General features: G+C 47.3%; 47 protein-coding genes and 3 tRNA genes (1 of these 50 running past the window's edge). 37 read left to right on the top strand and 13 right to left on the bottom strand.

Annotated elements, in window-relative coordinates; genetic code table 11:
- The 11 genes from VNK96_05820 to VNK96_05770 form a co-directional block, all read left to right on the top strand.
- Positions 1-72: the 3' end of a proteasome accessory factor PafA2 family protein gene (locus VNK96_05820; protein ID HWP31222.1), read on the top strand. Its footprint begins 1401 nt before the window's first position; 72 of the gene's 1473 nt are visible here — the last part of the coding sequence; the start codon falls outside the window, past its left edge; the stop codon is at positions 70-72.
- A gap of 54 nt (positions 73-126) precedes the next feature.
- Positions 127-744 carry a DUF1326 domain-containing protein gene (locus VNK96_05815; GenBank protein HWP31221.1) on the top strand — a complete coding sequence of 206 codons (618 nt, stop codon included), beginning with the start codon at positions 127-129 and terminating at the stop codon, positions 742-744.
- A 98-nt stretch (positions 745-842) separates the two neighbouring features.
- Complete coding sequence (locus tag VNK96_05810) at positions 843-2249, top strand: MlaD family protein (protein HWP31220.1); 1407 nt, start codon at positions 843-845, stop codon at positions 2247-2249.
- A 3-nt stretch (positions 2250-2252) separates the two neighbouring features.
- A complete protein-coding gene (rplI, locus tag VNK96_05805) occupies positions 2253-2867 on the top strand; it encodes a 50S ribosomal protein L9 (protein ID HWP31219.1) in 615 nt (204 codons plus the stop codon).
- A gap of 6 nt (positions 2868-2873) precedes the next feature.
- Entirely contained in the window at positions 2874-4325 is a 1452-nt protein-coding gene (gene dnaB, locus VNK96_05800; protein HWP31218.1) for a replicative DNA helicase, read from the top strand.
- Positions 4322-5614 carry a phosphoribosylamine--glycine ligase gene (gene purD / locus VNK96_05795; protein HWP31217.1) on the top strand — a complete coding sequence of 431 codons (1293 nt, stop codon included), beginning with the start codon at positions 4322-4324 and terminating at the stop codon, positions 5612-5614. The genes dnaB and purD overlap by 4 nt, the downstream gene beginning before the upstream one ends.
- A 46-nt stretch (positions 5615-5660) precedes the next feature.
- Positions 5661-6191 carry a hypothetical protein gene (locus VNK96_05790; GenBank protein ID HWP31216.1) on the top strand — a complete coding sequence of 177 codons (531 nt, stop codon included), beginning with the start codon at positions 5661-5663 and terminating at the stop codon, positions 6189-6191.
- 50 nt (positions 6192-6241) lie between these two features.
- Complete coding sequence (locus VNK96_05785; GenBank protein HWP31215.1) at positions 6242-6805, top strand: hypothetical protein; 564 nt, start codon at positions 6242-6244, stop codon at positions 6803-6805.
- Positions 6798-8093, top strand: coding sequence for an adenylosuccinate lyase (gene purB, locus VNK96_05780; GenBank protein ID HWP31214.1), 1296 nt, complete (start codon positions 6798-6800; stop codon positions 8091-8093). The genes VNK96_05785 and purB overlap by 8 nt, the downstream gene beginning before the upstream one ends.
- 22 nt (positions 8094-8115) lie before the next feature.
- Positions 8116-8191: transfer RNA gene (locus tag VNK96_05775), tRNA-Arg, on the top strand.
- Positions 8192-8211: 20 nt separating this feature from the next.
- On the top strand, positions 8212-10032 hold the full coding sequence (locus VNK96_05770) for a M3 family oligoendopeptidase (protein HWP31213.1): 1821 nt from the start codon (positions 8212-8214) through the stop codon (positions 10030-10032).
- A gap of 102 nt (positions 10033-10134) precedes the next feature.
- Here the strand turns inward: VNK96_05770 and VNK96_05765 are convergent, their stop codons facing one another.
- On the bottom strand, positions 10135-10470 hold the full coding sequence (locus VNK96_05765) for a hypothetical protein (protein ID HWP31212.1): 336 nt from the start codon (positions 10468-10470) through the stop codon (positions 10135-10137).
- Positions 10471-10701: 231 nt separating this feature from the next.
- On the opposite strand from VNK96_05765, the gene VNK96_05760 reads away from it, so the two are divergent.
- From VNK96_05760 to VNK96_05745, 4 genes are all read left to right on the top strand, one after another.
- Positions 10702-12174 carry an oligosaccharide flippase family protein gene (locus tag VNK96_05760; protein ID HWP31211.1) on the top strand — a complete coding sequence of 491 codons (1473 nt, stop codon included), beginning with the start codon at positions 10702-10704 and terminating at the stop codon, positions 12172-12174.
- A 181-nt stretch (positions 12175-12355) separates the two neighbouring features.
- A complete protein-coding gene (locus VNK96_05755) occupies positions 12356-13150 on the top strand; it encodes a hypothetical protein (protein HWP31210.1) in 795 nt (264 codons plus the stop codon).
- A 39-nt stretch (positions 13151-13189) separates the two neighbouring features.
- Positions 13190-14584 (top strand): cysteine--tRNA ligase, encoded by a 1395-nt coding sequence (gene cysS, locus VNK96_05750; GenBank protein HWP31209.1) that lies wholly within the window; start codon positions 13190-13192, stop codon positions 14582-14584.
- Complete coding sequence (locus VNK96_05745; protein HWP31208.1) at positions 14569-15957, top strand: VanW family protein; 1389 nt, start codon at positions 14569-14571, stop codon at positions 15955-15957. The genes cysS and VNK96_05745 overlap by 16 nt, the downstream gene beginning before the upstream one ends.
- A 95-nt stretch (positions 15958-16052) precedes the next feature.
- Here VNK96_05745 and VNK96_05740 read toward each other — a convergent pair whose 3' ends face one another.
- Positions 16053-17813, bottom strand: coding sequence for a long-chain fatty acid--CoA ligase (locus VNK96_05740; GenBank protein ID HWP31207.1), 1761 nt, complete (start codon positions 17811-17813; stop codon positions 16053-16055).
- An 84-nt stretch (positions 17814-17897) separates the two neighbouring features.
- Between VNK96_05740 and mfd the strand changes: the two genes are divergently transcribed.
- Positions 17898-21434, top strand: a complete 3537-nt coding sequence (gene mfd, locus VNK96_05735) for a transcription-repair coupling factor (GenBank protein ID HWP31206.1) — start codon at positions 17898-17900, stop codon at positions 21432-21434.
- A gap of 90 nt (positions 21435-21524) precedes the next feature.
- The gene (gene corA / locus VNK96_05730) at positions 21525-22658 is read left to right on the top strand and encodes a magnesium/cobalt transporter CorA (GenBank protein ID HWP31205.1); all 1134 of its coding nucleotides are present in this window, start codon (positions 21525-21527) and stop codon (positions 22656-22658) included.
- Between the two features lie 173 nt (positions 22659-22831).
- Here the strand turns inward: corA and VNK96_05725 are convergent, their stop codons facing one another.
- Positions 22832-23638 carry a hypothetical protein gene (locus VNK96_05725; protein HWP31204.1) on the bottom strand — a complete coding sequence of 269 codons (807 nt, stop codon included), beginning with the start codon at positions 23636-23638 and terminating at the stop codon, positions 22832-22834.
- Here VNK96_05725 and VNK96_05720 point away from each other — a divergent pair.
- Positions 23627-24424 (top strand): ABC transporter ATP-binding protein, encoded by a 798-nt coding sequence (locus VNK96_05720; protein ID HWP31203.1) that lies wholly within the window; start codon positions 23627-23629, stop codon positions 24422-24424. The genes VNK96_05725 and VNK96_05720 overlap by 12 nt on opposite strands.
- A gap of 43 nt (positions 24425-24467) precedes the next feature.
- Here the strand turns inward: VNK96_05720 and VNK96_05715 are convergent, their stop codons facing one another.
- Together VNK96_05715 and VNK96_05710 are read right to left on the bottom strand one after the other, a co-directional pair.
- Entirely contained in the window at positions 24468-26519 is a 2052-nt protein-coding gene (locus VNK96_05715) for a hypothetical protein (GenBank protein ID HWP31202.1), read from the bottom strand.
- Positions 26520-26556: 37 nt separating this feature from the next.
- Positions 26557-27573 (bottom strand): hypothetical protein, encoded by a 1017-nt coding sequence (locus VNK96_05710; GenBank protein HWP31201.1) that lies wholly within the window; start codon positions 27571-27573, stop codon positions 26557-26559.
- Between the two features lie 254 nt (positions 27574-27827).
- On the opposite strand from VNK96_05710, the gene VNK96_05705 reads away from it, so the two are divergent.
- The 6 genes from VNK96_05705 (at position 27828) to VNK96_05680 (ending at position 33130) form a co-directional block, all read left to right on the top strand.
- The gene (locus VNK96_05705) at positions 27828-29411 is read left to right on the top strand and encodes a VCBS repeat-containing protein (GenBank protein HWP31200.1); all 1584 of its coding nucleotides are present in this window, start codon (positions 27828-27830) and stop codon (positions 29409-29411) included.
- A gap of 133 nt (positions 29412-29544) precedes the next feature.
- A tRNA-Cys gene (locus VNK96_05700) sits at positions 29545-29620 on the top strand.
- Between the two features lie 36 nt (positions 29621-29656).
- A complete protein-coding gene (locus tag VNK96_05695) occupies positions 29657-30388 on the top strand; it encodes a segregation/condensation protein A (GenBank protein HWP31199.1) in 732 nt (243 codons plus the stop codon).
- 14 nt (positions 30389-30402) lie between these two features.
- The gene (scpB, locus tag VNK96_05690) at positions 30403-30936 is read left to right on the top strand and encodes an SMC-Scp complex subunit ScpB (GenBank protein ID HWP31198.1); all 534 of its coding nucleotides are present in this window, start codon (positions 30403-30405) and stop codon (positions 30934-30936) included.
- A complete protein-coding gene (locus tag VNK96_05685) occupies positions 30933-32120 on the top strand; it encodes a D-alanyl-D-alanine carboxypeptidase family protein (protein HWP31197.1) in 1188 nt (395 codons plus the stop codon). The genes scpB and VNK96_05685 overlap by 4 nt, the downstream gene beginning before the upstream one ends.
- Before the next feature lie 26 nt (positions 32121-32146).
- Complete coding sequence (locus tag VNK96_05680) at positions 32147-33130, top strand: uroporphyrinogen decarboxylase family protein (GenBank protein HWP31196.1); 984 nt, start codon at positions 32147-32149, stop codon at positions 33128-33130.
- Here the strand turns inward: VNK96_05680 and VNK96_05675 are convergent.
- From VNK96_05675 to VNK96_05650, 6 genes are all read right to left on the bottom strand, one after another.
- Positions 33127-34467 carry an NCS2 family permease gene (locus VNK96_05675; protein HWP31195.1) on the bottom strand — a complete coding sequence of 447 codons (1341 nt, stop codon included), beginning with the start codon at positions 34465-34467 and terminating at the stop codon, positions 33127-33129. The two genes, VNK96_05680 and VNK96_05675, sit on opposite strands and share 4 nt — an antisense overlap.
- Before the next feature lie 60 nt (positions 34468-34527).
- Entirely contained in the window at positions 34528-35943 is a 1416-nt protein-coding gene (locus tag VNK96_05670) for a VCBS repeat-containing protein (GenBank protein ID HWP31194.1), read from the bottom strand.
- 218 nt (positions 35944-36161) lie between these two features.
- Positions 36162-37613 (bottom strand): apolipoprotein N-acyltransferase, encoded by a 1452-nt coding sequence (gene lnt / locus VNK96_05665; protein HWP31193.1) that lies wholly within the window; start codon positions 37611-37613, stop codon positions 36162-36164.
- Between the two features lie 10 nt (positions 37614-37623).
- A complete protein-coding gene (locus VNK96_05660) occupies positions 37624-38265 on the bottom strand; it encodes a histidine phosphatase family protein (GenBank protein HWP31192.1) in 642 nt (213 codons plus the stop codon).
- Positions 38266-38272: 7 nt separating this feature from the next.
- Positions 38273-39232, bottom strand: a complete 960-nt coding sequence (locus VNK96_05655; protein HWP31191.1) for a hypothetical protein — start codon at positions 39230-39232, stop codon at positions 38273-38275.
- 19 nt (positions 39233-39251) lie between these two features.
- A tRNA-Pro gene (locus tag VNK96_05650) sits at positions 39252-39328 on the bottom strand.
- Positions 39329-39363: 35 nt separating this feature from the next.
- Here VNK96_05650 and VNK96_05645 point away from each other — a divergent pair.
- The 8 genes from VNK96_05645 to VNK96_05610 all read left to right on the top strand — a co-directional run bounded on the left by VNK96_05645 (position 39364) and on the right by VNK96_05610 (position 48988).
- Positions 39364-39786, top strand: coding sequence for a metalloregulator ArsR/SmtB family transcription factor (locus tag VNK96_05645; protein HWP31190.1), 423 nt, complete (start codon positions 39364-39366; stop codon positions 39784-39786).
- A 514-nt stretch (positions 39787-40300) separates the two neighbouring features.
- Positions 40301-41251: a MoxR family ATPase gene (locus VNK96_05640; protein ID HWP31189.1), complete on the top strand. Its 951-nt coding sequence runs from the start codon at positions 40301-40303 to the stop codon at positions 41249-41251.
- A gap of 6 nt (positions 41252-41257) precedes the next feature.
- A complete protein-coding gene (locus VNK96_05635; GenBank protein ID HWP31188.1) occupies positions 41258-42490 on the top strand; it encodes a DUF58 domain-containing protein in 1233 nt (410 codons plus the stop codon).
- Positions 42474-44546 carry a transglutaminase domain-containing protein gene (locus VNK96_05630; protein HWP31187.1) on the top strand — a complete coding sequence of 691 codons (2073 nt, stop codon included), beginning with the start codon at positions 42474-42476 and terminating at the stop codon, positions 44544-44546. Before VNK96_05635 ends, VNK96_05630 begins: the two co-directional genes overlap by 17 nt.
- Entirely contained in the window at positions 44536-45603 is a 1068-nt protein-coding gene (gene holA, locus VNK96_05625) for a DNA polymerase III subunit delta (protein ID HWP31186.1), read from the top strand. The genes VNK96_05630 and holA overlap by 11 nt, the downstream gene beginning before the upstream one ends.
- A gap of 30 nt (positions 45604-45633) precedes the next feature.
- Positions 45634-46464, top strand: coding sequence for a hypothetical protein (locus tag VNK96_05620; GenBank protein ID HWP31185.1), 831 nt, complete (start codon positions 45634-45636; stop codon positions 46462-46464).
- Positions 46461-48245 (top strand): fumarate reductase/succinate dehydrogenase flavoprotein subunit, encoded by a 1785-nt coding sequence (locus VNK96_05615; protein HWP31184.1) that lies wholly within the window; start codon positions 46461-46463, stop codon positions 48243-48245. The genes VNK96_05620 and VNK96_05615 overlap by 4 nt, the downstream gene beginning before the upstream one ends.
- Positions 48246-48247: 2 nt before the next feature.
- Complete coding sequence (locus VNK96_05610; protein ID HWP31183.1) at positions 48248-48988, top strand: succinate dehydrogenase/fumarate reductase iron-sulfur subunit; 741 nt, start codon at positions 48248-48250, stop codon at positions 48986-48988.
- Positions 48989-49312: 324 nt separating this feature from the next.
- Here VNK96_05610 and metG read toward each other — a convergent pair whose 3' ends face one another.
- Positions 49313-51226 carry a methionine--tRNA ligase gene (metG, locus tag VNK96_05605; GenBank protein HWP31182.1) on the bottom strand — a complete coding sequence of 638 codons (1914 nt, stop codon included), beginning with the start codon at positions 51224-51226 and terminating at the stop codon, positions 49313-49315.
- A gap of 57 nt (positions 51227-51283) precedes the next feature.
- Complete coding sequence (locus VNK96_05600; GenBank protein HWP31181.1) at positions 51284-52231, bottom strand: PEP-CTERM sorting domain-containing protein; 948 nt, start codon at positions 52229-52231, stop codon at positions 51284-51286.
- Between the two features lie 163 nt (positions 52232-52394).
- On the opposite strand from VNK96_05600, the gene leuD reads away from it, so the two are divergent.
- The 5 genes from leuD to VNK96_05575 all read left to right on the top strand — a co-directional run.
- Entirely contained in the window at positions 52395-52994 is a 600-nt protein-coding gene (leuD, locus tag VNK96_05595) for a 3-isopropylmalate dehydratase small subunit (GenBank protein HWP31180.1), read from the top strand.
- 85 nt (positions 52995-53079) lie between these two features.
- Positions 53080-54030: a galactose-1-phosphate uridylyltransferase gene (galT, locus tag VNK96_05590; GenBank protein HWP31179.1), complete on the top strand. Its 951-nt coding sequence runs from the start codon at positions 53080-53082 to the stop codon at positions 54028-54030.
- A gap of 319 nt (positions 54031-54349) precedes the next feature.
- The gene (locus tag VNK96_05585) at positions 54350-54910 is read left to right on the top strand and encodes a PEP-CTERM sorting domain-containing protein (GenBank protein HWP31178.1); all 561 of its coding nucleotides are present in this window, start codon (positions 54350-54352) and stop codon (positions 54908-54910) included.
- Between the two features lie 235 nt (positions 54911-55145).
- The gene (locus tag VNK96_05580; protein HWP31177.1) at positions 55146-55898 is read left to right on the top strand and encodes a hypothetical protein; all 753 of its coding nucleotides are present in this window, start codon (positions 55146-55148) and stop codon (positions 55896-55898) included.
- A 141-nt stretch (positions 55899-56039) separates the two neighbouring features.
- Positions 56040-57671 (top strand): PQQ-dependent sugar dehydrogenase (locus tag VNK96_05575; GenBank protein HWP31176.1); only part of this gene is annotated, 1632 nt, incomplete at its 3' end.

The raw sequence follows: 57671 nt of genomic DNA, 5'->3' as shown, positions 1-57671 counted from the left end.
CGTCAGAACGTGATTGAACTCTCTGACCCTTTCAATCCCTATTCCGAAGTGGCGAGATTTTTAGGGAAATAGCTAAGAAATGTACAAATGTCTGTATAATACTAACAAAGTTATCGGAGGTAAAAAATGATCAGCACCCTACTTGCAGCATCCACTCTCGGTATTTCGGGAACGTATATCGAAATGAGAACCTGCTCGATCTTCGCAGGTCCATGCCATTACAGCGGAGAGATGATGACGGACGGACGTTCTGCTGTCGCAATTTTTCAAGTGGAATCCGGCTCGTATCAGGGAATTTCTTTGAGTGGTGTGAAAGCGGCGTTACTCGTAAATAGTGAGGAGAATTTAGTCTTTCAAAAGCCTACAAAAAGCATCCTCTTTCTCGATGGCGCAAGCTCTCCCTCTAAAAAGCAAGCGCTCATCCAATTGTTGCAAAAACAATTAGGAAATTACACGAACAATCTCCAAGATGTGCGAGATGCAGAAATCGTTCTAACGACAGACAATAACGAAATTTCCGTTCGTGTAAAGGACTCGCGAAAGCCTGTCTATGATGCTTTGATTACCTTCCGTGAATGCACATCCTGTACTATGCCAGGGGTTCTTTGGTATAGACCTCTCTCACCGGGTGTGGAGTCTGAAATTGCTACAGTGGAAAAGCAGACTCTACACGAAAACGTACTCGAGGAACGCTGGGTGCGTATGGACGAACGAGCGGCCTTTGTCGGTTCTTTTCACTGGTAAAGTCATTACTAAGGTTGCGTACGTGAGATGAATAAATCGTGAGATAAATCACGAGACGCAAATAAAACGTCCTAATAAAAGTAATAGGAGGTCCTTTTATGCGAAATGCATGGAAAGTCGGGCTGTTGGTTGTCGTTTTCGTTGTTCTTTTAGTACTCGGTTATTCTTTCGTAGGTGAAAGTCTTTTTAAAAGCGAAACAGAGCGCTACTATGTTCACTTCGAAAACGCTTACGGAATCGAGGAAGGCGCTGTCGTCTGGTTAGCGGGAGTAGACGTTGGGATGGTGGACAAAGTCGAATTGAAAAGCCCTACCGACGTCCAAATGACTCTTGCGCTCAAAAAAGGAACATTCATACCGCGAGACGCGAAAGTCCTTATCCCCACGAGTTTGTTCGGAATCGGTCAACAACAAATCGAAATCGTCTCGGAAAAAGGAATAAAGGCAGGACGACTACCAGTGGGAGGGGTGCTATCAGGCAAAAAGGCTTCCTTCGTCGAGAGTTATCTTCCGGAAGCAACGGGCACATTCGATGCATTGAATGCAAACTTAGAGGCGCTGCGAGAAATTTTAGGAGATAAAGAACTCAGAAAAAGATTGGAGAGCGTAGTTGCGAGCGCTGATACCTCGCTTGTAGAACTCAACACCTTACTGCGAGAGACTCGCGGCGTGATTGCAGAAAACCGTCCGGCGATTCGCAATGCACTCCAAGATATGTCAGAGACAATTCGAGAAATGCGGCAAGGAGTATTAGCGGTCAACGAACTCGTAAGCGACCCCGAATTGAAACCAAAAATTAAAGGAATCCTCGCCTCCCTCGACCAGAGCGTGAAAAAAACGGAGGAATTGATTACCAGTGTAAACGAATTGGTAACAGACCCAGAGATGCAGCAATCGCTCAAAGCGACGATCGCCAATACCGAAAGCATTAGTCGTTCGGGTATCGAAATCACCGAAAAAATTAAAGAAATCACCGAAGACGGAAAAGTCGTAACAGAAAAAGCGAGTGCACTCATGGATGACGCTCGCGAAGTTGCCGCCGAAGCAAAAAAACTGTTGGAAAAACTGCAAGACACTATAGAAAAACTGAAACTTCCAGGTCTCGGAGTAGTCCCGACAGCGACAATTAATTTAGAAACCTCGCGCAACCTCGAAACCGCGAATTTCCAAACGGATTTGCATGTCTCCTATCCTATTCGGCCAGGTGCGTTGGTGTATGCGGGAGTGTATGACGTAACGGAAACTGACCGATTGAGCCTTCAATATGGGCAAAAATTCGGACCTGCCACTCTTCGTTACGGCATTTATGCATCGAAGCCAGGTCTCGGGGTAGACTGGAATCCCTGGTCGCGCTTCGTTCTAACGGGAGACTTATTCGACCCGAATGACTTACAATTCAATGTACGAGCACGCCTGTATTTCAAAGGTGATTGGTACGCTTGGTTCGGTGTGAATAAGTTTTTCAAAGAGAACGAACCGCAAATAGGAATAGGAGTGAAAAGGTAAAGAATGAAGGTGATATTGACGCAGACGATTCCGAAGATCGGCAAAGAGGGTCATGTCGTAACAGTTGCCGACGGTTTCGCAAGGAACTTTTTGTTTCCGAAAGGTTTGGCGATTCTCGCCGATAAAGCAGCACTTGCACAATTAGAAAGACGCCGCTCGAAAATGGCTATGGAAATCGAAAAAACACGTGCAAGTGCCCTACAAGCCGCGGAAAAGATTAACGGGCAAACTATACGGATAGTGGGGAAAACCGCAAAAGGCTCGACGAAGCTATTCGGAGCCGTAACTTCAGCAGACATCGCCGAGGCAATCAAAGAACAGTTAGGCGTAGCAGTGGACAAGAAGATGGTCGCTCTTCTCCATCCTATAAAAAGAATTGGCGTTCATGAGGTTCTCATAGACCTACATCAAGATGTGGATGCGGTTGTTCGATTAGAAGTAACGGACGAAGAAGGAAGATTAGGCATCGAATTGGAAGAAGCGGCTCCTCAAGCCGCAGAATCGGCATCTTCGGAAGGAATTTCGACAGAGAGTGAAGAAGTCGTGGAAAAGGTGTCGGAAGAAAAACCTAAACGAACGCGTTCGCAGAAAACTCAGAAGGCGAAATTAAGCGAATAATGTAATGTGCCGGAATTTAAAGCCACTCGCACTCCCGCATCATCGAAAGCAGTCGTAAGCACGACTTTAAAAGACGCAGTTCCGCCTCATAACGACGAAGCAGAGGCAGCGGCTTTAGGTTCTATGCTGCTAAGCCCTGAAATGGCTGACAGAGTGATTTCCATTCTCAACGAGAACGACTTTTACAACCCCATTCATCGTGAAATTTTCAAAGCAATGCTTGCCGTGAACAAAAGTTTGCGGCAAATAGACGTCGTTACAGTACTTGCAGAACTCACCGCGCGCGGGATTCTGGAACAAATCGGCGGACAAGAAATTTTAGTGCAAATCGCAGAAACCGTACCATCTGCATCTAACGCGGAATACTATGCTCAAATCGTCAAAGACCTTGCCATACTGCGCGGTCTTCAAAATGCTGCACATGAAATCATTAGCCTCATTCACGACCCTGAAACAGACATACAAGAAAAAATAGACCAATCCGAGAGAAGAATCTTCGAAGTAACGCAAAGAACTGTCCGTAAAGATTTTTCTTCTCTTGCCGACGCCACTGCCGAATATTTCAAGGATATAGATAGGATCTACGAAACGAACGAGCCGATACGCGGGCTTCATACAGGTTTCAAATCTTTAGACAAAAAATTAACGGGTCTTTATCCTGGGAATCTCGTTATCCTGGCTGCGAGACCAGGGGTCGGAAAAACGTCTTTGGCTTTGAACATCGCGATGAGCATCGCGGAAAAAGAAGAGCGAACGGTTGCTTTATTCACCATGGAAATGTCGGAAAGGGAAATCGTGAGGAGAATTTTATGCACGACGGCGAGAGTAGATTCTCAAATCATGAGTTATTCCGGTCATTTAGACGACGAACATTACAATAAACTCGTTACGGCATGCGAAAGACTTTATCCTTTAAGACTTTATATCGATGACACTTCTGATTTGAGCCCATTCGAACTCCGGGCGAAATGTAGACGGCTCAAGGCGGAAACAGGAGATTTAGGGTTAGTGGTCGTAGACTATCTTCAATTGATGCGCCCCCCCTTCAAAACGGAAAACCGCGTACAGCAAATTACGGATATCGCAAGGTCTTTGAAAATCTTCGCAAAAGAACTCGACACACCCATTCTCGCACTTTCGCAACTCACACGCGCACCCGAAAAGAGGAGAAACAAACGCCCCTTACTCAGCGATTTGCGAGAATCCGGTTCTATCGAGGCAGATGCCGATGTCGTATTGCTGCTCTATCGCGAAGATTTGTACTCTCGGGATCCAGAAAACGAAGAAGACGGAGAGGAAGAAGTCCTTCCACCTCCCCCCCCTGAACCGCAAGACCCATTCCGGGTCGTTCCCGTAGAGGTCGAAATCGCAAAAAACAGAAACGGACCTACCGGCAGGATCACGTTCCATTTCCAACCTGTTTTTACGTTGTTTACCGAGCGAGCAAGAGAAGTATGAGAGTCCTCGTTGTCGGTTTTGGCGGCCGTGAACATGCCCTCGTTTGGAAATTGTCCCAATCCGCTGTCGTCGAGAAAATTATCGCCGCACCGGGAAATGCGGGAATTGCGGAAATCGCTCAGTGTTTTCCTATCTCTGCTTTAGACCACGAAGGTTTAAAAGAACTTTGCCAAAAAGAAGAAATTACATTAGCAGTAATCGGACCCGAATCCCCGTTGATTGCAGGAGTAGCAGATACGCTCCGTGAAGTCGGGATATCCGTCTACGGACCTTCGCGACGAGCCGCGCAAATCGAAGGAAATAAAGCCTACGCTAAAACACTAATGCAAGAGGAGGGTATCCCAACTGCAGAATTCGAGGTGTTCACTCGTTACGAACTTGCAAAAAGTTATGTATATTCGGAATTTGCAAAAGGACATCAATTAGTCGTTAAAGCGAGCGGAGAAGCGTTCGGTAAAGGAGCAATCGTATGCGAATCGAAAGAAGAAGCCTTGAACGCGGTGGCGAGAATGCTGTTGCAAAAGGAATTCGGAAGTGCAGGAGAAACCATCGTCATCGAAAAACGTTTATACGGACCTGAAGTGAGTCTTCAAGCGATTTGCAATGGAAAAGACTACCTTCTTTTACCTTCTTCTCGTGATTATAAATCCGCGTACGAAGGAGGTAAAGGACCGAATACGGGGGGGATGGGCGCCTATTCACCCGTAGAAGAACTTTCAGAAGAAGTTCAGAGCAAACTCGGAGAGTTGTTTATTCGTCCGGTTCTCGAAAAAATGTCTCGAGAAGAAACCCCGTTTATCGGAACGCTTTATGCAGGGCTTATGATTACCGAAGAAGGTCCGAAAGCATTGGAATACAACGTTCGATTCGGAGACCCTGAAACTCAAGCGATTCTTCCGCGAATCGAAAACGACTTTGCAACTCTTCTCGAAAACGCAGCTTGCAGCCGAGAGTTGCCCTCTCTAAAAGTTTCGCCATTGGCTTGCGCATGTATCGTTATTGCTATAGAAGGTTATCCTGGCGAATATCCGAAAGGAATCGAACTTCCCGATTTGTCTCCTTTGAAAGACTTTCTCGTCTTTCACGCTGGAACGGAAAGAAAAAATAACAAACTCGTGAACACAGGGGGAAGGGTCCTCAATATCGTAGGGATGGGTGAATCTCCAAGGGATGCGGCTGACAAGGTTTATAACGCTATCGAAGGAAAATTCCCCAAGCCTTGGCGTTATCGGAAAGATATTGGCACTACAGCAATGGAGAATGCAGTGGGATTGAACCGGCTAAGATAAAGGCGAGGCATATCCCGTCTCTTTTATACGTAGGGAAAAAGGAGTTTTGAACAAACCGAAGACGAAACAGGCTTTAGTGACGAATGGTGCGGATAGCCTTATTTGCAATCGTCATTTTGCGGTGATTCACACTGCAGCAGAAATTTATGGATTAGACGGGAAAGAATTATATAATAGGGTCGTTAAACGGTTTCGATCCCCGAGAGACGTCTTCAGGGTTGCCGCGGAAAACACGAATCTCGATTACGACCGTGCGAGAATCGTTGCGCTCGCTGCTTGCTACGAAGCAGAACGTTTCGTGGAATCCAGGAATTCGACTCGCAAAGGGGGGGAAAACGGAAGGCCGAATCTTACGAATATAACGAAAATTATCCATCATTCACCGGTCCCAACGACCTTTACAGTCGAAAAAATCAAAGAACCTCTTTTAAGAGACACGCTCTATCTTTACTACTGGCTCGGTTTTTCCTTTCAGAAAATCAGCGAAATGCAAATGCTGAAAACTCTCACCGTTCGACAAAACCACAAAAAGGCATTGAAATTGCTACATAAAGAATCCCTGAACAGTCATACATAAAACGACACAAGTCGGATTTTCGGATATTAAAAAAGAATTCGTTGAAATTTATGGTTAACGAAATCGAACTCGAACACTGGCGTTCTCTGCTTCTCGCGCGAAAAACGTCGGGGGCATCCCCCGATGACTTGCTTTCCGCACTTGCAAGCGTAACGGAAGCAAAGAAACTTACCATCGAAGCACAGCAACTTTTGACAGATGCTTTTTGCTTCGCCAATCGTGGGGCTGCGACGATTGTTACTCTTTCTTTAGGAATGAGGAGTCTGAAACTTCTAAAAGGTCGTGCGGTTATCGAGCGTCCGCGTCGGTTGAGTTTATTCGAACTTCGTCAATTACGCACTGTCGAAAGGGTATCGCAATACGACGTTTCGAGGAGTTATACTGTATTCCAGCGTGAGCAAGGATGGCGAGTGGAAGTTCAGCATAAGAATAAAAAAGGAGGGCCACACCATATCGCATTGAAATGGCTCGACGGGAAGCAAGGTATATGTGTCATTGCCAAAGATGGAAGCCAAATCGAAATGTGCAATTCCATAAATCCCGATTTCGCTTTGTCACTTTCGAAGTTACCTTTCGAATTTTCTCTACGAGGAGTGGGGATCCCGATTGATTGAACGCTACCAAACACCAGGCATCTCGGCGATTTGGTCGCCAGAAAGCAAAGTGCAAACTTGGATGGAAGTCGAGTTGGCTATCACACAGGTTTGTGAAAAGCACGGACTTATTCCTCCCGGAACTACAGAGATTCTGCGCAAGCGCGCAAAGTTCGACCTCGAACGAATAGCAGAATTAGAAAAAGAAACAAGACATGACCTCATGGCATTCGTGCGCAATCTGGAGGAGAATGTCGGAAAAGAAGGACGTTACATTCATTTCGGCGTAACTTCCTATGACGTTATCGATACTGCGAATGCGCTTTTGATAAAACGTTCCACCCAACAAGTCCTCTCTTCCCTATCCAGTTTACGAACGGAAATACGACGTTTAGCGAAAGAATACGCCGATACACCGATGATTGGACGAACTCACGGAGTTCATGCAGAACCGATTACATTCGGATTCAAATTGGCAAATTGGTTTGCAGAACTCAATCGCTCGGAAGAAAGATTGCAACGCGCTGAAAAAGAACTTTCTGTCGGAAAAATCAGCGGCGCGGTCGGTGTGCACGGCATTTTAGGACCAGAAATAGAGAAAGAGGTTTGCGAAATTCTCGGGCTCGAACCTGACCCAGCATCTACTCAAATTGTTTCTCGAGACCGCTATGCGAGTTTGTTTTGCGCATTTGGAATTCTCGCAGGCAGTTTGGAAAAATTCGCAACGGAATTGCGCAATCTGCAGCGGACAGAAATCTTAGAAGTTCAAGAAGAGTTCGCGGCTGGCCAAACCGGTAGCAGTGCTATGCCGCATAAAAGAAATCCATGGCACAGCGAAACGATTTGTGGACTCGCGCGTGTCGTGCGAGGAAATGTCTCGGCAATGTTGGAATGTATTACAACCTGGCACGAACGCGATCTCACGAATTCCAGCGTCGAAAGAATCGTTCTTCCGGACACATTCCACCTCATTGATTTTATGCTTCTTCGATTGAAAAACATTCTTTCTGGGTTGCGAGTATTTCCGGAGAAAATGAGAGAGAACTTAAATATCTTAGGGGATTTAGTTTTCAGCGAACACGTTATGATTGCGTTGATTCGAAAAGGCATGTCTCGAGAGGAGGCTTATCGTGTGGTGCAACGAAACACAGCCAAAGCATGGGAAGGAGAAGATTTTCGAAAAAGCATCGAGAGCGACCCGGATGTCGTTTCCCTTTTGAATCCTGAAGAAATTACAGAATGTTTCGATTTGAATCATCACTTGCGTCATGTCGAACACACTCTTCGCGCGGTCGGCATTTTCGATTAGAGTATAATCGTTTAGCAAAATTGCCCTCGTAGCTCAGGGGATAGAGCGCTTCCGTCCTAAGGAAGGCGTCGGGGGTTCGAGTCCCTCCGAGGGCACCATTTTTTCTTGGAGGATATTCATGAGTACGGTAATCGAACAGTCGTATCCGAAAGTGCGTTGGGACCTCAGTGCGCTTTTCGAAAGCATCGAAGACGAGAGAATCGAAAAAACTTTAAAAGAAGTCGAAAAAAGAGCTGACGAATTCGTTCGAAAATATTACGGAAAAATCGTAAGCCCAGAACTCACACCGAATCTCTTGCTCGAAGCGACACGCGAAATCGAATCCATTTACAACGAATTGCATAAACCACTCTCCTATGCAGAACTTGTCTTTTCCACGAATACAGGAGACCCTAAATTAGGAGCATTTCTCCAAAGGATAAGAGAGCGGGCAAGCGAGATTCAAGTCAAACTTCTCTTCTTCGAATTAGAACTGCAAGCCGCAGACGAAAATCACATCGAAAAATTGCTCCTCGAACCGATTTTAGAAAACTATGCACATTACATTCGAAAGACGCGCATGTTTGCACCTTATCGCCTTTCTGAAAAAGAGGAGATCGTGCTGGAAAAGGTGTCAAACACGGGCAAACGCGCATGGGTGAGATTCCACGACGAGATCCTTTCTAACCACGTTTTTCTTTACAAGAATCCGACAACCGGAGACACCGAACAGCTCAATTTAGAAGGAGTGCTGGACAAACTACGAGACCCGGATAGAACGGTTCGCCAAGCCGCCGCCGATGCACTTTCCGAAGGATTGAATTCTTTGGAACGCACACTGGTGTTCACGTACAACACCTTGCTTCTCGATAAAAAAATCGAAGACGAAATGCGTGGCTACAAATATCCGGAAGCAAGCCGACATCTTGCCAACGAGTTAGACCGCGATGTAGTGGAACTCGTCGTGAACCTGTGTAAGGAAAACTATCCGATGGTCTCGCGTTATTATCACGTCAAACGCGATATCCTCGGTTTGAAGGAAATGACTCACATAGACCGCTATGCTCCGCTGTTTTCTACACAGCAAACGGTTCCATGGGACGAGGCTAAACAAATCGTGTTGGATGCATTTCGGAGATTTTCCGAAAAAATCTCCGAAGCGGCAAAGGAATTCTTCGAAAAGAATTGGATTGATGCCGAACCGAGAATGGGAAAAAGCGGGGGGGCATACTGCTCGAGCAATACTCCCGACACTCATCCGGTCGTCTTCATGAGTTACATGAACAAATTGGATGACGTGATGACGCTCGCTCACGAGTTGGGTCATGGTGTGCATGGATATTTCTCGCGCAAGCAAAGCCTCTTCAATTTCCATCCCACTCTTCCTTTGGCAGAATTAGCGAGCACGTTCGGCGAAATGCTCGTCTTCGATGCTTTAGTCGAGAAAGCGAATCTCCGAGACAAATTAGCGCTTTACGGAGAAAAAATCGAAGGGATTTTTGCGACTATTTTTCGACAAGCAACCATGTACCGCTTCGAACAGGCTTGTCATAGAAAGCGAAGAGAACAAGGGGAACTCGCTCCCGAAGAAATTCACGAACTTTGGCAAACTCTCATGCAAGAAATGTTCGGAGATTCCGTGAAACTCGGTCATCAGCATCGAACTTGGTGGAGTTACATTCCTCATTTCGTTTTCTTGCCGTTTTACGTATATGCCTATTCGTTCGGTGAATTGCTCGTACTTTCTCTATATCAACGCGCGAAACAAGAAGGACCGAAATTTGCAGACAAATATATCGAATTGCTCTCTCTCGGCGGATTTAAATCACCGCAAGAACTCATGGACGTCGTCGGCGTAAATCTGCAAGACCGAGAATTTTGGAAGGGGGGGTTCACAGTCTTGGAAAAACTCCTTTCAGAATTCGAAGGACTTTGGTCGGAGTATTCGAAGCAAACGTAATTGCACCTTCCGAAATACAAATAACGAATCTAAATAGCGCTTACGAGTCACCGCCTTCGAGTGCGTTGCTTCTACCCTATCAATCTAATAGTTCGTTATTTTTTAAGTCAGTGATTCAGCACATGGGATGAAAGCAACCCAATCGAAATCAATTGGGCCTATATCTTCTTGACTTTCACCGTCTTGCCACAATCGGACTTTGAATCCACGGAAAGTCGTACATGTATGGTCGACTGACAATCTCACCGCGGCGTTGCGTCCGCATCCAGGGGTGGAGTTAATGGGAATCACAACCGCGTTTTCGTATTCACCTGCCCCTATATGCTCTGCGCAATAGTGAAAATTGAACGCCTCTTTCCACGGCACGGTGACCTGAGCATCCTCCGCACATAGGCTCACACCGGTGCAGCGACCGAACAAAACGAGAGTTCGTGTCATATCTTCCCCCTTTTAGGAAGGCTTCCTACCTCCTATTGTATCGAACTTTTTCCGAAAACAATGAAGTATTTATAAAAATGACGTTTTAGCCTCCGTAGGAGCGCCGCAAGGCGCGAAAACCGTAGTAGCGCTGTAAGACGCGAAAATCGTAGGAGCGCTGTAAGGCGCGATAAAAGTTTCTCTCGATCCCTCTCTATGCGTTGTAAGGCAGATAAGCAAAAATAGACAGAATTGAGCACGACCAAACGCAGGACAATCTCCGGCTTTCTATGGCAGGTGGTAGGGCTGCTTGCACAAAACGGCACTGCATTCCTCGCCACCATCGTCCTCGCCCGATTCCTCTCTAAAGAGGATTTCGGTGTGATTGCCATCGCAATAGGAACAGTCCAGTTCTGCGAAATGCTGCGCTATGGAGGGATCACGCAAGCCTTCGTCGCCTATCACGGCGATGAAGAAGCGGCACGTCATACCGCTTTCTGGCTTTCCGTAATTCCGGGTGTCTTGTTCACATTAGCGTTGATCTTCCTTGCGCCATTTGCCGCAGTCTTCTTCGATGCACCCATTCTTTCTCCGATTCTCACGGTTTTGGCTTTCACTCATCTCATAGACAGTTTTCGCATCGTTCCTCATTCCACTCTTCTTCGACAAGAACGTTTGCGCGAAAAGGCGATTGCAGAAGCAATTCCTTTCATCCTCAGCGCAGTCATCGCCATCGTGGCTGCCATCGTGCTCCCCCCCCAATCTCGTGTTTGGGCACTCGTTGCCATGTACTTCGCTCGTTATCTCGGCATCGCTCTGCTCTTCAATATCTTTTCCCCTTATCTTCCGAAGTTCTCTTACTCTCGTGAGATCGGAAAAATTTTGGCGACTCGTGGACTGGCAATCCTTCTTTCGAACATCCCTGCAAGTTCTTTGGAACAAATCAACTTCGTCATTTTAGGAAAGCGCATCGGAGAGGGGGGGGTCGGTTTATTTCGCATGGCATGGAATGTAACGACCCCCACCTCTGTCATCGCCCACGCCGCAAATTGGACCTTGTTTCGCCCCATTGCCGTCGCCGCGCATGAAAACGCAGAAAAATTGCAAAGTATCTTCCTCCGCTCCCTGCGTGCTATCAGTTTGTTGAGCACGGCGACTCTCACTTGGTTAATTTTAGTTGCACAAGACCTCGTTCCTCTCCTCTTAGGTCCAAATTGGAACGATGCAATCACCCCTGCAAAATGGCTCTGTTTCGCCGTATTGGTGAGAACATTCACTTATATCTGCACGAACGCAATGCAAGCCTCTGGTGTACCGCAATATGCTTCCATTACTTGGTGGATTACTTTCTTTATGGGCATCGCCCTGCTTTCCTTTTATCCCATGCTTCCGGGAGATGCTCTCACCCCCTCGGTAATAACAGCAGTTTTTTATGCGGTTTCGGGAATGCTCGCACTCACCCTTGCCGCGTTTGCTTTTAGAATTTCCTTTTTATCCGTCGTCGAAGCGCTCCTACCTTCGATAATCGCATGTGGACTGGCTTCACTCGCAAGCGCCGCAGTTTTGTATTCGAAAGTTTTCGATGCAATGCCATTAGTCCGTCTCTTAGTCGTTTCCCTTGTATACGCCTTCGTTTTCCTGCCTTTATGTGGAAGAATGATGGGCATCGGTTATAAAGCCCTTTTCCGACCGAGCGGATGGAAAGAAATGCTCCGAGCCACCTAAGCCCAGGCTAAAAACCTCTATAGAGAGGGCGATCGAAACGTCTTAAAATAGGAGAGACTATAAAGTGACTATGGCACCCATATGCCCCAAATGCCATGCCCAACTAAACCAGGAGGCTCCGTTTTGCATTTATTGCGGAACTGCACTTAAGTCGGGTAGCGCCAAACGAGTTCCGAACTGGGTGCCTCTATTTGTGGGTTTGTTGATATTGGGCATATTGGCATTCACAGTTCAGAGTTTGGGCGGATTTCGTCTTTTTGGAAAAACAAACGACACCAATTCGTTGAGCACGGCAAGCAAGTTGCCTGCGCCGCTTTTAGCGAGCCCCAAAGAAATGGAACAACCCAAAACCGTTGTTGGAGAGTCTTCTTCGGAAACTCCTCGATTAGGAGTCGCGGGAAAAAGAGACGACCCTATGCTTGCGTTGGAAGGTTCTCGAATGCCGGATGATTTGCGAAACTGGCTTCGTCATCTAAAACGAGTGGATATGAAGCGAGAAGAAATGAATCGCAAACTCGCAGGAGAATTGGTCGAGAAAGCATTATCGATAAAACCGGGAACTTTCACGGATATAGAGGAACTGGAAGCAGATGCCGAACGAAGGAAAAATACCGCAAGCCAAGAGATTTCGAGCCTCGTTCCCGAATTTCGCGAATTAATTCGAGAGTTTCATAAACTTCCACCACCGACCGAAGCGCAGCCAATTGCGCAAGAGTACGACAGAGCACTACTCGCGATGATGGAGATGACACAAGAAATCATGAATGCCTTAGCAAAAGAAGATTTGTCTGCACTTATGAGCATGCTGAACTCGAGTTACTCCAGAATAGACGAGCGAGTGAAATTCACGAACGAACGAGTTGACCAACTCTGCAAAAAATACAATGAGCCGAATGTCTATAAACTTTACGTAGAGACACCGTCTTCGGGTGGAACGTATTACCAAGACATTTTAAAAGGTCTCGGTGGGCTATAATAATCGGACTTTATAGTATGGCGAGTGCTAAGTCTATCGATGTCTAAATTGCGAATTTACGATTCTCTTTCTCGTTCCATAGTGGATTTCGTTCCACGCGACCCGGGGCGAGTTTCTATTTACGCTTGTGGCTTAACTCCGCAAGCGCCCTCGCATCTCGGGCACATGAGGGGGGCGGTTCTTTTCGATGTCATCCGACGCTGGTTCGAATATCTCGGTTACGAAGTGAATTTCGTCCAAAACTTCACGGATATCGACGACAAAATCATTAGAAAAAGCAAAGAAGAAGGAATCCCTCCGGAAGAAGTCGCCAAAAAATACTCAAAAATGTATCTCGAAGATTTGACGGCTCTCGGTGTCAGACCCGCTAAATGGGTCTATGTAACGGAAAACATCCCCGTGATTATCGAGATGATTCAAAAACTTATCGAGCGTGGGGCGGCGTATGTAGTAGATGGTGACGTCTATTTTCGTGTGCTTTCTTTTCCGCAGTATGGAAAGTTGAGCCGTAGGAAACTTAGCGAAATGCAAGCGGGTGCTCGCATCGAAGTAGACGAAAGAAAAGAACACCCTATGGATTTCGCACTTTGGAAGGCGGCGAAACCGGGCGAACCGAGTTGGGACAGCCCATGGGGAAAAGGAAGACCCGGATGGCATATCGAATGTTCCGCCCTTTCATTGAAAGAACTCGGTCCCAACTTCGATATCCATGCCGGTGGAGTGGACCTCGTGTTTCCCCACCATGAAAACGAAATCGCTCAATCGGAAGCCTATCTCGGAAAACCCGAATTCGCCCGAATATGGATGCATTGGGGCGCGGTTCGTCTCGCGGAAAAAAAGATGAGCAAATCCGAAGGAAACGTAATGGAAACGCGGGAAGTGCTGGAACGCTTCTCTCCTCAAAGCATTCGCTTGTTCCTTTTAGGAACGAGTTATCGCAGTCCTATCGAATACACGGAAACACGAATGCACGATTCCGAGAGTGCGAGCGAACGAATTCGAATCGCTTTGCAACGCGTAACTTCCCTTCTCGGGAAAAACGAAGAGGAACCTAAAGCAGAAGATTACGTACAGCGTTTCACAGATGCGATGAACGACGATTTCAACACCGCCGGCGCAATCGGTGTTATGTACGAAGCCATCGGAGAAATCAACGAATTGCTTTCAGAAAATCCCAAAAAAAATGAAAAGCGAATCCATTCTTTGAGAAATGCAGTCGAATGGTTTTTGGAGATTCTGGGTCTTACCATGCCTAAAGAGGAAATTTTCACAGATGGCATGACGGAAAAAGTTCTTTCGTTAATTATTAAATGGAGAAACGAATTACGCGCACAAAAACAATTCGCTTTCGCCGACAAAATTCGGGAAGATTTGAAACACTTAGGGATTCTTTTGGAAGATACTACGGAAGGTACGATTTGGAGAAAAGTATAAGAAGAGTCAAGGCATTTTGGCTACTCCTCACGATTGTCCCCGTCGTCGCACTCGCGGGGGGGTTGGCTGCTTATGTGGCGATTCAAGAACCCGTTACCCCGAAAGGCTTGGTGCTCGAGGGCATGCCTGTAGGGGAATTGACGAAAAACGAATTACACGAAAAATTAATAACTTGGTGGTCTCAAAAGAAAAACCGACTTCTTTACCCGAAATCGCACCTGTTATCATCCCCCCCTGGACCCATCTCTTTCGAACGAGCGGGAATCCGTCCTGATTTCGAAAAAATTCTGGAAAAGGCTCCATTCGTTTCTCCCATCGGAAAACTTCTCGACCGTGATCCCACGCAACAAGAACTCGAGATCTTTTGGAAACTCGAAAAAGTGGATTATGGGTTCTTAGAAGCTTTCGTCGAAAGAGTTACTCCGAAACCGAGACCTGCATCGGTGGAATATCGCGACGGTCAAATCTTCGTGCAACACGAAATCACCCCTACGCGCTTGGAAACGAAGGAAATCGGAGAGAGGATTCTCATCGCAGTACGCAATGGCAAAGACGAATTCGAATTGCCCCTTTATCGTGAAGCACCTCGATACCCCAGCGAAGCGCTCAATACCATTACGGATGTGGTAAGCGAATTTACCACTGCGTTCAAGACTTCACAAGCCAACCGAAGCGCTAACATCGCCCTCGCCGCAAGCAAACTCAACGGAAAAATACTCATGCCCGGTGAAAAATTGAGTTTCAACGAAACCGTCGGAAAACGTTTGCGAAGCGAAGGGTTCAAACTCGCACCTGTATATGTAGCAGGCCGCCATGAACAGGGACTCGGGGGGGGAATCTGTCAGGTTTGCACCACGCTTTACAACACGGTTCTCTTTGCAAATTTGGAAATTTTGAAAAGACAGAACCACTCTATGCCGGTCCCCTATGTTCCGATTGGAAGAGATGCGACCGTGAACTGGGGAAGCATCGATTTGGTGTTTCGAAATTCCTACAAAACTCCCATCGCTATCGTTTCCGAAGTGAAAAAAGGAAAATTGACCTTCCGAATTTTAGGGAAAAAAGACCCCACGATTTCCGTATCGCTCATCACGACCGACCACGCAAGTTGGGGCAACGGCGTGAAATATGTGTTCGACCCTTCTCTTCCTGCGGGGAAAAAGAAGGTTATCGAAAAAGGAAGCATGGGAAGACGCTGCGTAACTTGGAGAATCGTGAGGAAAAACGGAAAAGAAATCAAACGGGAGAAATTGGGTGTTAGTATATATAAAGCCTTTCCGCGCATCGTCGCCTATGGACCGAAAGAGGAAGAGGAGATTATCGGAACGGACGAAGAGCCACCGACTACTCCGCCCGATGACGGAGAAGAGTAAAACAATTTCGAGTGTTATGCTCGTTATTCCTTAACTGCTCTCGCTTTAAATCCTTCCAATCGAATATCGAGTAACGAAAGTGCTCTTTGCTTTTTTTACCGCTTCAATTCCTGTATGAGTTGTGGATATTTCTCGCATACCACTTTGCGCTTCACCTTCAAACTCGGTGTCAACTCCCCCGTTTCCGGTGACCATTTCTCGGGAACGAGTCGGAAACGTTTAACACGTTCATAATCCGACAACTGCGCATTCACTTTGTCTACTTCGGCTCGATAGAGTTCCAACACCTGCGGATATTGTATGACTTCCGTCCAATGCGCGCATCCGAGTCCCTTATTCTCGCATATATGTTTCAAAAGTTCGAAATTAGGAACGATGAGCGCAGCGATGTAATCCATATCATCGCCTATAACCATGACTTCATCCACATAAGGACTCGAACGAAGCAAATTCTCGATGCGCTCAGGACTCACATTTTTTCCGTTCGCCATGACGATAATATCTTTTTTGCGCCCCGTTATCCATAATCGCCTACCTTCCATGCGACCCAAATCGCCCGTATGAAACCACCCTTCTTCATCTATCGCCTCCGCCGTGTCTTTAGGTTTATTGTGATAACGCAACATCACGCTCGGACCACGAACTAGAATCTCGCCATCCTCTGCAATCCTGACCTCTAGACCTTCTAAAATTTCTCCTACGCTGTCGTAGCGATTTCTTCCCGGATGATTCACGGAGATTACAGGCGCAGTTTCTGTCAGCCCGTATCCTTGCAACACCAAAATACCGAATGCGCCGAAGAATTCTGCGAGGTCAGGAGGAAGAGCAGCCCCCCCACTCACCATAAAACGCAGCCTTCCCCCGAAGCGTTCACGCACTTTCGAAGCCACGAGTTTATCGAGAAGCCCACCGAAAAGTCCGACGGGACGCAACTGATTCTCTAAACGTCTTTTGCCATTCGACAAAACTTTTCTAAATAACCAACGTTTGATTGCCGTTCCTTCTTCGACTGCTGTGAGAATACGATGACGAACTGCGTCTAAAAAACGTGGAACGGTCAATACGATAGTGGGTTTCGCTAAAATCATATCTTGCGCAACCGTACGCAGAGATTCGGCGTAAGCGATTTCCGCTCCACACGAAATCGGAAGAAAGTGACCTGCCATGCGCTCGTAAACATGAGACAGCGGTAAAAAACTCAAAAAACGGTCTTTATGGTCTACCGGTAAATTTTTGCGAATAGATTCGCACAAAAATGTAAAGGCTCTATGCGGAAGCACAGCCCCTTTCGGTTCTCCCGTCGTACCACTCGTGTAGATAATCGTCGCAACGTCTTCTGGATGTATTTCTTTACATCTTGCGATCCATTTCTGCATCGTGAAGTCGCTGTTTTCCCCCTCTTTCACCAAACGCTCTAAATCGTAAAATCCCTCTCCGCCCCCGCTAATAAGCACGGTGAACAAAGGCTGATTATTCTCGTTCGCCGCTTTTTCGAGTTTTTCCGCTATCTTCTTGTCGCCAGCGATGGCGATTTTCGCGCAAGAGTCTTTCAAGATGTAAGCGACTTGGTCGTAAAGCAAAGTCGGATAAATAGGCACCGTGATGGCGCCTAAACTCATAATCGCCCAATCCACCAACGCCCACTCCGCCGAGTTCTCCGCCATGATGGCGACCACGTCTCCCGCTTTCACGTCGCATTCCGCAAAGCCTCGAGCGAGTTCATAAACTCTTTCGCGCATCTCGCCGTATCGAATAGGAACGAATTCGTTGCGCACCCTTTTCAAAAGTGCGGGCTTGGACGACCATTTATCGCAACTTTCTAAAAAAACCTGAGGGAGAGTTCGAAACTCCTCCATTGTTTTCTATTGTAACGGACGATAGGCATTAAGAGGATGCGTCACATGTCCAAAGGTACAATTAAGGCGAAAACTAAGTTGAACATGCACCTCCATGAGTGGGTGCGAAGGTTAAAAACCCCTCCGCTCACTCCCGGGAAACAATCCTGGAACGATATTTGCATAGAAGCCCAGGCTCCGTTCTTGGCTTCGGCTTGGTTGCGTCTGGAGGATTCCCGAAAACGCTTTCTGATTGTCGTGCCGGACTATGAACGCGCTTTGGAATGGGAGGCGAAACTTATTCTCTGCGGGGTTCCCTCTTCCGCCATAAAACATCTTCCCAGCGGATTGGGGACACTTTTCGACGAAGGACCCCCGGAATATCAGGCGCTTTCGGACAGGATAGATGCGCTGCAAGCATTGACGAAGCGTAATCCTTGCATCGTTTTAGCCACACCGAATGCAGTTTTAGAAAAAACTTGGCCTCCGGAGGAATTCCGAAAAGCAACTTTCCATTTAGAAGTCGGTGGAGAAATTTCTTCCCAGCATCTCCTTCGCAATCTCCAACGAATCGGTTACGAACACGAAGAGTCCGTCCGCCAACCAGGAAGTTTCAGTTTACGGGGGGGCATCATAGACGTTTTTCCCAGCGGAGCAGAACTTCCTACACGAATCGAGTTATTCGGCGACACCATAGAAAGTCTAAGACGCTTCGATGCGGAAAGCCAACGAAGTATTCTTCCTGTAAAAGATGTGTCAATCCCCCCCGCGAGGTGTCTGGGTTTTACGATCGATCCGAAGAAAGCAGCCCAAAAAGTACTCGAATTGGCAAAAGAACAAACGAAAAAACTCCCTCAAGATATCGCTAAAGAATTCATTGCCTCTGTGGAATCCGATGCCAGGGTGATCGAAAAAGGAATCCCCTTCGAGCGCTTGGAACTTTATCTCCCCATCGTGATGCCGAACGCGGCTTGCGCTATAGATTATCTCGATGATGGATTCCTCTTCTTACAAGAACCATTGGAATTAGAAATACATGCAAACCGAAATGCAGAAAACCTGCATACCGTTTTGCAACAAAGGTTCGAGCGTGGAGAATCTCTTTCCTTTCAAAACGAAGATTTCATTTTCCCTGTAAAAAAATTCAACGAAAGTTCCAACATAGTTGCGCTTTGTTCTTACAGCGGCGAGACTTCATGGCTTTCCATTTCGAAAGAAACGAAATTAAAGGTGAGCAGTTTAGCCCCCCACCGAGGACGCGCTGATGCATTAGCAAAAGTCTTCGGGAATTGGCAAAAGGAAAATGTCCAACTTTGTTTTGCGACGGACCAACCCAACCGTGCGAAAGCGTTGCTCGAAAACATAAAACTCTTTCCACGGGAAGTCGAAGAAGGTGATGAAATCTCGCTCTCCGAGAGCGGTGCTATTCTCCTGAAGGGAAATCTTTCGGGTGGGTTCTTAGATGCCGAACAAAAGAAAGCCCTCATTACGGATGCCGAACTTTTTGGTGTAGGTCGCTTACGTCTTCCTCAGAAAAGATTCAAAGAAGGAATCCCGATCGTTTCCGTTTTGGATTTGAATCCGGGAGACTACGTCGTACACATCCATTTCGGAATCGGAATTTACAGAGGTTTGACGACTCGTGTAGTAGACGGAGTAGAGAAAGAATTTCTTAATATCGAATACCAGACGCCCGACCGTCTACTGGTGCCTGTTGACCAACTCGACCGAATTCAAAAATATCTCAGTCCCAGTGATTCCCCCCCGAAAATTCATCGTCTCAGCGGTGCAGAATGGCAGCGAACTCTGCGCGCTGCGAAACGAGGCGCAGAGGATTTGGCGCGCGATTTGCTGAAAGTGTATGCAAAACGAGCCATGGAAACACGCCCCCCCTATGGTGAGGACACGCCTTGGCAAACCGAAATGGAAGCCACTTTCCCATGGGTAGAGACTCCTGCACAAATTCGAGCAATCGAAGAAATCAAAAAAGATATGAACGAACCCCATCCGATGGACCGCTTGGTGTGCGGAGACGTGGGATTCGGAAAAACGGAAGTGGCGATACGCGCCGCATTCAAAGTCGTACAAACAGGACGGCAAGTGGCATTGCTTTGCCCCACCACGGTCTTGTCGGACCAACATTATCTTACTTTCAGTGAACGGTTAGCACCATTCCCAATAAAAATCGCGCTTCTCAATCGTTTTCGCAAAACAAAAGAGCGCCAAGAGGTGATACAAGGTTTAAAGGATGGAACTATCGATATCGTCATCGGTACGCACGCACTCCTACAAAAAGGGGTTGAATTCAAAAACCTCGGTCTTCTCATCGTTGACGAAGAACAGAGATTCGGCGTGAAAGACAAAGAACGATTAAAACAACTTCGAACCTCCGTAGACGTTCTCACTTTAACAGCGACTCCGATTCCTCGTACCTTGAGCATGGCATTGATGAACATCCGGGAAATGTCGCTCATTGATGACCCCCCACCCGGAAGACTTTCTATACGTACTTACGTAAAACCTTACAGCGACCAATTGGTGAGAGAAGCGATTTTCCGAGAACTTTCGAGACACGGTCAAGTTCTCTACGTCTTCAATCGAATCGAAGGAATACAACACGTAGCAGAGCGAATTCGACGAATGCTTCCGAACGCAAAAATCGCAGTCGCGCATGGAAGAATGTCAGCCGATGAACTCGAACCGATTATGACGGCATTTTATCATCGTGAAATTGACGTGCTCGTTTGCACGACCATCATCGAAAACGGTATTGATAACCCGAACGTTAACACTCTCATTGTCGAAGGCGCTGACCGTATGGGTCTTGCACAACTTTATCAACTTCGAGGCAGAGTGGGGCGGAGCGACCGTCAAGCTTACGCATATCTTCTCTTCCGTTCTGGAAAAGCGCTTACGAACGAAGCGCTCGAACGCTTGCGCGCATTGCAAGAATTCAGCGAATTAGGTTCTGGATATTCTTTAGCCTTTCGAGACCTTCAAATTCGTGGAGCTGGAGAAATTTTAGGCGCAAAACAACACGGACTCATGGCGAGTGTCGGTTATGAAATGTACGTGCAACTCGTAAACGAGGCGATTCGACAACTCAAAGAAGCGACAGAAAAAGGTGGGGAACGCGCCGCAAGGCTCACGCCTGTGGATTTCGATATCCGTCAGGTACTCACCGAACTCCCCCCCTTCGAAATTCCAGCAGCGGCGTATTTCCCCAAATCGTACATCGCAGAAGACGGACAACGGCTCTTTTATTACAAAAAACTCATGGAGGTGAGAAGCGAAGAGAACTTGCATGCAATCGAAGAAGAACTGCGTGACCGTTACGGAGCTCTTCCACCTGCCGCGCAAAATGCGTGCAAATTAGTCCATCTTCGCCTTCTCGCACACGATTTGGGAATTCGAAAATTGGAAAGCGCAAACGGAAAATTAGTGGCTTGGTTTTCGCAAGGTCGCGAACTCCCTCTCAAAGCGATTCACGCCTTGCAACGAGCGCATAGGGGCTTGCGTTTTCGCCCCGACCTTGCCGAATGGAGGCGTACGACGGACGCCATCGCCTCTGCGGAATCGTTCCTAAACGCAATCCGAGCCGCTCTTCAAGAAGCAATCGCGGCAAAATCCGCCGCTCGCTGACCTCAGTTTCGGGGGGGCTGACCTTTTCGAAATCCTATAGTTCGAAAAAAGAGCCGCAGCGAAGGCAAATCCTTCTTGGAATATTATAAAATGTTCAACATGACCGCGCCTGCCGAAAAGAAAAGAAAAACGAGGCTCGTCCACAAAAAGAAGGGCGTCGGTGCACCACCTGGAACTCTGATCCCGGAAGTCGGCGCTCCGCCACCATCCATCATTCTTTGCTCCTACGATTCTGAGAGTTACGAGGAGCAAAAAATCGAAAACGTCGAAGACATCCAAGCGTTCCTCAATAAACGCGCAGTTACTTGGGTCGATGTTCTCAGCGCAAATGACCCGGCGACGATTAAAAGAATCGGGGAAATTTTCGAAATCCATCCCCTCACGCTGGAAGACGTCATGAACAAACACCAAAGAGCGAAATGCGAGGATTACGAAAAATATCGCTTTATCGTAGCGCAAGCTGTGCAGTGGAAAGAAACGCTGGAAATCGAAGACATCAGCATTATCTTAGGAAATAATTTTATTTTGACTTTCCAAGAAAGACCGAACGACAATTTCGCTCTCATTCGAAACCGCATCAGAAATTCCCATGGAATTATCCGAACTCAAAGTGTGGATTACCTTGCTTATTCGATTTTGGATTCTATCGTAGATGGTTACTTCCCGACCTTGGAAGCCATCGGAGAAAAACTGGAGAACTTGGAAGACCAGATTATCGCTCGTCCCGAGCATCAATGGATTTCGTCTCTGCATATGATTAAACGCGACCTGCTTGCGATTCGCCGCATTCTTTGGCCTCTTCGAGATGCTTTGAATACGCTTATTCGAGATTTTTATTCTACATTCCATCAAGAAACGGGATTGCATCTGAGAGATTGCTACGACCACGTGATTCGCCTCATAGACCTCACGGAAATGTACCGAGAGGTCGCAACCGATTTGAGAGATGTCTATCTTACGAGTCTGACGAATCGAACGAATGACATCATGCGAGTTCTCACAGTGGTTGCAACCATATTCATGCCGATCACATTCATCTCCAGTATTTATGGAATGAATTTCGACCGCTCCTCGCCATACAATATGCCGGAATTAGGCTGGTATTACGGTTATCCCATTATTTTAGGGGTGATGACGCTCATCGGTTTAGCCATGTTATTTTATTTTTATAAAAAAGGTTGGGTAACTATGCGCGATATCACGTTACACGAGCCGAAAGAGTAACGATATTTTTTCATTTCCAAGCAGATATTGAATCTTCGTAGGAACAGTAGGAGCGCTGTAAGACGCGACCTCGCATGTTGTAGGAGCGCCGTAAGACGCGATTCTCACACGATGTCGGAGCGCGGTAAGGCGCGACCTCACATGCTGTTGGAGCGCTGTAAGGCGCGATTAATTTAAAGTTTCGTGAGTCTTTGCACCGTCGTTACCTTCGCTTCCCCTTTTTCGCTTTCGCTCGATAAACGGGATGTAGCAACGCGAGAAATTTCTCCCGAAAGCAACTTACCACTGTTTTTCCCTAAAAGCATATATCCAGAAATTTTTTCCGACCCGCTTAAAGTTCCACCTTTCGGCATCTTCTGCGAGCCTGATGTGCTCGACGAAAGCGTTATTTTATATGCATCCTCTTTCCCGACCTTCTGCATTCCTACATATTTATAGGTGTATTTCACCGGTTCCGAGCCGTTCGGATCCGGAAGTGCTACATTCGCACTCCATGTTTGCCCTACTTTCGGTGGGGACTTCGGCAACACTAAAAGGAAAAAACCACCGTTCTCGATCGTCAAAGATTTTCCCGCGCCGACTTTATAAACATAAGTGCTCACTCCACGACTCGTAACTCTCTGAGTCCTGTCACCGGCTAAAAGTAATCGCTTCAATTGTTCGGTTGCGCTAGTTTCATATTCCTTTTTCTTCTTCGAGTCAACCTTAGGGGGGGCTTTGAGTATGCTTACTTTAGCCTTCGGCTGGCTGTAACCCACAGACATCGTCGCATAATTCGCATTCACAGACGTAACGCGCAACGTTACAATGACTTCCGCATCCGCTGTAAGTTCCAGTGTTCCATCAGGCAACTTCATCGTTCTCTTCTCATTGACACTCGAACGATATTTCAAAATCTCTCCGTTTTGAAAACGAAAAGACCAAGAAGGATTCTGACCGCTCAAAGAGAGTAGGCTTGCGATAAGTAAATGGACGAACATTCTTCCGAGAGTATACTCCGCTTCGTGATTCGGGTGAAAGGCTTGACGCACCGATTCGGAGAGCAAACTGTCCTTCGAAACATTTCCTTCGAAATAGCCGAAGGCGAGGCTGTCGCAATTATGGGGGCTTCAGGCGGTGGGAAGACTACACTCCTCCGCTGCATGGCAGGGCTTTTAGAACCTACGGAAGGCACCGTAGAAATATTCGGAGTGAATATCTATCGTTGCAAGGAAAGCGAACTTAACGACTTGCGGCAAAAAATAGGAGTCGTATTTCAAAGTTCTGCATTATTCGATTACATGAACGTCGAGGAAAATGTCGCTTTCGGAATTATTCGTAAAAAAAGACTAAGCAAAAAAGAAATCTCTGAGTTGGTTTCGAGGTGCTTGAGTTTAGTCGGTTTGAAAGGGATAGAAAAAATGATGCCCAGCGAACTAAGTGGCGGAATGAAAAAACGAGTGGCTATCGCACGCGCGCTCGCTACCGAACCTCGCATCATTTTTTATGACGAACCTACATCCGGTCTCGATCCTATCACTGCATACTCCATTGACTCGCTTATTCGAGAATTGACGACAAAACTCCATGTAACGACCATCGTGGTTTCTCACGACCTCCATTCCGTTTTGCGAACGACGGACAGAACCTTTTACCTTTACCAAGGTGAACTCATTTGGCAAGGACCAACACGCGAATTGCAAAATGTCGAAGACCCCCGAATTCGAGAAGCGATAAACGCATCTGAAGCAGAATCCCTCATGGAGATTGATCCTAAACTTTTGTAAGTGCATATTTTGAGCTAGGGGTTGTAGATACACGAAAAAACGACTAACTCAAAAACGGGTCATCAGGCTCATCCGGGAATTGATGTTCTCTTCTTCGAGGAACTTTTTTCCCACACTTTCGAATCACATTCATTACACTCGTTTCGTCTTTCCCATTTGGCAAAATATCTAATTCCCTAATTGCCTTCTTGATACTCCGGTCCCGTTCGAGGGAATCCCAACACGCAATTTCGTCTCGCACGGCTTTGGGAGAAACCTTTCCATTGCTCTTTTGCACTGCTAACGTTATGAGAGACTCTTCCAAATCGAGTTCTCGTACAGCAGGATACATGACCATCCCGTCTTCGCCTTTCAAAACACAAGGGCGCGGAAATCGAACGAAAACGGGTTGACTGAAATGCGGATGGCGAATCATCATCTCTCCCGGTGATGCTGTGGCTAACTTTTCGCGAATCGCCGGAGAATACACACGATAAATGTCGCTCGAAAGTTCTTCCATTTCGATATGACCATAAGCGGAATTCGAGCAATTCCCCACGACTTGCGCGTCCACACGCGAGCGAAATTGCTGCGCGCCGAACAAAACCAAACCCATGTATCTTCCTCGAGCGGAAATATCTCGCAGTGTCCTCATGACCTCCGTCATCCGTCCCCCACTCGGTGCGAATTCATTAAGTTCATCTACCGCAATAATTAAACGCTCCACTCCCAATTCTTTTTTCTCCATTTTTTCTTTCAAACGGGTAATTACTTCAGCGAAAATCAACTCTTGAGCATCCCCGTCCATACGCGAAATATCGATCACATAGACGCTGCGATTTTCGAATTTTTCCGGTAGGGGGGGGTTCGAATCGCCCGTTTCGGAAATCAAACCGCGAAAACGCAACGCGAACCCATTCAACTTTCGATACATTTTGTCCCATGTTGCGATGTGATGCCCTAAAAACTCCGATTTTCCCTTCGAGGCTGCTGTTTTTTTCAAGATATATACGATCTTCATAAGTTCTAACAGATTTCGAGCCTTGATGCGTTTAGGATTTTCGACATTGTCGAGCAGCGCTTCAATTTCGCTTCTTTCGCCACTCGGTAATTCCGAAATTGTGTTTTTCAAATCATCTTTCATATCCTCCTTGATGACGAATCCGTCCGCCTGCAAAACATCTCTCCTCAAAAAATGCAAAAAAGCATCCGCGTTCGTGTTCATATCTTGCTCGTCGAGCAGAACATCGGCGTGTTCCAAAACTTTGTCAACACCGTAACAAAAGCCGTGTGTAGGATTTTTCTTGACAAGTTCCTCGTGATTCCTCAAAGTTCGAAGGTTCACTCGAGCCTCGTCTGCAAAAGGAGCATAAAAAACGACCTTCTCGAAAGGTTTCGGCTCGATTTCGCATGCTTCGTATATTTTTCTGTCTTCTTCGGGCAAATCGTCCTTTTGAGGACAATCCAGATAAAGCAAGTCCCCCCCCTTCGTGTTGAATAATACCGCAGCGATTTCCGTATGCTCGTTGTATTTCTGCAAAAGCGATTGCAGAAGGAACAAAATAAAACTCGTCTTCGCAGCCAACCCGCTCGTTCCCGTAACGTTCAAATGTCCTGCCTCCGGTCCTAAAAGAAAAGCCGGGTCTATCAAAACGGGAATCGGCTTTTCCCTTTTTCCATACACGCCTACCGGAATTCCTTCTTCTACGAATTTATCCGCGCCTAGTGCTGTTTGCAAATCCTCCTTTTCCGCTTCGTAGACTTCGCCCAATCCGACAGCCCCGATAGGATCGGGGGGGTCGCGTCGTAGCACCGCCGCTTCGTACTCCCGCATCTCCAAGCGGTTGCTCGGAGCTTCGAAAGCTGCTTTTCCCTTACGGCTCTGATAATCCGCAAATGCATTCGGCGAATCATCGTAAGCATGCGCTTCGATTACGGTTCCATAAACTTTCGCTTCATTCTCACCGTTTCGATAAACGACTTTGACCAACGTTCCGATACCGATCGGAAAATCTTTATACGCCCAAAAACGAAAAGAATAAGCCGTAGTCGGGTTCTTCTCCGTTCCTACGACATGACCTATTGGCTCTCGTGTTTCGAATTTTTCTTCATGCATCTCTTTTCTCTCCTAAAGTTTATTCAGATTTTCAATCTCAGTATCCTATCCAACCTTGCAATCGCGTTGCGCTCGGTTGATGCGATTTCAAATACACTTCCACACGCCGAATCGGATAAATCAAACGGTCATAACGAGGGTCGGGCAACGACAAAGGAGTCGTCTCCGCAATCAACCATGCACTGACGGAATCCACCCAACGCATCGTCTCTTCGAAAGGTGGCATCTCGATTCTTACCAAGCCGTAAGAAGCAGAAGAACCGGAATCGTCGTACAAACGAAGATACCAACTGTACGCTTCGTCTCTTTGTTGCCCTGTTCTCGCAATGAACACACTGCTTCTTTCTCCGACCTTCAAATTCAATATGACCTCTCGCGCATCTCTGGTTTTGAAATATTGCTTCCGATGAGATTTCACTACTCCCACAATCGGACAAAAGGATGACAAACTGGTGCAAAGCTTAGCGACACCACCGTCAATATAGAGCCAACCTTCACTGCTTTCCATCCACCGCTTTGCCAATTTCGTTTCCATTTCGTATCGTGTTTCGCTAATCTTGTCCAAAACGAGTTCGCGCAAACCCGCAAGACCTTTATTTACATCGTAGACGACCGGAATAACTTTCCAGCCAATTTCTTCAAATATTTCTTTCGCTTCGGAATTCTCATCTACATGGAATATCGCTAAAAGTTCTTCGTAATCGCAATGTTCGTTCAGGATTTCTTTTCCCTCACGACATAAAACGGCTGCATTGATAAACGAAAGATAACCGCAAACCCCGTAAACTTCGTATGCAAGACGAGAAGTTTGTGCTCCATCCACGAAATGAGTGAAGTCGCTCTTCCCGATATCGCTTACAGAGTGAGCTGCGAGCCTATTTCCCTCGACAATTTCCGAGTCTATGGCTTGAGGTTCATCCAAACCGAAATAAGGGTCGGCTTCGAGTAGAAAAGACTCAGCAGGAGGGGAGTTACGGATTACCCTCAATCCTGGAATCCTCTTCGATGCCTCCGCTATTGGCTTGGGTTCAGCAAGTATCTGCTTCCCCTCCATAAAGAAATATTTTAGCATACAAGTGTCTACTGGAGCGTGTTTGCGAAGAGGGAAGCCTCAAACTTCGAAGTCTCTTTTCTGATTTTATGCCTACGAGTCCGCTACTGAGGTTCCCTCATTTTGAAAAATGAGAATTGTTCCATCCGAGGAGAGGAGTTCAAAGTCGTTGTATCTGACTGTCTTTTCTTTGCCTCTTATATCCAAAAAATGGGAAAGGATGCGTATGCAATCTTTCTTACGAATAGGAGGTAACCATGAATATCTATTCAAATAAAACGCTGGCTCTTTTTGCCTTAGCGCTCTTTGCAACTTCTGCTTTTTCGGCAATTCAATTCGACCCGGCGGTGACCTATCCTGTGGGCGTTAATCCCGAATCTGTAGCCATTGCAGATTTCAATGGTGACGGTTTCAAAGATTTAGCCGTCGCCAATAACAACAGCGACAATGTATCTATCCTGTTGAATCAAGGCAACGGAACGTTCGCCAACGCGATTAACTTCGCGACTGGGAACGGCACGAGCCCATTCGCAATCGCTGCTGCTGATTTCGATATGGATGGCGACCAAGATCTCGCGGTAACGCTGAAAAATACGAACCAAGTTCGTATCATGAAAAATTCCGGTGGGGCATCGTTCAGCAACTTCGCTACATTTTCTGTCGGCACTGAACCCCGCTCCATTGTCACAGCCAAACTGGATGCCGATTCGGACTTCGACCTCGCAGTCGGTAACCGAACATCAGGAAACGTTTCCGTCCTTCTCAACATGGGAGATGGAACATTCGGCGCAGCAACGAACTACTCCACAGGTCAAGATGTGCGCTCCGTATCCGCCGGAGACCTCGACGGTGATGGTGACCAAGATTTATCCGCTTCGAATCACGATTCTCGGACAGTCACCCTGCTTCGAAATAGTGGTAGTGGAACGTTCACGTTTTGGGCAGATCTGTCCGTCGGTGGGGATTTGCGCCCTGATGATTCCGCGATTGCCGATTTGGACAAAGACGGAGATTCGGATATCGCCGTCGCAACTTCCGGAAACAACAATGCACTTAATTTCGCTTCGATATTCCTTAATAACGGTGGGACTTTTTCGGGTCCGTCGAATTTCACCGTTGGTACAGAACCCGTTTCGATAATCGCAGCCGATTTAGATGGAGATGGCGACATGGACATCGCCACTGCAAACCAAAGTGCGAACAGCATCTCCATTCTCGAAAACTTCGGTCCTGCAAGTTTCGGAGCGGCAATGAATCTTTCGACTGGTGGATCATCCCCCACTTGGATGGAAGCAGGAATGTTGGACAGCGATTCAGATATAGATCTGGTCGTTGTGAACGAAGGTTCGAACAACGTCTCCGTCTTCATGAACGCAAGCGCATTTCAAGTGTTGCCCAATAGCTTCACCGTCGTACGCGGTACGTTATTGAGTGGAGTCGTAAGCGACCTCTTTGCGAGCGACAATCTCAAACTCCAAGTTCAAAGACCGCGTTCGCAAACCCTCAGCGAAGTGAAAATCATCGTTGACGTGAAAGGCACTTCTTCGGCGACATCGGCGAGCACTTTGAAACTCACATTCGAAGGAGTCTCTTCCCTCTCCGGTGCCACACAGAAACTCTACTTGTTCAACTACAACACCAATAGTTTCGAACTGGTAGATACACGCACTGCTTCGACAACGGACAGCATCGTCGAAGTCCTCATTTCCTCCAATGCCTCCCGGTTCATTAACTCCTCGACTGGTGAAATCAAAGGTCGCGCCGAATGGTTGAAGTCAGGCTTCACACCACCGAACTGGAGTGTCGGCATTGACCAATTCCATTGGTCGTTGACGAAATAAAGCCTTTCGCCTTGCAACTTCTGGTCTCTTGAAACAAACCGAGGCGCGCCAGCCACGCATGGCGCGTCCGGTTTGTTTAATATAATAAAGTGCTCTCGATTCGTAGGGGGTATATACTATTGCGTGTTCTTTTGGCGCCGTACCCAAGTGGTTAAGGGAAGGGTCTGCAAAACCCTCATTCAGCGGTTCGAATCCGCTCGGCGCCTCCAAAAGTCTTAATGACTGCATCCTCGAAAAAAATGTTTATGGAACAGGAAACGCTTACACGTATAGGACTCGGAACTCCACCGCCGTTATACGTAGAGTCAGAAGTATTTTCCGGGTCTTTAGTACTTCTGTTTCATCTCGCAAGAGAAGGCAAAGTCAACCTCGCTGAGGTCCCCCTTTCCCCACTTTGCGAGGCGTATCTCGAATATCTCAAGGAAATCGCATTCGAAGATGTGGAGCATGCTGGCGCTGCGCTTTTCGCTTTGGCTTATCTCGTGGAGCGTAAGGCTTGGGCACTCCTCCCGATTGCAGACCCACCGCCCCCCGAAGAACCTCCCATTCTCCCAGAGCCTACCGTCGAAGAATACAATCCCGTAATCGAACAACTCGTCTTTCAATACGAAGACCGCTCAAAAACATTTTTTAGAACAGCACCCATCGACAAGGAGAGTTTCGAGCCTCCGATCGAATTAGGAAACGTTTCGATTGACGACCTCGCCAAAGCCTTCGAAAAGGTTCTTGCTCGAGCCAAGCCGGTAGAGGTCGAAAAACTCGCCCGTCCTCGCCCGACTTTGAGCGAGGTGATGGGAAATATTATGCGAACATTGCGTCAAGTTGGAAAAGGTGGATTCGAAACGATTTTGCCGGAAAATTACACCCGTTTCGACGCGGTATTCGTCTTTCTTGGTGTATTAGAACTCATTCGCATTGGAAAACTCCATGCAGAACTCAAGGATGGTGAAGTGTGGTTTCGAGTGAAAGAATCATAACTGAAAGAATAAACATGGAAGTGAATACGCGAGAACTCGCTAAAATTCTCGAATGTCTTCTTTTCGTAGCAGAAAACCCCGCAACAATCGAAGACCTTTGCGAAGCGACGAACGCGGCTCCCGATGATGTTCATGAAGCCCTCGAGGAGTTGGGAAAGCGATTACAAACCGATTCAGGCTTGCAACTAGTTCGCATTGCGGGGGGGTATCAACTTTGCACGAAGAAAGAATTCGCGGATATCATCGCAAGGTTTCTGAAACCCCAAAAGAGACGACTCAGCAGAGCGACCCTCGAAGTTTTGGCAATCGTCGCATACAAACAACCCATAACGGCGGCTGAAATTCAAATGATTCGAGGAGTTCAAAGCGACTATTCGATTCGACAACTTCAAGAAAGAGGGCTAATCCAAGAACTGGAACGCAAAAATGCTCCGGGAAGACCCATCCTTTATGGGACTACCCAGGAATTTTTGCATCAGTTCGGGCTCAACGACTTATCGGAACTTCCCAGCCTAAACGGTAAGGCTGCGGTCGAAGAAATCGGATGAGTGCCAACCAGGCATTACGCTTTTTCCTAACGACATCCTTCTTCTTCTCTTTTCTGCTGGCTCATTCTCAAAACCCGAACACCTCCGCCCCCCCGAATATTCGCTCCAAATCCGCAATCGTTATGGATGCTGAAACTGGCTTCGTTCTTTATGAACATGACGCGCATACACCTCGCCACCCCGCGAGCACCACGAAAATCATGACTGCGTTGCTTTTGGTCGAGCACTTCGAACCATTAGACATCATTACTGCTCCTGAGGACTGCGAAAAAATCGAAGGTTCGAGTCTCTATCTCAAACCGAATGAACAATTAAACGCAAAGGATATGCTCTATGCGCTTTTTTTACGTAGCGCAAACGACGCAGCTCACGCTATTGCATGCGCAATTGCAAATGGTGACCAAGAATTCGCAAATCTCATGAATGAACGTGCAAACCAGTTAGGCTGCAAACATACACATTTCACGAACCCTCATGGCTTGAGCGACCCAAAACATTATTCGACGGCATATGATCTAGCACTAATTACACGAGAAGCGATGAAATATCCCCTCGTTAGAGAAGCAGCAGCCACACGTTCTGCATGGATTTCTCGCTCTATAAACACAAAAGACACTTTCTTGAAATCCAAAAATCGTTTTCTATTCGAACCCGGTGCGGAAGGTGTAAAAACGGGTTACACGCGCGAAGCAGGACATTGCTTCGTAGGATTCAAACGAGAAAACGATTGGGGGTTGATTGCCGTCGTCTTGGATAGTGAAGATTGGCTGACCGATACTCAAACTCTTTACGATTGGGCATATGCGAATTACGAACGCCGCATCGTATTTCCTGAAAAAACAATTATGGGAAAAGCATTGGTCGAAGACGGAAAACAGAGCAGCGTACGTGGAATTCTCGAAAAAGATTTTCGAGTTATCGCGCGAAAGGGCGAACTCTTGGGTCCTCCCGAAATCCGTTGGAAAAACCTCATCGCTCCTGTGCATGCAGGGGATGAAATCGGAAAGGTCGTTTTTGAAAAAGACGGTATCACTTTCGCAACCGCGGTTCTGGCGGAAAAAACGATTGAAGCAGCTCCCTTTTGGCAAAAAGCGCAATCTACGCCAATTCAGGCGAGTATCTGTTTATTGCTGTTTGCAATGATGTGGAGTTTCTATAAAAAACGCATCGCTCGATATAAGTAAAATCTTAAAAAAGCATTACGGAAAATATGACCTGCAAAGAACGTGTCTTCACCGTGTTGAAAGGACAAAAAGCGGATCGCCCGCCGCTCAGTTTCTGGCACCATTTTCCTCCGCCTGCCATCCGAAGAAAGGAAGCAGTCGAAGCGCATCTCAATCACCTGGAACGTTGGAAACTCGATTTTCTCAAAGTGATGAACGATACAGGTTTCCCTCGTCCCAATCCGAATTGGGTAATCACGTCCGCTGACGATTTGAAACAAATTCCTGAATATTCGGGAACCGAAAAAGAATTCGAAGAAGAACTCCACATCGTTCGGGATTTAGCGGAACGATTACAAGGCGATCCCCCTATGATTGTTACGGTCTTCAATGCATGGTCGACCCTGCGACGTCTCTGTGCTCCCGAAAGCGACGTTCACGGACCACCAAAACTCGATGGACGCGATGAGCGCGACGAAATTTTGCAGCGAATCCTCCGCGAAGACGCTAAAGTGCTTTCCGAAGCATTGCAAAAAATCAGTAGAGCGCTTGCACATTTTTCGAGAGAATGCCTTAGAGCAGGCTCGGATGGAATTTTTCTCTCCGTGCGCGACGATTGGCTCGAAACTGCAAACGACTACGACGAGTTCGTAAAACCCAATGACTTTGTCATTCTCGATGCCGTTTCGAATGCTTCATTTAACATGCTTCATGTTTGCGGCAAACCGAAAAATTTCGAACGTTTCACCAAATATCCCACTCAAGCAATTAATTGGGCAGACCGCTATGCTGGCCCTAGCATTTCGGAGGCGATAAAACTCACACGACAAACCATCTGCGGTGGTCTCGATAATCTGAATACAATGCCGAACGGCACACCCGAAGATTGCGTACGCGAGGTACACGACGCACTTCGTCAAGCAGGAGAAAGACCGATTATGATTACTCCCGGATGCACTTACGACCCTAATGCAGTGCCAGAAGAAAACTTACATGCCATTGTCGATGCAGTGCACAATTTAGCGTATTAATGCGGCAAACCGAATAGATAATAAATCAAGCACAATCCGGCTAAAACGAGCATGCCAGGACGGATTTCTCGATATTTCCCCGCGACCGCTTTCATTATAGGATAAAGGAGGAGTCCAGCCGTCAAGCCGTCCGCTATGTTGTATGTAAAAACCATCAGCGCAATCGTCGCAAATGCGGGAATCACCTCCGTCCAATCGTTGGTCTCGATTTCTTTAAGTGAAGTCATCATCAAAGCGCCCACCACAATCAGCGCAGGATAATAGGCGAACTTCAAAGACTGAAACGGTTCTATCAAAGGAATAAAAAACAACGAAGCGAAGAAAAGCCCCCCCGTAACTAATGCCGCTAACCCGGTCCTCGCCCCTTCGCGAATTCCCGTTGCCGATTCGATATAAGCACCCGATGTCGAAGTGCCCACCAAAGCAGCAAACATACAGGAAAGAGCATCCACGAACATCGGTTTTTGGACTTCCGGAAATTCCCCTTTTTCGTCCAACATCCCCCCCACTGCTCCCAAACCGAGAAGCGTTCCCGTAGTATCCAAAAACGCCATCAGCACTAAGGTGAGCAAAACGGGAAATAGACTCCACTGCAAAACTCCTAAGATATCTAAATGAAATGCGATGGGTTCTAAAGAATATTCCCCTAGAAACGGAATCGTCGCAATTCCTTTCAATGGCGCCCCCCTCCCTAAAAGTATCCCTATCGTGCCGCAAAGGATGATGCCCAAAAGAATCGCACCCTTTATCTTGCGCACTAATAAAAAGGAAATCAACAGAAAACCTAAAATTGCCAACAATACGTCAGGAGAGCGGAAATCACCGATTTTCACGGGCACCGCCGGAGCCCCGCTCGCGATGATTCCCGTTTCGTAAAGCCCGATAAAACTCAAAAATAACCCAATCCCCACCGCAAATGCATGCTTCATGCTCTTCGAGATACTCTCTGCCAACCATTGCCTCAAACCGAACAAAGTAATCAACAAAAACACGACTCCCGCCACGAATACCGAGCCCAACCGTTCCTGCCAAGTCAAACCGAACGCAGAAAGACCGAAGGCGATGAATGCGTTCTCCCCCATATAAGGCGCAACAGCAATGGGACGATTTGCGAGCAGACCCATCAGTACACACCCGAATACGGCAGTAAGGATCGTTGCAATGGTCGAAGGTGCGATGGGAATTCCTGCCACTTGCAAAATCGCAGGGTTCACGACGATGATGTATGCCATCGAAGCGAAAGTCGTGACCCCGCCCAATACCTCGATACGGATACTCGAACCCCGTTCAGCAATTTTAAAAAACTCAGCAATTTTTAAAAATCCGCTCGCTTTCACCCATTACACAAGACGAACAACTTAAGTGATTTTTCTCCACCTCGATGGACAGCCAACGCTCTACTGATGATAATAAACTACATTTCCGCCATTATCCCAATCCGTCACACCCATATCCAGTTTCGTAGAATAGACATATTCCACGAGAACGCTTCGAGTAGGCACATTCTTCAACGAAATCCATCCATTGAGCAAATTGGCGCAATATTCCGTTTGGGAAAGAGTTTTTCCATCCACGACGACCTTTACGATTTTTTCTATTGGCTGACGATCTAAATAATATAATTTACGAGGTGTATTTCGAATCTGAAGGAATGGGCTCGCATCCCAATAGTTTACTGTCTTACCCGTATAAATGTCTTTTCGCTCTTGTTTCGTAACGAGACCGTCGCGATTCAGGTCGCCGAAACAAATCGCCTCCACCACCAAAGAATTCGAAGAAGTCCAAGAAGGGGTCGCATTGAATCCGCTTCCGTTATTCAAAAAGATTCGGACTTTATTCCACCATGCCCCCCCAGCGAAATCTAACCTTCCATCAGCGTTCACATCGGCGAGCGCTAATCCCGACACATATCCCACATAGTACGACCATCCAGGAGTTTGTTCGAAATAACCATTTCCCGAGTTGCGATAAAGTTTGAATTTCCCCGTTCCCCCACCTAATTGGTTGTTGTCGCTCATAACCATGTCGGGTCTACCATCTCCTGTAACGTCTCCGAGGGCAAGCGTATTGGCGAATTGTGAGCCGTTATCCGTACTCTGCCAATCGGGAATCGTATCGATTACCCCGCCGTTGTTTCTATAAATGAAATTATATGTCCAACTCCCTATGGCGACGACATCTTGGTCGCCGTCGTCATCCACATCGCAAAACTCCATATGGTCCAAATGATTGTTGTCGTTCGATTGCCATCCAGGAGTCGTTTGCAAAGTCCCCCCCACATTGAAATAGATGAAGTTTTTCCATTTTTGCCCCCCATAAGCATCGGAAGAACCGATGAGCAAATCCAAATCCCCATCCGAATCGGGATCGCCGAAAGCGACGTGCCAACCGTAAAAACTGTTGCTCGAAGTCCAACTCGGATTGCTGCTCAATACCCCCCCTTGATTCAAATAAAGTTTAACTCCAGGACCACCTTGCGCAACCAAAATTGCAACAGCGACGTCCAGCCATCCGTCTTGGTTCACGTCTCCAATCGCTAAATGCCCGTGATATTTCGCATCGGCAGACTGCCATCCTGGAGAAGACTGCAATATCCCCCCCGTATTGTAGTAAACAGTGACTTTTTCTTTCGACATATCGTTTCCATTCGAAACGACGAAATCGAGCCAACCATCGTTGTTGATGTCCGCAAATGCGCCACCGGTCGCATAATGTTTATCGCTCGAAATCCAATCCGGCGCGTTCTTGTATTGACCGAGCGAAAATAACGGTAAAAGGATAAACGCGACAAGTAATAATGCTTTCCGTTTCATAGAACCCATTCCTTCCTTCATAAAAGACGCCGAATTTACTGCACAAAGTTCGATTGCCCATTCACGGAGATGCCCATTCACCGAGATGCCCATCCTTTAGGCTGTGATATTTCTGACCCAAAAAGAGAGCATGTCAATTCAAAAACCGGTTCCCCTTGCGTAAGCAGGGGGAACCCTTAGAGAGGGATATACATTTCACGAGAGAAATAGTCTATACGTTACCGATTGGGTAGGGTGGACCTTCTCGGAATCAGCAAAAAGAAAATCCAAAACGCTAAAGCGAGATAAGGAAACCACTTTCGCAAAGGGCTAACAAGGGGGGGATGTATAACGACTTCCCCACGTGCGATGGAAGGCTTCCCTACTTCTGTTTCACTCACGACGTTTCCTCTATCGTCTACCACTAAACTCGGTCCTGTGGGAGCGCTGCGAACGACCGGAACGCGGTTTTCCGCTGCGCGCACAATCGCGACCGCCCTCAAATGTCCAATCGCTCCCGTGCCTTGATACCAATCGTCCATGCTCGGAACTACCAAAACCTGCGCACCGTTTTCCAAATGCTTTCGAGCGACCTCTTCGAAAAGTACCTCGAAGCAAATCATCCCCCCCACGCGAATCCCCCCCACTTGCAATGTCGTTACCTGCGTAGCAGGGATCAAATCACCTGTCGGTAAGCGAAAGAGGGGGACTAAAAAAGGTAATTGCTTGCGAAACGGAACGTATTCACCGAAGATTACCAAGCGCGTTTTATCGGCATACTGCCACTTCCCATCGAAAGCGAATAAACTTTGATACGTTCCTTCCGATGTTTTCCTTTGCCCCCCCAAAATAGCAGGAACGGTGAAATCCAAAGAGAAGGGTGCTCGCGGAGGCTCGTTATCTATTGCATAAGAAATGCCTTCAGGGAGGACGACCAAATCTATTCGGGAAGATGAACCAATCCTAAGAACGAGTGGAATGCGTTCCTTAAGCAATTTTCTTTGAGTTTGGCTATCGGAAAATGCCAAATCCACAGCAGGTTGCGCAGCTACGAGAACGCGTTTTTCACCGGGAATCTCATAAAGATAACTGAATATGCTTCCAGCGAATATCCCGAGCAGAAAAATAAAATAAATCTTTGTCTCCCGCATCTCGGCTTTCATTCCCAAACGCAAAACGAAAACATTGAAAAGGCATAATACGGCAGATAAAAAATAAATGCCCCCCCACCATGCAGGCTGGAGAAACGTCGTTATCGGAGTGACAGATGTTCCCAGCAAAGCCCAAGGAAAGGCCAAATAAGGAATACCGGAGCGCAAAACTTCTACACCCGCCCAAATCAAAGGAATCGCCCAAAACGCTTTTCTTTCCATCGCTTTCGCACTCGCCATCGCCCATACCCCCCCGTACACTGCGAACGCAGCACAAACCAAAAGGTAAGGAACGGTACCCAAAAGGATAGAATTCGTCCAACGAGACACGAATTGGGCAAGCCAAAAGAAATTAATCAATCCGAAAGCAAAAAGAAATAAATAACCCCTTCCGAATGCCTGGCGTAAATTGCATTCCGTAAGAGTAACTAAAACGGGAACGAGGGCGACCCACGCAAGCAAAAATAACGGAAACGGAGGAAACGAAAGTGCGAGCAAGATTCCGCCGAAAATAGGAAAAAGGATATTCCGACTGCCCAATTTCTGTAAATTATGCACGCATCGTGCTCGGTAGAGGTTTGGAATCGAGATGAGAAACGTCGTTATAGCGCAAGAGAGTTCTGCGCTTATTTTCTGAAATTTCGATTTCCGTAATCGAAGCGTTCATAATGCGAAAGCAAGAAGCCGTACCGGGAGAACCTCCTATCAAAGCAGCGATGAGGTTGGCAATCGTACCTCCGTGGGATACGATAAGAATATCCCCTTTCGGATATTTTTGCAGCATCTCCCAAAGAAAAGAAGAACAGCGTGCAAAAACTTCTATTCCGGTCTCCCCCCCCGTCGGTGCATAAAACGCAGGGTCGCTCCTGTATCTTTCTAAATGCTCTGCCTCTTTCGTTGCGATTTCTTCCCTCGTTTTTCCTTCCCACTCTCCATAATTCCTTTCCCGCAATCGAGAGTCTTCGATGAGGTTGCTGGAATTCGTAACACCTGCAATTGCCTTCGCCGTCTCTATCGTCCGAGACATATCGCTGCAAAAAATTGCTTCGAATGAACGCTCTTTGAGAGAATTCGCGAGTTTTCTGGATTGCTCACGCCCCACTTCGTCTAAGGGGATATCGATATGACCTTGATTTCGCATAGCCGCATTCCATTCCGTTTGACCATGCCGTACCAAAACCACATTAAGCATATCGAATTTATACCTGCCAAGCGCGCAATTCGCCTAATTCCCGAAATTCAGGATCGAGACGAACTCTTCCGATATGGATTTTGGAAATCGCTGCCTCCGCGTCTATCGGCGTTAAAATTCGCACCATTTCTTTATCGAATTCCATAGCCTGTATTCTTCCGACAGCGACATGCCAACCATTTGCCTGCTCTAATCCTATGATAAGCCCACGAAATAAAGCAGGATGAACAAGGATTCCTTTCTTGCATCCGAAGAATCGTAGCGCATTCGACATTTTTCTGCCCCCATTCTTTTCCTGAGAAACGATATATAAATAATCGCCGATGATTTCCGCATAACTCGCTTCCTTAAATCCCATTTCATGTAGGGTATTTAATTCTGCAACTTCTAACGGGATTCCTGAACGAAACCGCGCACCTAAAAACGCGACATCTCGAAGAGAAATATCCAATTCTTTCGAATTCGTAAAGTAGGTTTTCCAACATGCATTTCTCCAAGCCGTTAGCACGTTTTCGGGACGCCTTTCCGAGCCTTCGAGTGGGGGGCGAACTTCGATGCGGCATTCTGCATGCGGGAGCAAGATGCTTCCCACCCCTTCGAATCCAATCCCAATAATTTTCTCGGGCAATAAAAGTGTAGTTAAGTTTCGATATAAGTCGGTTTGCTGCGATGTCGTTGGCTCGAGTGTGACTTCGACAACTAAGGGCGATGCGTTCGCCTCACGAACCCCCCACAACAACGCTGTTACCGCGGCTAATGGCTTCTTCCACAAACTCAATGAGCCGATAAAGTGAAATCCGAGAGATTTCCCACCTGGGGCATACAATGAAACGGTAGAAAGTGGCGCGATGTCCTGCCTCGAGGGATCGAGATTTAAATAATAAAACCCATCCTCCTTGCACATTTTCATTCCGAGACGAGTTTTCCCGACCTGCGGTGGACCCACTAAAAGAACTCGAGAGGACATTCGTTTTATAAACCTGTTATGGTCGGGGCGGGCAGATTTGAACTGCCGACCTCTCCCACCCGAAAGGAGCGCTCTACCAGGCTGAGCCACGCCCCGACTTGGAAAAAAGTATACCGTGAATTATTATTTCGATGATTGCCGAAATATCGTGGTATTATTACCCTGTGAGAGCAAATCCTCTGGTATTCGGCGCATTATCGGATGAAAACCGGTTAAGAATTCTCGCTGCTCTTCTTCGATGCCCAGAATCTGGCTGCGAAGACGTCTGCGTATGCGAACTTTCCGACGCTCTCCGAATAAAACTTTCGACCTTATCCTCTCACTTGAACGTGCTCCGACAGGCAGTCCTCGTTTTTTCCAGAAAAGACGGAACATGGGTTTATTATCGTTTGGCTGAGAACCTCCCCAAATGGCTTCTCGAGGCTTTAGCGGAATACACACCCCCGCATGAAGACACGGAGCGCCTCGCGCTAAGACTCCGAATGCGAAGTTCTGGGAAATGCTGCCTTCCTGTGGGTGCACTTCAAGCATCCAGATTAGGAGGTTCCTCATGAGCAAATGTAAATGCTGCGATTGTTGCGATTGCTGCGACTGTTGTGATTGCTGCAAATGCGGTTGCGGCTGTTGCAGTAAGTAAGGATACGAAGCACCCAAAGGCATGAAACTTTGGGTGCTTTTCACTTTTGAAAATAATTCACTTTCGAAAAGGGATAGTCACCAAAAAGCGACTAGTGGTTTACTCCGCGTTTTTATTCGAGGGCTTCTCCGTATTCTTCTTTGCCCTGCTTGTACGAGGTTTTTTAGGACTTTCGACCCTCTCCGCTTCTTCAGTTCGAGACACGGAGGCCGGCTCTCCGTTTTGGGTTTCAAGCGGAGGAAGGACAAAAACAGGTTTCATTCTCCTGCGCAGCCTTTGTGAAGGGGTCCTCCGTCGCTTCGGTTTTCTCTTATTTCTTTCAATTCCCATCTTAGAAGAAGAAAGTATACCGTTAGGGCATATAATAGAACCATTCCATCAACGGAACGCTACCATAGATTGCTGCGTTTCCTATCATTTAGGAGCATTTATTGAGAGCAAAAGAAGTATCTGAGAAGGCGCGAGCCATCGTCGAACAAGTAGAAACCGTCATCTTCGGAAAGCGCGAAACCATCGAGAAGGCGGTTTTCGTGCTTCTTTGCAATGGGCACATCTTGCTCGACGACGTCCCCGGTGTCGGAAAAACGATGCTCTCGAAGGCTTTGGCAAAGTCTATCGGTGGAGAATTTCGGAGGATTCAATTTACGCCCGACCTTCTGCCCAGTGATATTACGGGTTCGAGCGTTTTCAATCAAAAGTTAATGGAATTCGAATTTCTCCCTGGGCCGATTTTCGGCAATGTCGTGTTGGCAGACGAAATCAACCGAGCGACGCCCAAAACTCAAGCAGCGCTTTTAGAAGCGATGGAAGAAAGACAGGTAACGACCGATGGGGTTTCGCGAAAACTCCCCGACCCATTCTTCGTGATCGCAACACAAAACAATGTGGAGTTGACCGGTGTTTATCCCCTTCCCGAAGCGCAATTAGACCGTTTCTTCGCAAGATTATCTTTAGGCTATCCTGCGCATGATGTCGAAGTGGACATTTTGCAAGCGCAGCAAATCGAGCATCCTATCAATAAGGTCACTCAAGTCGTAACGCCAGAAGAATTGACTGCGATGCAGAAAGCAGTTCGCGAAATTTACGTGCATCCCTCCATTCGAGAATATATCGTAGATATCGTCACGGCAACTAGAACTTCGAATCAAATCATGTTAGGTGCTAGCCCGCGCGGTTCTTTATTGCTTCTGCAAGCGGCACAAGCAAGAGCGGCATACCATAACCAGGAATTCGTTAGACCGGACGATGTAAAGGCGATGGCACCTTGCGTTCTCTCCCATCGAATTATTCCAAGAGGCGATTTGCGTTCGAGAGGAATCGGAACGGAGGAGCTCATCGAAGGAATCGTAGCGAACATTCGCGCCCCTGTTCCCGTATCTTAAACGAAAATGCGTAGATATGCAGTATTGACGTTGAGCGTTTCGGGGGGGTTCCTCATGTTCGTGGGCGTTTGGTTGAATAGCGCTGCGCTTTTCTACATGAGTACCGTTATGATCGTTACTCTCGTTGCGTTGAAAGCGCAAGCCATTTTAGCAACGAAAGGTCTTCGTTTCGAACGCATCATACCGTCCCTTATCACAGCCGGCGAACGGGTCGACATTCGAATCCGCGTTTGGTCCACGATTCGCATGAGAAGACCGCTGCTCGTTATCGTGGATGAAATCCCCCATAAACTGACGCACGAAAGCGAACTCCTTCCTCTACCAATTGCACCGATTTATAGCGAACCCATCGAAACTCGCTATCAAATTCGTCCGACGCGAAGAGGTGTTTTTCGTTGGTCGAGTTTACGAGTGATTAGCACCGATTCACTCGGAATTTTGAGCACGGAACAAAAATACGAAACAACACCCGCTGAAATTATCGTGCATCCTGCAAAAATTCCTTTTACGATTGACCTCGCAGCATTGAGCGGCTGGTCAGCCGCTTACACGGACGATGGCAAAAGTCGTGGCCCGGGAATGGAAGCTCGAGGTGTGCGAGAATATTCTTCAGGTGACCCTTTGCGACACGTGCACTGGAGAAGCACTGCGAGGAAAGGGCAACTTATGGTGAAAGAATTCGATGCGGGTTTCACCACGAATGTCGCTTTGTTTTTACAATTAACGAAAGACACGGAAATTGGCGAAGGAGGTGCGACGACCCTCGAAGCGATGTGCAGTCATGCAGCATTCTTAGCGGATGAAATGCTCAATCGCGGCTCTCCGGTTCTGCTTCCTGCTCTCGAAGGTATGGAAGAATTTACTCACTCTTCAGAAATTCGTTATCGTAAGATTTGCGATGCTTTGGCGAAAGCAGAGGCAGATCGTCCCTATTCTTTCGCTTCGGAAATCGAGCGGTGCATGCGATTTTTGCCCCCCCAATGTACGGTCGTTCTCATGCTTGCTGTCGTCGAACCGGGAATGGACGAAGCCATAAGGTCGCTCACCGCGAATTATCCGGTTGTCGTCTATGTTTACGATGCAAATTCGTTTGCCCGAGCTTCGCAGAAAAGTTCGATTCGTTCCGCAACGGAGCCTCATTTCCTCGCCTCTATCGCAGCCCCCCGCGTAGCGATAAGATTCATGCCCAATCCGTTCGAAGTCTACGACAAAAGCGAAAAATATGAGAAAAGCGCTTAACGTAAAAGAAGAAATTACGAATTTACAACCGAGCGGCGTTGACTTCGTCACTCTTTGGGCTGCTTGCTCTATCCCTTTGTTTCTTAGCGGGAATTCGGTTCAACAACCCCTCATAGGATTATTCTTCGTCGCCCTTTCTGCAATTGGATTGCTCGTAAGTTATTTGATTCGCCTCGCTCTTCCGAATATCGGTAAAAGTAAATTTCTCGGATGGCTCATCGCTCTCGTGGCGATTTTCGTTTTACTCAATACGCCTCAGTTGAGCAAAGCGCTTCCGGGGGGTGGGTTCCCCCCCGAACTTCGAGTTCTTTCCTTCTTATGTTGGTTCGTTGCTTTTAGCCTCTTTTTCGTGTGGTCGGATGGAGCGATGTTGTTTATGGTCGTTCCTGGAATTGCGCTTTTCGGTTTATTGTCATGGCTCGAAACGGGAGGTTATTTCGATATTTCTCTGATTCTATTCATAGCGAGCGTGGCTGTTTTACTCGCACGCTTACACATTCGCATGATGCTTTCTCAAGCCTTATCGGCAGGAGCGAAAAGTTTTGAAGAACTGCGTGCAGGACCTTGGAAAGCTATGGCAGGTCCTGGAGTCGCGATTCTTTCCGTCCTTTTAGTTGCGGGAGTGTCGTGGATAATGTCTCCTGCTATTGGTGGTGCTGTTCGAGCGGTAACTGGCGCACCCCAAGTGCAATGGACCCCCCCGACTACAACCGTCGGTTCGAACCTAACTTACGTAGACCAGTTTATCGGAGGAGGTCCACGAACGAGTTCTTATATTCCCGTTCTCGAGGTTACTACAGATACGGACTATCCCTACCTTCGAGCACATTCTTTTCGTTCTTATCGTGGAGTCGGCTGGACGGAGAGTACTTCTTTTTCAGAAGGCATACCTCCGCAAAATGAAAGCCCGCATTCTCAACTCGAAAACGCAGGAGTTTTTCGCATACCCCCCCCTCGATTTCCAGTAAAAGATGCAATAACGGATAAATTGCACATAAAGGTACTCGCAAGAACGCATTTAATCGCGTACTCTACGGGTATTCCGATTCGTGTAGAATATCGAGGAACCGTCCGGTTCGTAAATAACGAAGCGGTTTTCGTTACACCGAGACTTTATCAAGGCAGAGAAGTCTACGTAGAAAGCATTCGCGCAAAACCGACACCCACGCAACTTCGACAAGCAACGAAAATCGATCGCCAAGAATATATAAACCTCTTTAGAGAACGCCTTAATGACCAAATCGACCCCCGTATAAGAGATTGGGCAAAAGGAGTAATCGAACACTCACCTACGGATTACGACGCAGTTGTCGCCTTGATGTATGCCATAGGAAAGAGATGCAAATATAACTTACGCGCTCCTCGTATCACTGGAAATCAAGACCGCGTCGCGGCGTTTCTCTTCGAAACTCGTGAAGGCTATTGCGATTTGTTCGCTTCTGCACTCGCAGTGGCTTGTCGCGCCGTAGGAATCCCTGCAAGAGTCGTTGTTGGCTATCGCCTTGACCCAGAGAGTATGCAAGACGGAAAATATATCGTTCAAGACCGACACGCTCATATGTGGACGGAAGTGTTTTTCCATCCTTATGGATGGATACCTTTTGACCCTACCGATATCGCCGAGCCGGTTCCGGGGGGGGAGCGCGGAGCCATTATTGATTCGGGTGGTGAGAACGCAACCTTGCAATGGGCTACTTGGGCAGCTGGAATTCTCTTCGGCTTGGTATTCCTGACCATTCTCTGGGTATCTACTTCCACATGGATTAAAACACGACGAACGCTCTCTAAATCGTTCCGGAAACTGCGCCCCTTATATTTTTCATTCCTGGCGAAACTTCGAAAATCCGTCGGACGCCCCCCCTCTCCTTCGGAAACCTTGTCAGAATACGTAAACACTTACACAATGCATTCGAGTAACGGACATTTGGCAAAAGAAATAGCGGAGAAATTCAATCAGGCATTCTTTGCCCAAGAAGAACCGAGTGAAGAACAAATTCGAGAAATCGCACTTGCGTTACGCGAATTTAGCACGCAAACAGTGACCAATGGCGAATAAATCTTCGAACGCAATTCTGCTCCTCGGCGATGAGCCCTCCAGCCTTCGAACGCAAATCGCACTTCTCAAAAAGGAAGCAGGCATCGAAGAGGATTCGTTCGATTTTGTCGAATTGGAAGCCTCCGAAAGTACGGCGCGAGAAATTTTCGACGCCGCTTGCAGTTTTCCTTTTCTCGCGAAGAGAAAAACCGTTCTCGTTCGTAGGATAGAAAATTTAGGAAAAGGCGAAGGCGCTCGTCTCGCATCGCAATTGGAAAACTTACCCTCGAGCGCACTACTCATTCTCACTTGCGAGACGCTGAAAGAAAACGAACTTCCCGCAGAAACCAAACAAATACGTTCGACGATTCAAAAGATAGGCAAAGTGCTTATCGTAACCCCCCCAAAAGAAAAACTGGGCTCGGAATTGCTCAATCGCGCGAAAAAAGCCAATCTAACCATTGACGCGGGCACTCTTCAAGAAATTATCTCGATGACCTCCGGCAATACGACGGATGCATTCAATGAATTCGAAAAACTTTTAGCCTATTGCGCGAAAAAAGGAAAAATCACGAAATCGGATGTTCGGGAAATCGTAACCCCTTCAGAGGAATGGGCGTCGTTTCAAATGATCGATGCGATTTGCGCCGGGAATCACCGGTCCGCACTTCAGCATTTGCAGGTGCTTCTTTCCACAGCCGACAAACTCGAAAGACCTGTTCTCGGTTTCCTCTTTACGCAAATCCACAAGAATCTCAAATACATCTTTCAAGCGCGTGCCTTATTGGACAACTCCGTTTCTCTCACGAGCGAAGCATCCGAAACAATCTGCCCAGCCTCGGACAGCCTGAAAAATATCAAAGAGAATTGGAGAAAGGAAAAAATAAGCCAGTTTGCAAGCAGGCTTTCGCTCGAGCAAATCGCCGCTATGATGCAATCTTTAGTGCGAGCGAATATGCGATTTTTCGGGCTCTTGCCCTCGGCGAGCCAAACGGAATCCTTGCAGAGAATGGTCGTCGAAATGTGCGATATCGCTTCTGGAAACACTGTAACGGGAGGCTCACAAAAAAATTCTTAGGTTCGGGTAGGATGAAAGCAAAGAGAAGCTATGGCAGAGCAGTTTACAGAAGGAGCTAAGACAACTTCAGCAAAACTTTCCGAAACCCGCACTCTCCGTAAAGACCGTTGGTGGATTGAACCCTTACTCATATTCCTCGGTCTGGCGATTTTTATCATTTATGCGACTTTTCGCTCATTCGAAAACCAATTTTATTCTGCACCCCATCACCTCCCTGTACCTTGGAGTGAAGGTCTCGTCCCGGACCTTTTAAGCCCGTTTTATTCTCCTCTGTTCCTTGTAGACTGGAAAATTTACGGCTTTACGATAACGCCGGCGATGATTATTATGCCGTTTCCTCTATTTTTCAGAGCGACATGTTATTACTTTCGCAAGGCGTATTACCGTGCTTTTTTCCTGACTCCTCCGGCATGTGCGGTGCGAGGAAATGCAAAACCTCAATACACAGGAGAGAAGAATTTCCCTTGGGCTTTGCAAAATCTTCATCGTTTCGCCCTCTATTTCGCGCTCATTTTCCTCGTGATATTGGGAATCGATGTTATTAAAGCCATGCGTTTCGCTGACGGGTGGGGATTAAGTGTCGGCTCACTTATTTTGCTCGGCGACTGGTTATTGCTTACGGGGTACGTGTTTGGTTGTCACTCTTTCCGTCACCTCTCTGGAGGATGTCTCGATTGCTTTTCGTGTAGTTCTGTATCTCGTGCTCGCTATTCTCTTTGGCAGAAAATCACTTCCCTCAACGAACGGCATGCGTTTTTCGCGTGGTCGAGTCTCATCGGTGTAGGGTTTGCTGATTTCTATATCCGACTCGTAACCAGCGGAACGATTCAAGACTTCGTTTTCTTCAAACTGTACTTATGAACAACTACGAAGTTTTCAACTGCGACGTACTCGTGATCGGTGCTGGAGGCGCAGGATTGCGTGCATGCATCGGAGCGATGGAAAAAGGAGCGAAAGTAGGGCTCGTTACAAAATCGCTATTAGGAAAAGCACATACCGTAATGGCAGAGGGGGGGGCAGCAGCAGCATTGGGGAATCTCGATACAGAAGACAACTGGGAAGTGCATTTCCGAGACACGATTCGAGGGGGGAAATTCTTAGCGAATTGGCGCACGGTAGAAATCTTCGCACGAGAAGCCCCCGAAAGAATCTTAGAATTGGAGCGATACGGTGCAGTCTTCGATAGAACGGGCAAAGGTCTGATTTCTCAACGCGCATTCGGAGGGCACAAATATCGCCGCCTCGCGCACGTCGGTGACAGAACCGGATTGGAAATCATTCGAACGTTGCAAGATAAAGCCGTAAGTATGGGGATTTTCGACTATCCTGAATTGACGATTATCCGATTGCTTAAAGATGGAGACCGCATTTCCGGCGCTGTCGGCTATCGTCGAATGGACGGAGGAATCGTCGTATTCAAAGCGAAAGCAGTAGTCTTAGCAACGGGGGGGTGGGGGAGAATGTATCGCTTCACGTCGAATTCATGGGAGTCTACCGGTGATGGGGTCGTTTTGGCTCTTCGCGCTGGCGCAGAACTGAAAGACATGGAAATGGTGCAATTTCACCCCACCGGAATGATTTGGCCACCGAGCATGAGAGGAATTTTAGTCACGGAAGGGGTCCGGGGAGATGGCGGAATTCTGCTTAACAGTAAAGGGGAGAGATTTATGTTCAATTACGTCCCCGAGTTCTATAGAAAGGAAACTGCCGAAACTCTGGAAGAAGCCCTAAAATGGGTTCATGACAAGAAAAACTATCGCAGACCACCGGAGTTATTACCGAGAGACGTCGTAGCGCGTGCTATCTACAAAGAAGTTCAAGCGGGCAGAGGCTCGGAACATGGGGGGGTATATCTCCAAATCTCTCACATGGGAGCAGACTACATTAGAAAACGACTCCCCAGCATGGTAGACCAGTTCTTGCATTTAGGGAACGTAGATATCACGAAAGAACCGATGGAAGTTTATCCTACGATTCATTACACTATGGGGGGGGTCACTTCGGATCCTGAGACGTGTGCCACGAATGTTCCGGGCTTGTATGCTTGCGGAGAAGTTGCAACAGGGCTTCACGGCGCAAACCGTTTGGGGGGGAATTCCCTTAGCGACTTGTTGGTCTTCGGGAGACGCGCAGGAGAAGCAGCGGGTGAATACGCGATGCAAAACGAAAGCGGAGAAATTTCGGAATCGGAAATCTCAGAAGAAGTGAATCTTCTTATGGAGCCATTGCGAAGAGAATCAGGAGAAAATCCTTACCAATTGCATACAGAACTCCAAGACACGATGCAAGAACACGCGATGATTGCGAGAACAGAAGAAGGTTTGAAACGAGCATTGGAAAAAATTCACGAACTAAAAGAACGCGCAAAAAAGATTGCGGTGAAAGGAGACACTTGTTTCAATCCTGGATGGCATCAGGCGAGGGACATTCAAGTCATGCTCACGGTCAGCGAGGTCATCGTACGCTCTGCCCTCGAACGAAAAGAAAGCAGAGGAGGACATTGGAGATTGGATTACGACCTCGAAGACCCGTATTGGGCACAGCACAACATCATCGCCCGATTGGAAAACGGTGAAATCAAATTGAGCCACAGAAAAGTACCGGAGATGCCCGAACATCTCAAAAAAATAATAGAAGGATAGCCATGGCAACGGTAACGCTGAATATCTTTCGAGGAAACCAGGAAAAAGGATATTTTCAATCCTATACCGTCGAAACCTTCGAGGGTATGGTCGTTCTCGATGCGATTCATAAAATCCAAAGGGAACAAGACGCATCGCTCGCATGCCGCTGGAACTGTAAGGCTGCGAAATGCGGCTCTTGCAGTGCAGAAATCAATGGCAAACCACGTTTGATGTGCAAAACGCGCATAGATTCCTTGCCTATAGAAGAACCGATTATCGTTACACCCTTAAAAACCTTTCCCGTGATTAAAGATTTGGTGTGCGATGTGTCTTGGAATTACGAAATTGCGAGAAAAATACCCCCCCTAAAACTCGCTGACGAAGGGAGTAAAGAACCGCTGCGGATGATGCAGGAAGATGTGGAAAGAGTGCAAGAATTCCGCAAATGTATCGAGTGCTTTTTATGTCAAAACGTATGCCATATACTCAGAGACCATCAGCGAAAAGATATCTTCTTCGGTCCCCGCTTTATGATAAAACTCGCTGCGCTCGAAATGCATCCGTTGGACGTCGAAGACCGTTCTGAGTTCCTCAAAGAAGTCGCAGGAGTAGGCGTTTGTAATATCACGAAATGCTGCACCGAAGTTTGCCCTGAAGAGATTCACATTACGGATAACGGAATCATTCCTTTGAAAGAGAGAGTCGCCGACGTGTATTTCGACCCGATTCGAGGGCTTTTGCGATGGTTAAAAACACCGTAGGAGCTCCGTAAGGCGCGACATATCGTAGGAGCACCGTGAGGCGCGATGAATCGTAGGAGCGCCGTGAGGTGCGAATAATCAGTCGTGATTGATTTCCCCATCCTTATGCACAAAAAAAAGCATTTTTTAAAAAATGTAATCTTTAAATAATTCAGCGTTCCCTTCAAATAAGGGTGAATCTATGAAACATTCGGTTCCCCTTCGAGCGAAGCGAAGAGGAGGAACCTTCAAGGGAGGGTTTTCTATATAGTTGCCACAAAGATTAAAGTTTCTTGGTTTATTAATTCCCCTTCCCATAGGAAACCAGAAAGCACTCTGATTTTTTTAATGCACACGCGCACCATCAGGCGCTTCTTTATCCGGTTGAATAAGAATCGCTTCTCCGTTCGGTCCATCCGCCGCTAAAATCATCCCTTGACTTTCGATTCCTCGCAATTTTCGAGGCTCGAGGTTCGCAACTAAAACGACTTGTCTTCCAATCAAATCTTCGGGAGAATACTCATTTGCTATTCCAGCGACGACTTGACGTTTTTCATCGCCTACAGCCAACTCCAATCGCAGCAACTTATCGGCTCCTTCTACTTTATGCGCATCCAACACGCGTGCAATCTGCAATTTCACTTTCGAAAACTCTTCGAATGTAATCGTTTCGCTCATCGCTTTCTCCTGTGTTTCTTTTTTTGTTTCGCTCTTCGCGAAGGAGGGTTTAGAAGTCTCTAATCGCGGATAGATCGGCTCTGCTTTTGCAATTTTATGCGACGAGGGAACCGAATGAGCCCCCCCGATATCTTCCCATTTCGTTACTGCGGGTAACGCCAATAGCCCGGCAATTCTGTCCGAAAAAGAAGGAGTAATGGGACGTAACAATCCTTCCAACATGCGCACCATCCATGCCAGCGTGCGCATAACGCTCCCGAATCGCGGGTCTTTGTTTTTGCGCAAATCCCATGGCTTTTCCTGGTCTATCGCCATATTGAGTTGCGCAGCGAGCGCACGAATACATTCCACCGCGTTATCTATGCGGAATTCTTCCATCGCCATTTCATAACTTCGTAACACATCACGCACTTCCTCCACGATTTTTTCTATCAAAGGCGCATCCGGAATCTCTCCATCGCAAAAGTTGTTGAGCATGCTCGTTACGCGGTGGATTCCATTCGAAAAATCGTTTACGATTTCAGAATTGTATTTGGAATCGAAATCTTCGTACGTGAATTTCGAGTCCGTTTCGAAGGGCATCGTGCGTGCCATGTAATAACGGACGACATCGACTGCCAATTCCTCGGAAACCCCCGTTCTCGAAGAAACTTCCTCTGCCAATTCGAGGGGGGGGATAACATTGCCTCTCGATTTGCTGATTTTCTCCTCTCCGATGAGCATCCATCCATGTCCGACCAAAGTTTTCGGCAATTCCATTTCCAGCGCCATAAGCATGGCAGGCCAAATCGTCGCGTGGAAACGCACCAAAATGTCCTTCCCCATCCACTCGACATCCGCGGGCCAATACTCTTGCCAATTACCATCAGGCCAACCGATGGCAGAAATGTAATTAATCAATGCATCGATCCAGACATAAATCACACGACTTTCGTCCCCCGGAACGGGTATTCCCCACCCCGTATTCCTCCTCGACACGCAGATGTCGTGCAACCCTGGTTTGATGAATGCGACAACCTCGTTCCTCCGCACTTCGGGAAGAATGAATTTAGGATTCTCCTCGATGTGTTTCAGCAATCGTTCACCGAATGCGGATAGTCGAAAGAAATAATTTTTCTCCTCCACCCACCTCACAGGATTCCCTTCGGGACTTTTTCCATCCACCAATTCCGATTCTTTATAAAAGGTTTCCGAAGACACGTCGTACCACCCCTTGTATTCGTCTTCGTAAATATGCCCCCCCTCGAGCAACCTGCGAAAAACTTCTTGCACGACGCGAGTGTGACGCGGTTCGGTCGTGCGAATGAAATCGTGGTACCGGATGTTCATCCTTTTCCATATCCTGACGAACTCCTGTGAGATTTCATCCACGAATTCTTTAGGCGCTTTTCCCGCCGCCTGCGCCGCTTCTGCCACTTTGGTTGCGTTTTCGTCCGTACCGGTGAGGAAATGCACCTGCTTTCCCCTCATTTCTTGGTAACGCGCTGTTATATCCGCCGCGAGCGTCGTGAGCGCCGTCCCGATATGCGGAACGCTGTTCACATAATAAATGGGGGTCGTGATGTAATACCGCTTAGGCATTTCTATCACCTAAGCATACACTTTATTTAAGCGCTCGTTCTTTCGATAACCACTCAATCACTGCCGGTTACATCGCCGAGCACTGAAAAACGCGAGTCCTAATGCAATTGCAAGTATAGAAGCAGGTTCTGGAACAACGAACGCAATCGAAGACGCAGAACTAAGACCACCCGAACCCGGTGAAACGAAGAAACTCGCACCTCCGCCTGTTGAAGCAAGAACGCGCACAACGGAGTTACTCGCTGTATAGTAAAGATACTCGCCTTCGAATGCCATCCCCCAAGTGCTCACCGCGCCGCCTGCGTCACTGAAAACCCCCATGTAAGCACCTGTCGCTCCATCGAATCGGATGATTCCACCAACGAGCATCCCATCAATCAAAGGATTCGAAACATACAAATCGTCATCCGGTCCCCACAACATATCGTTCATGATGGCCAACTCATCCGCCGTCGTGAAAACACCTTCTAATCCCCCTGTCACGCCATTGAAATGGTTGATAACATAGGGTCCGTTCAATTGCCCTTGATATAAATCGCCATCGCTCGCTCTCCAAGACATTCCATGCGTGTGCCCTGGTCCTCCTCCTAAACCGTGCATACCGATAAATGTCCCTGTAGTTCCATCGAACTTCCAAATAGAATCCGACTCAGGGGCGATATGTCCCATGACATAAAGATTTCCATCCGGTCCGAATTCGAGGTCTTGTTCGCCGAACAATCCCCCTTCTCCGGGGCTAACGAATTCACCTAAATATGTCCCCGAAGGACTCCATTTCGTCACGTTCGCGGAATATTCACTCGCGATATACACGTTTCCATCAGGTCCTACGGTGATTCCTTCTGGTCCATCTATTACCGAGCCTGAAGCGAACACACCGAGAAACGCTCCTGTAGTGCCATCGTAGCGAAGAACCTGATCTCCTAACAGATCGCAGACGAGCAAATCATCGGCGATGGCTACAGACGCCCATACCATAACTACGCAGGTGATGAATATCTTCATTTATCTCTCCTTTAGCCAAAACGAAACCACTATAGCAGGAGTCTTTGTTGGGTATTAGGAAAAACATGAGAAATCGAAAACATACTGGTATATTCACGAGGACAAGAATTTGATCTTCCGGACTTTTCGATAAGATAAAGCGTAAAATTCCTCAAGTTCATTCATGGAACCATTCACTGTTCACAAAGGCAAAATCGCCGTCCTCGACCAGTCCAACGTGGACACCGACCAAATCATCCCCGCACGGTTTTTGAGCATGGTCACTCGCACAGGATACGGTGAACTCCTTTTCAAAGACCTTCGAGGGGAAAACTTTCCTCTCGATGCGCCGGAAGCAAAAGGCGCAAGCATTCTCGTTGTTGGGGAAAACTTCGGTTGTGGCAGTAGTCGCGAGCACGCCGTTTGGGCGATTCAGCAAGCCGGTTTTCGAGCGGTGATTGCGCGTAGAACGGAAAAATCCCCCGGATTCAGCGACATTTTTCGCCAAAACGCAGTAAACAACGGCTTACTCCTCATCGAACTCTCGGAAAAAGACCACGCGAGGCTCGTTGAAAAAGGGAGCGGAACAGAAGTTACGATAGACCTTCCGAACCAAACAGTGAGTTTCGACAACGAAAAAATTCCTTTCGATATCCATCCCACGACGAAAGAGGCGTTGATGAAAGGACTCGACTTCATCGGAACGACGCTCCTCCACGAAGTGAAAATCGCCGAATACGAACGAACGCACGAACTATTTGTTCCACCGAAGAAAACTCCCTGAGACGCCTTAGATTTGTTCCCTTCAGTTTTCCTCGTAAATCGGTGCCGATGCTTAGGGGGGGCTAAAATGGAGTATCCTATCGCTTATGTCTGAGTTGCGCTGGCATCCTTTCCATAACGAGTGGATTATCACTGCGACACATCGGCAAGACCGCACCTTCTTCCCTCCCGAAGATTTCTGTCCTTTATGCCCCACGAAACCTGGCAAACCCGCCACCGAAATTCCCGAAGAAGATTACGAAATCGCTGTTTTCGAAAATAAATTCCCGAGCCTCGAATCCCCCCCCGAAATTCCGAGTGTTCATGGCACGGAACTTACCCCCGTTCTCCCGAGCGAGGGATTCTGCGAAGTCGTCTGCTACACGAGTGACCACAACGCAACCTTAGCAGATTTGCCCATCGCTCACATTCGCAAACTCGTCGAAGTATGGAAAGACCGATACGAAGATTTAATCCACCGCCCGCAGGTGAAATACGTTTACATTTTCGAAAACAAAGGTCGAGAAATCGGAGTTACTTTGTCTCACCCGCATGGACAAATTTACGCCTATCCTTTCATTCCGTTTGTCATTCAAACTCGTCTGAACGCAGAAAAAAATCATTTCGAAAAAACAGGAAAAACACTTGCACAGGATTGGCTGGAAATGGAACTTCGAGATGGCAGAAGAATCGTTTGGCAGTCGGAAGAATGGGTTGCACTCGTCCCTTTTTTTGCACGATATCCTTATGAAACGCACATCGTTCCGAAAAAACAAGTTTGCGATTTATCGCATATGGACGAAAACCAACTCGATTCCCTACCAGAAGCGATTAAAACCGTGACGCAAAAACTCGATAAATTGTTCGGGTTCTCGATGCCTTACATTAAAAGTCTTTTCCAATATCCAACGGAGTACAGCACCTTCATCATCGAATTCACCCCACCCTATCGCACGGCGGATAAATTGAAATACCTCGCAGGAAGCGAAGCGGGATGCGGAGTTTTTATCAACGACACTCTTCCGGAAGAAACGGCGAAGCAATTACGAGAAAAGTGAAAATGTCCCCGCTTCAATTCCCCCTCTGTGCTTCGCTCGAAGAAAAATCGGATGGAATTCGATTCCATTCATAACATTTTGAAAAAAAGAAACTTATCATCGGTTCCCCGTGCGCAAGCAGGGGGAACCTTACGGAGGGGGTCTATAAAAGTCTCAACAATAGGAGCTGTTGAGGCATTAAAAAATCATATAACTGGTAATTTTCTTGTATTTTGGCAGGATTTTTTATAAACAACGAAAAAAACGCTATATAATGCTACTGGGAAATATGTCCACTCTCTTTGAGGGCGGACTTTGTATATCAAAAAGGAGCTAAGTAATGAGAGGATCAATCTCTGCAATTCTTTTCGCTCTCGCATCTTCTGCGAGCGCTTTCACTGTCTGGGATAACTACGGTTACTGGGATGGGAATGTCACGAATGGTTGGCTTGCCCAAAACCAAAAGTTCACCCCTCCTGCTCCAGACAACACTCTAGTCCATTGGCAATTCGCGATGGATGCAGCAGCTGGTGGGCTAACAATGGAGTTTCGTATCGAGGAGGTATCTGGTGGTATACCTAACGGCACTATAGTCTATAGCGCTCCTTTCGTATCGCCCACAGGTGGCGGGGACGTTATTTTCACTGGCTTGAATGTTTCTCTAGACCCTTCGAAAACATACGCTGCTATTGTAGATTTCAAGGGATACAGTGGTTACAGTATTCATTTCACAGGTACTGATGTCGTTCCAGGAAACGGAATGTGGTGGAGTGGAGCTTCGTGGTCTGACTACCCAACTCTCGACCAAAAACTTCATGCTGAATTCGTTCCTGAACCTGCAACCCTTCTCGCATTTTCCTGTGGTCTTGCTTTGTTAGCCCGTAGGTTAAGAAAATCCTAAGGAGATTCTTTTCCGTTGCATTGAGAGGGCTCATGTTTGTGAGCCCTCCGTAGTTTTTATTGGTTGAAGCAAAAAACGCTTACCCCAAAAAGCGCTTTAATCCCAGCAAAAGGCAAGGTTTTTCCCCCATGCCTTGCTAAATGCATATTCGACCCTTTATAACCTCCCCCCAACCTCCGAAAATCAACTATAAGCCCCAGTTAGTGGGCATTTTTAGCCTTAAGGAGGAACCGGGATGTATACGCTTTTACGGTGCTTTGCTTTTTCGCTTTTTTGCTTTCTCTTTCTTCCATCCTTCCCCTCGAATCCTCCCACTCGTTCTCTCTCGAAAGAAATTTTAGAATGTATCGAGCCCGCTCTCGTCATGCACTTGACCCGAGCCTATGAGGCTCTCGCGCAGGGAAGGGCAAAAGAAGCTGAAATCCATGCCCGTCTCGCCTCCGTGCCCGAAACATTGCGGGTCGAATTCTCTTTCACAGGGGTAGATCCCGCGAGGGAGGAAGAACTCAAAAATTGGGCTCGCACCGCTCTCGAAGATTGGAACGAAGCCCAAAATGTGACTCGATTTAGAGAGTCTTTACCAGGCGAAAGCTCGAACATCGTGATTTGCTTTTACGATTACGGAATGGGCCGCAACATCGCGGGTTCGATTTTCTGGAACCGCCGAGTGTGGAAGAACTCGTTAGGTATGCAAATGGAACTTTCGGCAGAAATTCGCATCACCAACCGCCGTCCGAGCGGTTCGCTGATGGATGAGAGTCAGATTCGTCACACAATCCAACACGAATTGGGGCACCTTTTAGGGCTGAGAGAGGGCATAACTCCCATGATGGGAGGGATTCCCATTCATAGCAGCAAGGTGAAGGTCGGTTTCAAAGAGACAAACGCGATGGAAGAGTTTCAAGCCCATGTCGACTCGTTCCTCTCTTCTATTCCACGAACCACCCAGAGGAAAGTACCTACAGTCTTCCGTTTTGTGGAACCCTAAAACCCGTATCGGTTCTTCCGTTTCTCTATCCGAAACCACCCCTTTAGGAACGTATCCTTCCGAAATCTCGTCATATAAGTAGACTTTTGCTCCAGTGCTTTATCTGGAGCCTATATATTTTTTTACTAAAGGAGGGAAACGATGAGACGTTTCGCCCTGATTTTCGTGCTTTCGTTGGTTAGTCCTTCGCTTTATGCTCAAACCCTAACGCTCACATCGTACTTCTACGATACAGTCATCACCGGATTGAGCGTGCCCACAGTAATGGCGAACATAGGACCAGATGAGTTTCTTATCTGCGAAAAAAACACAGGCAGAGTAAAACATTACAAGAATTATGTGTTCCAAGGGAACGCAATAGATTTAGCGGTTTCGAATAGCAGCGAACGCGGATTGCTCGGAATATGCCTCGACCCGAATTTCGCGACGAATGGGGGGGTCTATCTGTATTATTCGAAAGCCGTCGTTGACGGTGGAACGTGGGAAGACAATCGTGTCGAGAGATTCATTTGGAACGGTTCGACTCTGACTTTCGATAAAACGATTATCGTTTTTCCTTTCGATGCGACACAAAACAACGGTCCTAATCACGATGGAGGAATCATCAAGTTCGGACCTGATGGAAAACTTTATGTTATGACGGGAGATCTCAATCGTGGACGTTTCACGAATCCGCGCATCGAACAAAACACCAGCACGAGTGCAATCGCAGGTGTCGGTGCAATTTATCGCTTGAATCCCGATGGCACGATTCCGTCCGACAACCCCTTCTTCTCACAGAGCGACCCGAGATTGCAAGCCATTTTCGCTTACGGTTTTCGTAACGGTTACGGAATGACTTTCGACCCTCTCACCGGGCGACTTTGGGCAACGGAAAACGGACCCAATGTTTACGATGAGGTGAATTGGTTCGCTTCGGGAGCAAACTCTGGGTGGCTGAAAATCATGGGCCCCGATTCCCGCAACGCTACGTATTCCGAAAATGGAAACACGAGTTACGATGCAGGACAACTCACCTATCTTCCCGGCGCTTTTTATCAAGACCCTGTCTTTTCATGGCTACAGCCTATCGGAGTCACGAGCATCGAAGTTCTCGCTTCGCATAAATTCTGGTCGCCAGAAAAGAATAATGTTTTCGTAGCGGATATCAACAACGGAAATATCTATCTCTTCACGATGAATTCGAATCGGGATGGTTTCGTTCTCAGTGGTGGGTTGGCAGATAAGGTCGCAGACACCCTTTCCGAAAGGAACGAATCGCGTGTCGGTTCAAGTTGGGGGGGCGTATCGGACTTCGTGATTGCCGAGGATGGTTATCTCTATGTGGTGAGCCTTGGTTTCGGAAATGTATATCGTATTCGACCGTATAACGACAAAGTTCTTGCAAAAGCCTTTTCTATCATCGAAGGGAGCCTAAAATCCGGCGGCATATTTCAACTCAATGAAAGCGATAACGACTTCATGAACATCAGCGGACGCGCCGAAAGAGGAAACGTGATTGCGGGACAAATCGAACTCGAATCCAAGGCTCCCCCCTCTACCACGAAAACTCTCAAAGAACTCCATTTCATCCTCGAAACGCACGTCACGGGCACGATGGGTGAAAAAATCGAACTTTGGAATTATCAAACTCAAAACTGGGAAGCCGTTTCGAGCGGAACTGCAGGTGCTAACGATAAAGTTACCGATGCGGTCATCACTTCGAATATAGAAAGATTCATTCAATCTTCGGATAGAGAGATTCGCGCACGAATAACGTGGACACGCATCGCC

This window comes from Fimbriimonadales bacterium (assembly GCA_035559795.1).
GTDB lineage: Bacteria > Armatimonadota > Fimbriimonadia > Fimbriimonadales > ATM1 > DATMAR01.
This window is presented reverse-complemented; position numbering and strand designations above follow the sequence as displayed.

Coding starts and splice junctions, on each gene's coding strand:
- VNK96_05705 (HWP31200.1), top strand. CDS start 27,828: ATGAATATCTATTCAAATAAAACGCTGGCTCTTTTTGCCTTAGCGCTC.
- VNK96_05715 (HWP31202.1), bottom strand. CDS start 26,519: ATGCATGAAGAAAAATTCGAAACACGAGAGCCAATAGGTCATGTCGTA.
- leuD (HWP31180.1), top strand. CDS start 52,395: ATGGAACCATTCACTGTTCACAAAGGCAAAATCGCCGTCCTCGACCAG.
- VNK96_05615 (HWP31184.1), top strand. CDS start 46,461: ATGAACAACTACGAAGTTTTCAACTGCGACGTACTCGTGATCGGTGCT.
- corA (HWP31205.1), top strand. CDS start 21,525: ATGTTCAACATGACCGCGCCTGCCGAAAAGAAAAGAAAAACGAGGCTC.
- VNK96_05635 (HWP31188.1), top strand. CDS start 41,258: ATGCGTAGATATGCAGTATTGACGTTGAGCGTTTCGGGGGGGTTCCTC.
- VNK96_05680 (HWP31196.1), top strand. CDS start 32,147: ATGACCTGCAAAGAACGTGTCTTCACCGTGTTGAAAGGACAAAAAGCG.
- VNK96_05670 (HWP31194.1), bottom strand. CDS start 35,943: ATGAAACGGAAAGCATTATTACTTGTCGCGTTTATCCTTTTACCGTTA.
- VNK96_05660 (HWP31192.1), bottom strand. CDS start 38,265: ATGCTTAATGTGGTTTTGGTACGGCATGGTCAAACGGAATGGAATGCG.
- rplI (HWP31219.1), top strand. CDS start 2,253: ATGAAGGTGATATTGACGCAGACGATTCCGAAGATCGGCAAAGAGGGT.
- galT (HWP31179.1), top strand. CDS start 53,080: ATGTCTGAGTTGCGCTGGCATCCTTTCCATAACGAGTGGATTATCACT.
- VNK96_05785 (HWP31215.1), top strand. CDS start 6,242: ATGGTTAACGAAATCGAACTCGAACACTGGCGTTCTCTGCTTCTCGCG.
- VNK96_05710 (HWP31201.1), bottom strand. CDS start 27,573: ATGGAGGGGAAGCAGATACTTGCTGAACCCAAGCCAATAGCGGAGGCA.
- scpB (HWP31198.1), top strand. CDS start 30,403: ATGGAAGTGAATACGCGAGAACTCGCTAAAATTCTCGAATGTCTTCTT.
- VNK96_05600 (HWP31181.1), bottom strand. CDS start 52,231: ATGAAGATATTCATCACCTGCGTAGTTATGGTATGGGCGTCTGTAGCC.
- VNK96_05740 (HWP31207.1), bottom strand. CDS start 17,813: ATGGAGGAGTTTCGAACTCTCCCTCAGGTTTTTTTAGAAAGTTGCGAT.
- VNK96_05765 (HWP31212.1), bottom strand. CDS start 10,470: ATGACACGAACTCTCGTTTTGTTCGGTCGCTGCACCGGTGTGAGCCTA.
- purD (HWP31217.1), top strand. CDS start 4,322: ATGAGAGTCCTCGTTGTCGGTTTTGGCGGCCGTGAACATGCCCTCGTT.
- cysS (HWP31209.1), top strand. CDS start 13,190: ATGTCTAAATTGCGAATTTACGATTCTCTTTCTCGTTCCATAGTGGAT.
- VNK96_05725 (HWP31204.1), bottom strand. CDS start 23,638: ATGTTCGTCCATTTACTTATCGCAAGCCTACTCTCTTTGAGCGGTCAG.
- VNK96_05620 (HWP31185.1), top strand. CDS start 45,634: ATGGCAGAGCAGTTTACAGAAGGAGCTAAGACAACTTCAGCAAAACTT.
- VNK96_05630 (HWP31187.1), top strand. CDS start 42,474: ATGAGAAAAGCGCTTAACGTAAAAGAAGAAATTACGAATTTACAACCG.
- VNK96_05720 (HWP31203.1), top strand. CDS start 23,627: ATGGACGAACATTCTTCCGAGAGTATACTCCGCTTCGTGATTCGGGTG.
- VNK96_05770 (HWP31213.1), top strand. CDS start 8,212: ATGAGTACGGTAATCGAACAGTCGTATCCGAAAGTGCGTTGGGACCTC.
- VNK96_05645 (HWP31190.1), top strand. CDS start 39,364: ATGATTGCCGAAATATCGTGGTATTATTACCCTGTGAGAGCAAATCCT.
- VNK96_05580 (HWP31177.1), top strand. CDS start 55,146: ATGTATACGCTTTTACGGTGCTTTGCTTTTTCGCTTTTTTGCTTTCTC.
- VNK96_05610 (HWP31183.1), top strand. CDS start 48,248: ATGGCAACGGTAACGCTGAATATCTTTCGAGGAAACCAGGAAAAAGGA.
- VNK96_05810 (HWP31220.1), top strand. CDS start 843: ATGCGAAATGCATGGAAAGTCGGGCTGTTGGTTGTCGTTTTCGTTGTT.
- VNK96_05655 (HWP31191.1), bottom strand. CDS start 39,232: ATGTCCTCTCGAGTTCTTTTAGTGGGTCCACCGCAGGTCGGGAAAACT.
- VNK96_05695 (HWP31199.1), top strand. CDS start 29,657: ATGGAACAGGAAACGCTTACACGTATAGGACTCGGAACTCCACCGCCG.
- VNK96_05585 (HWP31178.1), top strand. CDS start 54,350: ATGAGAGGATCAATCTCTGCAATTCTTTTCGCTCTCGCATCTTCTGCG.
- mfd (HWP31206.1), top strand. CDS start 17,898: ATGCACCTCCATGAGTGGGTGCGAAGGTTAAAAACCCCTCCGCTCACT.
- VNK96_05685 (HWP31197.1), top strand. CDS start 30,933: ATGAGTGCCAACCAGGCATTACGCTTTTTCCTAACGACATCCTTCTTC.
- VNK96_05815 (HWP31221.1), top strand. CDS start 127: ATGATCAGCACCCTACTTGCAGCATCCACTCTCGGTATTTCGGGAACG.
- metG (HWP31182.1), bottom strand. CDS start 51,226: ATGCCTAAGCGGTATTACATCACGACCCCCATTTATTATGTGAACAGC.
- holA (HWP31186.1), top strand. CDS start 44,536: ATGGCGAATAAATCTTCGAACGCAATTCTGCTCCTCGGCGATGAGCCC.